The following is a 47736-nucleotide window of genomic DNA, read 5'->3' as shown; positions in this document are numbered from 1 at the left end:
ACGGACCCGGTCGCCACGAGATCCTGGAATCGAGTCCGTGCCGCAGCGATCAAATCCGGACAGTTGGGGGGAATCCCCTATCGAACGCCCTCTCACAGCTGCCGCCCCGGGCCGCTGAGGTCGAAGTTCCGGTGGTGAAACAGCGCGGCACCGGTCGGGAAACACCCCCCGACCATGCTCGGTGCCACGACAGCGACCGGGGTGCGGGCGGACGGCGTCCCCCTCCCGGTCCGGGCTCCGGGCCTCCGGCGGGACCGGGGGCGCGCTGCCGCGCCGGGCCGGACCGGGCCGGGGACGGTCCGGCCCGGCGTCCGGCCAGCCCACCAGTTCCGGTGGTCCGCCACCCGGAGCACGACCTCGGAGGGACTTCCCGATGACCACCACCAAGCCCGTACTGCTCCTGGTCGGCTACGGCATGGTCGGCCACCGCTTCCTGGAGGCCCTGGCCGAATCCGGCGCCGCGACCCGTTTCCGGGTCGTCGTCCTCGCCGAGGAGCCCCGGCCCGCCTACGACCGGGTCGGTCTGACCTCCTACTTCTCCGGGAGGACCCCCGAGGACCTGCTGCTCGCGGAGGACGGCTTCGCCGATCGGCACGGGTTCGAGGTGCACCTCTCCTCCCCCGCCGTCTCGCTCGACCCGGCGGCCCGGACCGTCACCACGGCCGCCGGGCACACCGTCCGCTACGACACCCTGGTGCTGGCCACCGGCTCGTACCCGTTCGTCCCGCCGGTGGACGGCCGGGACGCCGAGGGCTGCTTCGTCTACCGCACCATCGAGGACCTCCAGGCGATCGAGGCCTACGCCGCCGGGGCCCGGGTGGGCGCGGTCGTCGGCGGCGGCCTGCTGGGGCTGGAGGCCGCCGGGGCGCTGCGGGGCCTGGACCTGGAGACCCACGTGGTGGAGTTCGCGCCGCGGCTGATGCCCGTTCAGGTCGACGAGGCCGGCGGGGCCGCGCTGCGGCGGACCGTCGAGTCGATGGGCGTGGTGGTCCACACCGGGGTCGGCACCGGGTCGATCACCGTGGCCGGGGGGCGCGCCGTCGGCATGTCCTTCACCGACGGCTCCGAACTCGCCGCCGACCTGGTGGTGTTCTCCGCCGGCGTCCGCCCCCGCGACCGGCTGGCCCGGGAGGCCGGCCTGACGGTCGGCGAGCGCGGCGGCATCGCGGTCGACGAGCGCTGCCGCACCTCGGACCCGCACGTCTACGCCATCGGCGAGTGCGCCCTCGCGGTGGACGGCCGGGTCTACGGCCTGGTCGCCCCCGGCTACGAGATGGCGGTCTCGGTGGCCCGGCAACTGGCCGGGCAGCCCGCCGAACCCTTCACCGGCGCGGACCTCTCGACCAAGCTGAAGCTGCTCGGCGTGGACGTCGCCAGCTTCGGCGACGCCTTCGGCAGCACCCCCGGCGCGCTCGACGTGGTGTACTCGGACTCCCGCGCCGGTGTCTACAAGAAGCTGGTGGTCACCCCCGAGGGCGCGCTGCTCGGCGGCATCCTGGTCGGCGACGCCTCGGCCTACGCGACGCTGCGGCCGCTGGCGGGCACCGGGAACCCGCTGCCCGTCCCCGCCGAGTCGCTGGTGCTGCCGGCCGGCACGGATTCGGCGGTCTCACTGGGCGGTTCCGCGCTGCCGGACGAGGCGGTGGTCTGCAGTTGCAACAGCGTCACCAAGGGCACGATCCGGGCCGCCGTCACCGACCACGCGTGCAGCACCGTTCCCGAGGTGAAGAAGTGCACCCGGGCCGGCACCAACTGCGGCTCCTGCGTGAAGCTGGTCGGCACCATCGTCGCCGAGGAGTTGGAGGCGAGCGGCGTCGAGGTCGACAAGGGCCTGTGCCCGTGCTTCGCCCACACCCGCGCCGAGCTCTACGAGATCGTCCTGGTCAAGCGGATCCCCACCCACCGTCAGCTGCTCGCCGAGCACGGCCGGGTGGCCGCGGACGCCGAGGGCTGCGAGGTCTGCAAGCCGACGGTGGCCTCGATCATCGCCTCGCTCGCCCCCGAGCTGGAGGCCTCCGGGCACATCCTGGACGGCGAGCAGGGAGCCCTGCAGGACACCAACGACCACTTCCTGGCGAACCTGCAGAAGAACGGCTCCTACTCGGTGGTGCCGCGCATCCCCGGCGGCGAGATCACCCCCGACCGGCTGATCGTGATCGGCGAGGTGGCCAAGGAGTTCGGCCTCTACACCAAGATCACCGGCGGCCAGCGGATCGACCTGCTCGGCGCCGGCGTGGACCAGTTGCCGATGATCTGGAGCCGACTCGTCGCGGCGGGCTTCGAGTCCGGCCACGCGTACGGGAAGTCGCTGCGCACCGTGAAGTCCTGCGTCGGCTCGACCTGGTGCCGCTACGGGGTGCAGGACTCGGTCGCCATGGCCATCCGGCTCGAACTCCGCTACCGGGGCCTGCGCTCGCCGCACAAGCTGAAGTCCGCGGTCTCCGGCTGCGCCCGCGAGTGCGCCGAGGCCCGCGGCAAGGACTTCGGCGTCATCGCCACCAGCAACGGCTGGAACCTGTACGTCGGCGGCAACGGCGGCGCCACGCCCCGCCACGCCGACCTGCTCGCCCAGGACCTGGACGACGAGCAGCTGATCCGCCTGATCGACCGGTTCCTGATGTTCTACATCCGCACCGCCGACCGGCTGGAGCGCACCTCGACCTGGCTGGAGCGGATCGAGGGCGGGCTGGAGCACGTCCGCGAGGTGGTGGTCGAGGACTCGCTCGGCCTGGCCGCCGAACTGGAGGCGCTGATGGCCCGGCACATCGACGAGTACCAGGACGAGTGGGCGGCGACCCTGGCCGACCCCGACCGGATGCGCCGGTTCGTCTCCTTCGTCAACGCCCCCGGCGTGCCCGACCCGAGCATCCGGTTCGTGGCCGAGCGCGAGCAGGTCAAGCCGGACCTGGTGCTGCTGGCCACCGAGGAGCAGCTGTTCGCCACCCTCGACCCCGACCACGCCCCGCTCCCCGCCGACCGACTCCTGGAGGAAGCCCGATGAACGCCACCGCCACCACCACCAGGGTCGAGCTGTTCTCCGACTCGGCCTCCTCGTCCGGCTGGTTCCCGGTCTGCGACCTGGACCTGCTGCTCCCCGGACGCGGGATCGCCGTCCTGCTGCCGGACGGCCGCCAGGTCGCCGTGTTCCGCGACGGCGGCGACCGCCTCTACGCCACCGACAACCGCGACCCGTTCACCGGCGCCTACGTCCTCTCCCGGGGGCTGCTCGGCTCCACCCCCGACGGCCGGGTCTACGTGGCCTCCCCGCTGCTCAAGCAGCGCTTCGACCTGGTGACCGGCGAGTGCCTGGACGACGAGAACGTCCGGATCGGCGTGCACGCCGTCCGCGCCGCCTGACCTCCGCTCCGCCGGCCCGCCGACCCGGCGGGGCCGGGCACCCGTCCCGCCGGGCACCCACCCCGCTGCCGCGCCCTCCCGAGGGCGGGACGGCGGGGTCAGCGCTGTTCGAGCGAGGCCAGGACGGCGGTGGCCATGCCCTGCTGGCCCCGGGCGTTGGGGTGGACGGGGGCCAGGCCCGGGGCGGCGCTGAGCGGTTCGATCCAGCGCTCGCCCTCGGCCGCGCACATGTCGTGGCCGGACGAGGCGGCGTAGGTGTCGACGAAGGCCGCGCCCGCGGTCTCGGCGCGCTGCTGCAGCATCGCGTTGAGCTGCCGCTCCTGCTCGGCCACGAAGGCGATGTCGGCGGGCGCGACCCCGGTGCCGAGGGTGGTCGCGCAGCCGGCCGGGTCCTGCGGCAGCAGGGCCGGGTACCCGACGACCAGGACCCGGGCCCGCGGGGCCCGCCGCTTGATCTCGTCGAGCGCGCCGCCGAGCCGGTCGCCGGCGGTGGCGAGTCTCCGCTGGACCTCGCCGCGCCCCGTCCCGGTGGTGTAGTACGCCCGGCAGGGGGCGTCGGCGCCCCCGTCGGCCAGGCTGTTGCGGAGGTTCTCGACCGCGCAGCGGCCCAGGACGTCGAGGAAGCCCGCGTCGTTGCCGCCGATGCCCAGCGTCACCAGCCGGGTCGCGGCCCCGACCGCGTCCAGCTGCGGCGGGTTCGCCCCGCCGTCGGTCTGCTGGGCCGCCGTCAGGTCGCCCGTCCGCGCGCCGCTGCAGCTGACGTCGGTGAAGTCCTTGAGCTCCAGCCGACGGGCCACCAGGGACGGGTAGTTGACGCCCGAGCGCGCGCAGCCCTGCGGCGTGCCGCCCTGGGGCGGGATCCGCAGGCCGGAGGTGTAGGAGTCGCCGAGGGCCGCGTACGGGCCGGTCACCGGGGTCGCGGACGGGCTCGGCGAGACCGGGCCGGGAGTGGGGGCGGGTCCGGAGCCCGCCGAGCCGCACCCGGCGGCACCGATCAGCGCCGCGGCGGTGACGGCCAGCAGGCGGCGGCGCACCTCAGTCCGCGCCGCGCTCGTGCTCGGCGAGGAACTCCTCGAACCGGCGGCCGAGTTCGTCCGCCGAGGGGAGGTCGGCGGTCTCCGCGAGCAGGCTCTCCCGGTCGACGGCGCCGGAGACCGCGTCGTACTGGCCCTCCATGCCCTGGATCGCGGAGCGCAGTTCGCCGTCCCCGTCGGAGAGCTGGTCCTCGATCTCCGCGTAGACCTCGTTGACCCGGCCGCGCAGTTCGCTGCCGGGCAGCACCAGGCCGGTCGCCGACTGGACGGCCTCCAGGATCGCCACCGCGGCCGCCGGGTAGGCGGAGCGCGCGATGTAGTGCGGGACGTGGGCGGCGAAGCCCAGCACGTCGTGCCCGGCCTCGGCGAGCCGGTACTCGACCAGGGCCTGGGCGCTGCCGGGCACCTGGGCCTGGTCGAACCACTTGGGGTGGCCGGCCGCCAGGTCGACGCGGTTGCCGTGCGGGGTGAGACCCACCGGGCGGGTGTGCGGGACGCCCATCGGGATGCCGTGGAAGGCCACCGACAGCCTGACCTCGAAGCGCTCGACCAGGTCGGCGACGGCCGCCGCGAACAGCTCCCACTCGGTGTCCGGTTCGGGGCCCGTGAGCACCAGGAAGGGCGCGCCGACCGAGTCGCGCGCCAACTGGAGCAGGATCTCGGGCGGGTCGTAGTCCGTCCAGGTCTCGCGGTCGAAGGTCATCGCGGGGCGGCGGGCCCGGTAGTCGACCAGGCGGTCGTGGTCGAACCTGGCGACGACCTGCGGGGAGCCGTGCTCCACCAGGTGCCCGACGACCTGACCGCCGGCCTCGCCGGCGTCCATGAAGCCCTCGAGGTGGTACAGCAGCACGAGGCCGGTCCCGGCCTCGGCGGCGGCGCGTGCCGCCGCCAGGGCGGTCACACCCTGCGGTTCCAGCTCGTACAGCTCCTTGGGATCACGCACGGTGCACCCAACCCCGTTTCCGTCTCGTCGTTTCGGAATGCTTCCGGATCTGCTCTGTCCAGCGTGCGGCGGCCCGCCGACATTCCCACCCTCGCACGAGTCTTCACGCTGTCTCTCGAATCCTCTCACCTTCGGACAAAGCGCCTGGTCGTGGACGTGGAGCCGCAGTCCGCCGCTAATATTGAGGGGCGTCTCGGCGTGCCGAAAGGACCCGCGCGCCCCGATTGGCGCGCCGCGAAGTGACGCACCGCCTTCTGGCGGGTATCGTCCTCTCGCTGCCTCGCATCGTCGCGTCGTCGCGCCACGCCGTCTGTCACGTCGTGGGCCACGCCCCGGTCCGTTGTTCGGCCAGCCATCCCTAGCGCACCTTGCCTTCATCTGGCCGCCTGCTTCGCTTCGTGATCTCGTATCTCTCTCGGCCATCTCGCGGACGCACACTGTCCCGTCGCTCATCCCGCCGGATCGGTCCGTCGACCCGTGTCCGTACCGGCACCGCGCTGCCCGCCTCCGGGCTGCCGTCCCTCCGCACGCCCGAGCCTCTGGCGTAGCGCCCCACGGACGGCCGTTGTCCGGGGCCGGGGCGAAACGACCACTGCCCTCGCGCCGCGAACCCGGCACGCGGGCCCCGACGACCGCCGAAGGACCGAAGGATCCGTGCCCGTACCCGTCACCCTCTACGGCCGCACCGTGCGGCTGGAGCCCCTCGCCGAGTACCACGCCGCGGCCCTGGCCGAGGCAGGCGCTGAGGACCGTACGACCTACGCCTTCACCCCCGTCCCGCACGGCCTGGAGGCCGCCCGGGAGTACATCGCGCGCGCCCTCGCCGATCAGGCCGCGGGCCGCTCGCTGCCGTTCGCCACGGTGAGCACGGTGGACAACCGGGTTGTGGGCTCCACCCGGTTCCTGGAACTGGACTACTGGCAGGGCCCGTTGATCTGGCCGCCCGTGCCGGGCGTGCCGTACGGCGATCCGCTGGAGGCGGTGCCGGACGCCGCCGAGATCGGGAACACCTGGCTGTCCCCGCGGGCGCAGGGCACCGGCATCAACACCGAGGCGAAGCTGCTGATGCTCCGACACGCCTTCGAGGGTTGGGGCGTCCGGCGGATCTCGCTGCGGGCCGACGCCCGGAACACCCGCTCCCGGATCGCCATCGAGCGGCTGGGCGCCACCTCGGAAGGGGTGCGCCGGGCCCACTCGCGGGGCCTGGACGGCGTCGTCCGGTCCACCGCGTTCTACTCGATCCTGGACGAGGAGTGGCCCGCCGTCCGGGACATCATCGAGCTGCGGATCGCCGCCGCGACCTCGCCCAGTGCGCCGGATCCGGCGCCGCTCAACCAGGAGTGCCTTAGACACGGCAGCTCCCTGGTCGGCGAGCCTGTGATCGGCAGCTCGCTGATTCCGGCAGCCTGAGGCCGTCCGGTCGGCCCGCCGCCAACGCGGCGGGCCGTTCCCGTTCCCGGGCGGGCGCGACACTCTGTCGAGTTGTCAAGGAGCCGTGACGCCATGTGCTTTGGCCCACCTCCGCTCCCGGATGTGATCATCACGACACTCCACCCCGTCGGCCCGCCGACGCCTCGCTCAGCCCTCGGCGCTGCCGCCCGCCGGACGGGGTTCCGCACCGGCCGCCTCCGCGGCGGCGGCCAGCTGCTGGAGCGCCGCGAGGTGGGCCGCCAGTGCGGCGCGGCCGTGCGCGGTCGCGGCGAGCCACGTCCGCGGCCGTTTGCCGACGTAGCCCTTGCGGGCCCGCAGGTGGCCGGCCTCCTCCAGGCCGGCCGCGGTCTTGCTGAGCACCGAGTCCGAGACCTGGCAGTAGTCGCGGACCACGGAGAACTCGGCCTCCTGGCAGCCGCTGAGGAAGGCCAGGACGGTGAGCCTGGTGGGGTGGTGGAGTATCGGGTCGAGCCCGTTCACCGGCTGCTGCTCATGCTCTGCTCCTCGAGGTGTCGGTTGAACAGGGCGACGGCGCCCCAGTGGGCCGCGCCGCCGACGGCGCCGGCGGCCGTTATCGCCCAGCGCTGGTCGCCGGTGGCGAACCAGGCGACGAGACCGCCCAGCGCCGCCGCCAGGACGATGAGGCCGGCGGCCCGCAGCACGTGCGCCGAGGCGCCGCTCTCCACCAGCCTTGCGACCCCGCCGACCCGGACGGCCGCGCGGACCATGGGGGCGAGCACCAGGACCAGGCCGAACGCGCACAGCGGTATCAGCCACAGCACCCGGTGCTGGTAGCTCTGGCCTATCGCCGCTCCGTAGGCGGCGAAGGCGAGGCCCACGGCCGGCCCGTACCACCGGGGCAGCGGAACGGGCCGACCCGCCGCGGCCCGGGCCCGCCCGGCGAGGGCCAACGCCTCGACGGGCGGGAGCCCGACCCCGGGCGGGAGTTCGGCGGGGCCGCCGCGTGCGGAGCGCTTGTCGTCTGTCATGGGAACCCCCGGGCGGACATGCCGTCGGATCCGGCCCGACGCCGGATCAAGTACTGCCACTCTGTCACATACTTTCCGGAGTGGAAAGTAATTTTCCGACGGCCCGTCAGCAGGACGGCGGCGCCCGGGAGCACCGGTCAGCAGCGCGGGTCGATCTCCTGGAAGGTGGCGTAGTGGTCGGCCGTCCAGTACTGCTCGCCGACGCCCCCGGTGACGACCCGTCGGGTGCCCCGGTCGTCCGATCCGGGGGTGACCACGGTGAACTCGTGGTAGTAGCCGTTGCTCTGGCGCGGCAGCCGACTCTCCCGGTTCTCGAACACGATGCCGTCCGAGCGGTACGGGTAGGGGCCGCCCTTGGCGATCAGGCCGAGGGTGTCGAGGGCCTGCGCGGGCAGCTTGCTCCGGCAGACGTCCGCCAGGGAGGTGCTGGTGGGCACCCAGGCGGACTCGGACGGCTTGGCCGGGGCGGTCGGGACGGGCGACTTGGCCGGGGCGGAGGGCTTGGGCCCGCCCGCGGCCGGGGACCCGGTGGCCGACGACTTGGCGGACGACTTCGCGGTGCTCGGGCTGCCCGAACCGCTCCCGCCCGCCGTCAGCGCGACCACTCCGGCGACGATGCCCAGCAGCACCAGGACGACGAGGCCGATCAGGCGACTTCGGTTCTTCATGGGCCAAGCCTGCCGTACCCGCTCACCCGAATGGCGCACGCCGCGCACACCGTTCCCCGGATCGTCCGGTGCGCGCGGGCGGGAGAACGCCGCCGGGGCGGGGACGGACGCCATTGTCCGTTCCCGCCCCGGCTGCTCCGTACGGCGGCTCTCCTGCGCCGAGCTCCGCCGTACGCCCCTCCCCTTACGGAGGGGTTGCGGTCAGTGAATCGCGCCGCTTCGTGTCAGCGCGAGTCACTTCCCGCCGTCTCGATGGCAGCGCGGCCTGCCTCCAGGCGCGCCACCGGAATCCGGAAGGGAGAGCAGGATACGTAGTCCAGCCCCACCTCGTGGAAGAAGTGGACCGAGTCGGGGTCGCCGCCGTGCTCGCCGCAGACGCCGAGCTTGAGGTCGGGGCGGGTGGCCCGGCCGGCCTCCGCGGCGTTCTTCACCAGCGCGCCGACGCCGTCCCGGTCGATGGTCTCGAACGGGCTGACCCCGAAGATGCCCTTCTCCAGGTAGGCGGTGAAGAAGGAGGCCTCGACGTCGTCGCGGGAGAAGCCCCACACGGTCTGGGTCAGGTCGTTGGTGCCGAACGAGAAGAAGTCGGCGGCCTCGGCGATCTGACCGGCCGTCACGGCGGCCCGCGGCAGCTCGATCATGGTGCCCAGCTTGATGTCCAGGTTGACGCCGGTGGAGGCGGCGACCTCGGCGAGCACCCGCTCGCACTCGTCGCGCACCAGTTCCAGCTCCTGGACGGTGCCGACCAGCGGGATCATCACCTCGGGCCGCGGGTCGCCGCCGGCCAGCTTGCGCTCGGCCGCGGCCTCGGCGATCGCCCGGACCTGCATGCCGAACAGGCCGGGGATGACCAGGCCGAGGCGGACGCCGCGCAGGCCGAGCATCGGGTTGGCCTCGTGCAGCCGGTGCACGGCCTGGAGCAGGCGCAGGTCGTTCTCGTTCGGGTCCTTGCGGGCCTCGGCGAGGGCGACGCGCACCGAGAGCTCGGTGATGTCGGGCAGGAACTCGTGCAGCGGCGGGTCGAGCAGCCGGACCGTCACCGGGAGGCCGTCCATCGACTGGAACAGCTCCAGGAAGTCGCCCTTCTGCAGCGGCAGCAGGCTGGACAGCGCGGTCTCGCGGTCCTTGTCGTTGTCCGCCAGGATCAGGTGCTCGACCTCCTTGCGGCGCTCCTCGCCGAGGAACATGTGCTCGGTGCGGCACAGGCCGATGCCCTGGGCGCCGTACCGGCGGGCGCGGTTCGCGTCCTCGGCGTTGTCGGCGTTGGCGCGCACCGCGAGGCGGCGGCGGACGTCGGCGTGCGACATCAGCCGGTGCACGGCCTGGACCAGCCCGCCCTGGACGTCGGCGCCGGCGTGGATGGTGCCCTCGAAGTACTCGACCACCGGGGACGGCAGCACCGGGACCTCGCCCAGGTACACCTTGCCGTTGGCGCCGTCGATGGAGACCACGTCGCCCTCGTGGACGACCTGGCCGTCGGCGGTGGTGAACTTCCGGTTCTTGGTGTCGACCTCGAGCTCCTCGGCGCCGCAGACGCAGGTCTTGCCCATGCCGCGGGCGACCACGGCCGCGTGCGAGGTCTTGCCGCCGCGCGAGGTGAGGATGCCCTCGGCGGCGATCATGCCCTCCAGGTCGTCCGGGTTGGTCTCGCGGCGGACCAGGATGACCTGCTCGCCGGAGCGGGACCACTTCACCGCGGTGTAGGAGTCGAAGACCACCCGGCCGACCGCCGCGCCGGGCGAGGCGGCGATGCCGTACGCGACCGGCTTGGTCTCGGAGGTGGGCGCGAAGCGCGGGAACATCAGCTGGGCGAGCTGCCCGCCGGTGACCCGGTGCAGCGCCTCGTCCAGGTCGATCAGGCCCTGGTCGACCAGCTGGACGGCGATCCGGAACGCGGCGGCGGCGGTGCGCTTGCCGACCCGGGTCTGCAGCATCCAGAGCTTGCCGCGCTCGATGGTGAACTCGATGTCGCACAGGTCCCGGTAGTGGTTCTCCAGGGTCTGCATGATGGTCATCAGCTCGTCGTACGACTTCTTGTCGAGCTGCTCCAGGTCGGCGAGCTGGAGGGTGTTGCGGATGCCCGCCACCACGTCCTCGCCCTGGGCGTTCTGCAGGTAGTCGCCGTAGACGCCCTGGGTACCGGTGGAGGGGTCGCGGGTGAAGGCGACACCGGTGCCCGAGTCCTCGCCGAGGTTGCCGAAGACCATGGTGCAGACGTTGACCGCGGTGCCCAGGTCGTTCGGAATGCGCTCCTGCCGACGGTACAGACGGGCCCGGTCGCCGTTCCAGGAGTGGAAGACCGCGTGGATCGCCAGGTCGAGCTGCTCGCGCGGGTCCTGCGGGAACTCCCGGCCGGTCTCCCGGAGGACGATCGCCTTGAAGGTGGCGACCAGCGACTCCAGGTCCGCGGCGGTGAGGTCCAGGTCGTTGGCGGTCCCCTTGGCGTGCTTGGCCTCGTCCAGCGCCTCCTCGAAGAGCTCGCCGTCGACGCCCAGCACGGTCTTGCCGAACATCTGCACCAGGCGGCGGTACGAGTCCCAGGCGAAGCGCTCGTTGCCGGACTGGGCGGCGAGCCCGGTCACCGAGGCGTCGGAGAGGCCGATGTTCAGGACGGTGTCCATCATGCCGGGCATCGAGAACTTGGCGCCCGAGCGCACCGAGACCAGCAGCGGGTCGTCGGCCTGGCCGAGCCGCTTGCCCATCTCCTGCTCGAGGGCGGCCAGGTGGCCGGTGATCTCCTCGTTGAGCGAGCCCGGCTCGCTGCCGGTCTCCAGGAACACCTTGCAGGCGTCAGTGGTGATGGTGAACCCCGGAGGGACGGGGAGACCCAGGTTGGTCATCTCGGCGAGGTTGGCACCCTTGCCGCCGAGAAGGTCCTTGAGGTCCTTGTTTCCTTCGGTGAAGGAGTAAACAAACTTCTGCTGCGCCGCCACGGGTGGTTCTCCTCGCACACGGTTGCCCTGACGCCGGAGAACATACCCATTTCGAAGGCTGTTTAGGGGAGTGAATCGCTCGTACGAGCTGCGGAGCTGGGCTTTGGCCAGCAGATCGAATGCCCGGACCGGCGTTTGCCTGTGTTGCCGAAATCGTCCGGATGACGCTTGCGATGGTTCAAGAAGTGAACGCATCGCAACATGCAGCTCACCCGAACCGGACAGACGGTGACGGCATTCGCTCCGCCAGGTTTCCCCGGCTTGATTTCCTGCAGCCAGCTGCAGCGATCCGCCGGGCGGCCCGTTCGGGAAGCGATCCGTACTTGTACACCTTGGCGAAGTCCGCTGACTGACTGTCACTCGCCACGATATGTGGCCAGCGTCACGGGCGCATCTCAGCCGTCGGGCCGAGTGGAGCTACGTCTTCCGTAGCTCTCCGTCGAGCTTCTCGTCGCACTGTGTTGCGGGATTCTGCCTAAAAGGAGCCCCGCTGTCCAGATTGGACAATCGAGTCCGGACGTCCCGGCCAGCAGGGAATCCGAGGCATTCTCGACCGAAAGTACAGATCATCCGCCAGAGGTGTCCGATTCGGCGTCTTCGCTCAACTTGGCGCACTCGTACGGATCGTCCAACCAGCCTTGGGGGAGGACCACCCGGTTGTTGCCGCTGGTCCGGCCGCGGGGGCCGTCCGCGCCGATCGGCCAGCTCTGCTCCTGGTCGACCTGGTCGAGGGTCTCGGCGAGCTCGGTCAGCGAGCTGGCGTTGGCCAGCCTCACCCGCAGTTCGGAGCCGACCGAGAAGCCCTTGGTGTACCAGGCCACGTGCTTGCGGAAGTCGATGACGCCCCGGGTCTCGTCGCCGATCCACTCGCCCAGCAACTGGGCGTGCCGCACCATGGCCCGGGCCACGTACCCGAAGGTGGGGCGCGCGTGGTCGACGTCTCCCTCGAAGATCGCCACCAGGTCCTTGAACAGCCAGGGCCGGCCCAGGCAGCCGCGGCCGACCACCACGCCGTCGCAGCCGGTCTCACGCATCATCCGCACCGCGTCCTCCGCGGACCAGATGTCCCCGTTGCCGAGCACCGGGATGCCGGCCGGGACGGACTCGCGCAGGCGTGCGATGGCCGTCCAGTCCGCGGTGCCGCCGTAGTGCTGGGCGGCGGTGCGGCCGTGCAGGGCGATCGCGGCCACGCCCTCCTCGGCGCCGATCCGTCCGGCGTCCAGGAAGGTGAGGTGGTCGTCGTCGATGCCCTTGCGCATCTTCATGGTGACCGGGAGGTTGCCCGCGTTCGCGACGGCCTGGCGCAGGATGTCGCGCAGCAGGTTGCGCTTGTACGGCAGTGCCGAGCCGCCGCCCTTGCGCGTCACCTTGGGGACGGGGCAGCCGAAGTTGAGGTCGATGTGGTCGGCGAGCCCCTCCGCCGAGATCATCCGGGCCGCCTTGCCGACCGTCTCCGGGTCGACCCCGTACAGCTGGATCGAGCGCGGCTTCTCGCTCGGGTCGAACTTGATCAGCTGCATGGTCTTGGCGTTGCGCTCGACCAGTGCCCGGGTGGTGATCATCTCGGAGACGTAGAGGCCCTTGCCGCCGCTCTGCTCCCGGCACAGGGTGCGGAAGGGCGCGTTGGTGATGCCCGCCATCGGGGCCAGCACCACGGGCGGCCACACCTGCATCGGCCCGATGTTCAGCGGGGCGAACTCCGGCGCGTCGGGTGCGGCCGGGGTCGCCTGGGCGGAATCGGGCGTGATGGTCATGCGCGGCAGATCCTCAAACGGGTAGGGGCCAACGGCGGGGTTCCGGACTCCCCATTCTCCCCCACCCCCCGGGTGTGCCTGCCCGCCGATCCCCGGGGCCGGCCGAGAAGCGAGGGGGCAGTAAAACGAGGGGGCGGTGGAACGTTGGGGCAGTGGGACGTTGAGGCGGTGGGCCTCAGTGCTCGGTGGGGCTCAGTGCTCACCGTCGCGGTCGATGGTCACCGTGCCGGAGCCGGAGGTGACGTCGAGCACCTGGGAGGAGTCCGCGTCCGGTATCGAGGCGTCGATCTCCTGCTGGCCGTCGGACGTGCTGAGGTCCGTGCGGTAGCGACTGCCGTCGGCGGGCAGGTGCAGGACGAAGTTGCCGGAGGCCGTCCGGGCCGTGACCGTTCGGGGCGCCCGGTCGTACTGCAGGGTGATCTGGCCCGAGGAGGAGAACAGCTCCGCCGCCGCGGAATCCAGCCCGTTGCCGATGATCTGCCCCGATCCGCTGACCGCCCGGAGCCGGCCACTGACCCTGGTCAGCTCGACCTGCCCCCGGTCGGTGGACGCCGAGACGGCACCGGCGATGCCCACGACCTCCGTCCGCCCCGAGGAGTTCCGGGCGTGCACCTCCGTACTGGGCGGGACCTGGATCTCCAAGCTCACCGCGCAGCCGAACAGGCTGCGCACCCGCCCGCCCGGGCAGTCGACGGATATCGACAGCGTGTCGTTCTCGACGTGCTCGCTGACGACGGGTCTGCTCAACGCCCAGCCGACCCGCTCGGCCACCAGGACCCGGTCGGTGCCCCCGGCCAGGACGCTGACCCGGGCCGGCCCGGAATCGATCTCGACCCGGGCGATCCGGTCGAAGAACGTCCGCTCCCGGCTGGTCTCCCGCTGGATCAGGCCGGCGCCGGTGGCGCCAGCACCGGCCAGTAGGACGACCGCGAGGACCAGCAGGCCGAGCAGCCGCCAGGCCCGGCGCTCGCCGGAATCCGGCTCGGCCGGGGCCGCGGGGGCGAGGTCCGGGAGCCAGCGGGCGAACCGGCGCTCGGCGGCCGTCGGCTCCCGGACGTCCGGTCGGGTCACTGGCTGACCTCCAGGAAGCGCAGCACCGCGAGGACGCGCCGGTGCACGTCCTCGGCCGGGGGGAGGTCGAGCTTGGTGAGGATGGAGTTGATGTGCTTGGAGACGGCGCTGTCGCTGACCACCAGGGATTCCGCGATGGCCGCGTTGGACCGGCCCTCCGCCATCAGGGCGAGCACGTCCCGCTCGCGGGGCGTCAGGCGGTGCAGCGGATCGCTGTCGCGGCGCAGCAGCAGTTGGGCGACCACCTCGGGGTCGAGGGCGGTGCCGCCCGCAGCCACGCGCTGTAGGGCCTCCAGGAATTCGTCGACGTTGGCGACCCGCTGTTTGAGCAGGTAGCCGACGCCACTGGTGTTCTTGGCCAGCAGGTCGGCCGCGTAGCGCTCCTCGACGAACTGGGAGAGCAGGACGACGGCCGTGTCGGGCCACTGCCGGCGGATCAGCAGGGCGGCCCGGACTCCCTCGTCGGTGAAGCCGGGCGGCATCCGGACGTCGGAGACGACGATCTGCGGGCGGTGCTCCTCGACGGCGGCGAGCAGCGCCTCGGCGTCGCCGACGGCGGCCGCCACCTCGTAGCCCTCGCTCTCCAGCACCTTGACGATGCCGATCCTCAGGAGGACGGAGTCCTCGGCGATCACAGCTCGCATGGCAGCTCCATGGTGATGGTGGTGGGACCCCCGCGGGGGCTGGTGATGGCGAAGGTTCCGTCCACCGAGGCGGCCCGCTTGCGCAGACCGCTGAGCCCGGTGCCGCGCCCGGCGTCCGCGCCGCCGACGCCGTCGTCGGTGATGGTGAGGAGCAGCCGGTCGGCCCGTCTGCGCAGGACGAGGTCGACCCGGGAGGCCCGGGAGTGCTTGGCGGCGTTCGCCAGGGCCTCGGAGACCGTGAAGTAGGCGACCGCCTCCACCGTGGGTGCCATCCGGCCCGGCAGGTCGACCGTGAGGTGCACGGGGACGGGGCTGCGCGCGGCGATGCCGGACAGCGCCGCGTCCAGCCCGCGGTCCTCCAGGACGGCGGGGTGCAGGCCCCGGACCAGATCGTGGAGCTCCTTGATGGCGGCCTGGGCCTCGTCGTGCGCGGCCACGATGACCTCCATCGCCTCGGGCGGGACGTTCTTGAGGGTGCGTCTGGCGAGGCCGAGGTTCATCGCCAGGGAGACCAGGCGCTGCTGGGCCCCGTCGTGCAGGTCGCGTTCGATGCGGCGGCGTTCGGCGTCCGCGGCGTCCACCACGTCCACCCGGCTCCGGGCGAGGTGTTCGACCCGGCGCTCCAGCACCTCGGCGCGGTTGGGGCCGAGCAGGGCACGGACCGTCCACACGTCGAGGGCGGCGAGCAGGGCGGTGAGCCAGGGCATGGCGAAGAGCAGGAGCAGGCCCCCGGCGGTGACCGCGGCCCCGGTCCCCGTCCAGCCCGCCCGGCCCCGCAGCGGGTTGTCCAGCGGGAGCAGCCAGACCCAGCCGAAGAATCCGAGCAGGACGGCGGCGGAGCCCCAGAGGGCGAGGAGGAGCGCGGCCGCCAGCGCCTGGAGCGGTGCGACCAACAGGTGGTGGACGGCCTGACGCCACGTCAGCCCCGCGCGCAGGCGGGCCAACCAGTCGGCCCCGGGCGGGAGCCGGCTCGGGATCTCCAGCCCGTACAGCGAGCGGACCCGGCTGCGCTGCGCGGTGGTGAGCAGGTCGAGCAGGGCGGCCAGCAGAAGCAGGCCGGGCAGCACCGCGGGCTGCGGGGAGGTGAACAGGATCGCGGCCGGCAGCCCCAACGGGAGCCCGGCCGCCAGGAACAGCGAGTCCCGTCGAGCGCCCGTGGACCACGGCAGGCGCCGCCCGGCGGCGGCCCGGACCGCCGCGGAGCGGGCCGTGCGGCGCTCACGCGTGTGGATCTTCGACTGGAACATGCGGCTCAGCGTAGAGGTCCGCCGATCTGCGCTTCCATGGCCCGGGCCTCCGTCTTTGGGGTGTAGCTGGCTACACCCCAAAGACGGAGCCGGACGCTACCGACAAGATCCTTGCCGCGCAGGATTCTTGACGGCATGACGAACACGAACCTGATCCGCACTGCCCGCAGCCCGCTCGCCGCCGTCCGTGCGGCGGCCCTGGGCCCCGCCCCGCTGCGGCCCGAACTCCTCGACGGCCCGGGCGGGGTGGGGCCGCTCGGATCGGCCGGTCCGTGGTCGGCGTTCCTCCGCCCGGGGCGCCGACCGGCCCTGGAGGTGTACGAGTACGACGAGTTGATCGACGTCCTGGTCGATTCCCCGCTCGCCGGCACCCGGTCGCACGGCGCGCGGCACCGCCGGTCCGACCGGCCGGGGGAAGAGCCGGTCTCGTGCGCCTGGGGGCGGCTGCCACCGTGCGCGGCGCCCGGGTCGGTGCGCTTCCTGGCCGGCGGGCTGCGCCGCGGGTCGGTGCGGGCCGATGCGGTGCGGGTGGCGGGCCGGTTCTGGTTCGCCTCGGTGGCCGGGGAGTTCCGCCGCGCGCAGGTGCGGTCGGAGTGCCGGTGTGCCGGGCAGCGGGCGGGGTGGGCGGCATGAGCGCCTTCGTCCCGGTTCCCGCCGCGGTCGGCGGCGGTGGGGTGGCGCGCCCGGGTGGGCGTGCCGTCGCGGGGCCGTCGTTCGGGCGGCTGCGGTGGGAGCTCGTCTTCCTCGGCTGCGGGTTGGTGCTGCTGCCCTGGGCGGCGCTGCTGGCCACCCTGCCCGGCGGTCTGCACTGGGCCGTGCTCGACCTGGCCGAGTCGGTGGCGCTCTCGGCCACCGCGGCGCTGCTCCGGCGGGGGCGCGGCGCCCACCCTCCGGCCACGGCCGCCGGCCTGCTGCTGGTCTCCGACGCCGGGTGCGACCTGGCGACGGCCGCCGGCGGAGCGGAGCTGGTGGTCGCCGTGCTGATGGCGGTGTGCGCCGAGCTTCCGCTGGCCGGCCTGTGCTGGTGGGTGGCGTCCGGCCGGTGGGCGGTCGGTGCTCAGCCGGCGGCGGCCAGGCGCCGGAGCCGCTCCCGGGTCTCCTCGTCCTGGGGCACGTACCCGACCAGCCTGGTCCCGCTCCTGGGGCCCAGCCACAGATTGGTGTACTCGAACCTGAGCAGCCCGGTCGCGGGCAGCACGAACTGCTTGAACCCGTTGACCAGCCCCGCCACCTCGTGCCGTTCCCAAGCCTCTTCGAAGTCCGGGGAGACCCTGCGCAGCCGGTCGACCAGGTTCTTCCACGCGGGTTCCGCCGCGTGGTCGGCCATCGAGCTCCGGAAGCGCGCCACCACCCCGGCCCTGGCGGCCGCCCGGTCGACCAGGTTCCGAGCGAAAGGAGTGTCCGTGAAGACCATCCACATGATGTTGCGGTCCTCGTCGGGGATCGTCTCCAGGTCCCCGGTGAGCCAGGTGTACGCGCGGTTGTACGCCAGGATGTCGAACCGGCTGCTGATCACCACGGCGGGGAACGGGTCCAGTTGGGACACCATCGCCCTGATCGAGGGCGACACGGTCGGGCACTCCCGGACGGGCAGGGGGTCCTCGGTGCCCGCGAGGGTGAACAGGTGCGACCGCTCGTTGCGGTCGAGCAGCAGGGCCCGGGCCACGGAGTCCAGGACCTGGGCCGACACCTGGATGTCCCGCCCCTGTTCGATCCAGGTGTACCAGGTGACCCCCACCGCGGCGAGGCCGGCGACCTCCTCGCGGCGCAGCCCCGGCGTCCGGCGACGGCCCACCGCGGGGAGACCCACCTGCTCGGGCGAGATGCGCTCACGGCGGCTCCGCAGGAAGGTCGCCAGTTCGCGCCGCCGGACGTCGGCGGGAGTCTGAGTGTCCGCAGGAGTAGCCATGCCACCAGGGTGAACCATCACCGATCCCCTTGCCAGGTAGTGCTTATACCTGGATGAACACCGCCTGGTACCAGGCTGAGAGGAGTCGCATCCTCGTACTCGTGACTCGACAGACAGCGCTCCCCCACATCCCGTCCCCGGCCCGGCCGGCGGCACCCGTGTTGCCCGCGACGCCTGTGCCGCCCGCCCTGGGCGCGGCCGGCCTGATCACCGTCCTCCTGGGCGCCTTCCTCCCGATGCTTGACTTCTTCATAGTGAATGTCGCGCTGCCGACCATCGACCACGAGCTGGTCGCCGGTCCCGCGGTCCTCGAACTCGTCGCGGCCGGCTACGGCATCGCCTTCGCCGTCCTGCTCGTCCTGGGCGGGCGGCTGGGCGACGCCTTCGGACGACGGCTGTTCATCAGCGGGGCCGTCGCCTTCGCCCTCACCTCCCTCGCCTGCGGTGCCGCACCCACCGCCTGGACCCTGGTCGCCGCCCGGGTCGCCCAAGGGGCCTCCGCCGCCCTCCTGCTCCCCCAGGTCCTGGCCACCATCACCGCCACCACCAGCGGTCAGCAGCGCGCCCGGGCCCTCGGCGTCTACGGTGCGGTCGGCGGCATCTCGGTGGTGATCGGCCAGGTCCTCGGCGGACTCCTGGTCTCGGCGGACCTCTTCGGCACCGGCTGGCGCGCCGTCTTCCTGCTGAACGTCCCCTTCGCCCTCCTCACCGCGGCCATGGCGTCCCGGTACGTCCCGGAGAGCCGCGCCGAGCGGGCCGCCGGGGTGGACCTGCCGGGCACCCTGCTGCTCAGCGCGGCGCTGCTGTCCCTGTTCGTCCCGCTGATGGAGGGCCGGGCCGTCGGCTGGCCGGCCTGGGCCTGGGTGTCACTGGCCGCCTTCCCCGCCTTCGCGGCCGCGTTCCTGGCGGTGGAACGACGCGCCGAGCGGGCGGGCCGGCTCCCGCTCGTCCCGCTCTCCCTGCTGCGCATCCCGGAGATGCGGCGCGGCCTCGGCGTGGCCGTGCCCTACTTCACCGGTTTCGGCGGCTTCATGTTCGTCGTCGCGCTGATGCTGCAGGACGGCCTGCACGAGGGGCCGATCGCCGCGGGCTGGGCGCTGGTCCCGATGGCGGTGGGCTACTTCGGGGCCTCGCTGGCCGGGCCCCGACTGGTCGACCGGTTCGGCAGCCGGGTGATCACCGGCGGAGCGGTGATCCAGGGCATCGGCCTGCTGACCCTGCTGGTCACCGCACTGGGTGACTGGGCGCACTTCTCGCCCCTGCGGATGCTCCCCGGGGTCGCGCTCGCCGGCATCGGCCAGGGCCTGGTGGGCATGCCGCTGTTCCGGGTGGTGCTCTCCCGGATCCCCGCTGAACGCGCCGGTGTGGGCAGCGGCGTCCTGGCGACCACCCAGCAGTCCAGCCTGGCCCTGGGGGTGGCGACGCTGGGCACCCTCTTCCTCGGCCTGGTGCCCGCCCTGGGAATGGCGAACGCGCTGGCTCTGGTGCTCGGCATCCAGACGCTCGGTTCCCTGGTCATCTGCTGGCTGAGCACCCGACTGCCGCGCTCAGTCGGCTGAGACGTGTCCGCGGCGGTCACGGCCGGGCCCGCGAACCGCAGCCGCAGCCGCAGCGACGGCAACAGCAACAGCCACGACAGTGATCGGGCGGCGCCGCGCCCCGAAAAAGGGAAGGACCGCAGGCCGGGACCGGTGCGAGGATGGCGCCATGACGGAGAACCCGACCATCGTTCCGAGCGGGGCGCGCACTCGCGAGCAGTTGGTGGCCGCGATCGAGTCCGGGGCGCGTCCGAAGTACCTGCACTTCTGGGGCCACCGGCCGCAGCGCGACGGGCAGACCGGTGCCGGTGCCCTCAGCCAGTGGTGGCCCTCCCCATTCGAGGTCGACGGGGTCCGGTACAGCACTGCCGAACACTGGATGATGGCGGGCAAGGCCCGGCTGTTCGGCGACGAGGAGATCGTTCCGCGCATCCTCGCCGCCCGTACGCCCGCCGAGGCGAAGAAACTGGGCCAACTGGTCGGCGGGTTCGACGAAGCCCGCTGGACGGCGCACCGCTTCGACCTGGTGGTGGCGGGCAGCGTTGCGAAGTTCGGGCAGGACGACCGGCTGCGCGCGTACCTGGTCGGCACCGGGAACCGCGTCCTGGTCGAGGCCAGCCCGCTCGACCGGATCTGGGGCATCGGCCTGGCGGCCGACGACGATCGGGCCCACGCACCCGCGCAGTGGCGCGGCCTGAACCTGCTCGGATTCGCCCTGATGGAAGCACGCGCGAAATTGACGAAGCGTCAACTCGCCTGACAGGCAGGCGAAACAGTCGACCGACCGACGGGGCGGCCCGTCCGGCAAGCACCCGCATCATGCCCAACCCGGGTGATTAGGGCAGGAGTTGACAGGTTTCACCGAACTGGAACCCCCGTGCACCACATCGACCTCTCGCATTCCCATCTCGAAAAGGTTAAGACTTGCTCCCGTAACGTGGCTGCCGTACAGCAACGCCAGGATGGCCACCAGTCGTTGGGTTCGGGGGTCAGTCGGGTGGCCTCCATGGAGAGGTCGGGCAGGCCGCGATGACCGTGCGAGAACTGGGGCCGGAACCGGCCGACGTACAGCTGCTCAGAGCCGAGTTGGACGAACTGATCAGGGCCCGGCAGTTCGCCGCGCAGCGGGAGCGCCGCCTCGCCGAAGCTCTGCGGGCCCGCCACGAACCGGACCACTCGCCCGCTTACCAGCACCCGCCCCGGCAACCCGATCCCGAGCTGGTGCGACAGCTCGCCCAGGCGCAGAACCTCCGCGAGGGCCTCGGCGCCCGCTGTCTGGAGCTGAGCAACCGTCTGCTCGCCGCCGAGGACCGGCTGATGGCCGGACGCCTCGCCGACCGATCCTCCCAACAGGCCGGTCGGACCCCGGCCGCGACCACCGCAGCCAGCGCGCCGCCCCCGGCGGGCGACCCGACCGGACCGGGCCCCACTTTCGTCCCCTCCCAGCGACCGCGCCCGACCGGGGCGCGATTCGGCGGTGCCCGCAACGGAGTTCGCACTCCCCCGGCCTTCGACGCCCCCGACACCCCCGACGCCCTCGACGTTCCACCGGCCGGACCGGCCCCGTACGCCTCCGCCGACGTCCCGCCGCTCCGCGGTGCCAGGTTCAGGAGCGGCCGCCTCCCCCGGCCCGCCGGGCGGAACGCCGCCACCGCCGCGGCCGCCGGCACTCCGACCACCAGCGCCCCGGCCCCCGGCACCGACACCGGCGCCGGACCGCACCCCGAGCCCGACGGCACGTACCCGGGCCACCGCACCGCCACGAGGCCCGGCCCGTCGGGGGAGCGTCCGAACGAGACCTCCACGACAGGGGCCGGAACCGGGGAGCAGCCCCGCAGCCGGACGAAGGCCGAACTGGTCGGGCTGGTCCGGCGGATCACCGATCTGCACCGCGAGGGCGCGGTGCACGAGTCGGCGGCGATCGTGGGGCAGGTGGCCCTGCTGGTCACGCCCCTCGACCTGGCCAGGCTGGCCGCGTTGCTGAAGTCCGACGGGCCGACCGGCGCCTCGACCTACCTGGCCAGGTCGGTCGCCGCCGGTGCGCCGGAGCACGCGGCGGCCACCCTCGCGGAACTGCGCCGCGAAGGACTGGTGGACGAGGCCGCGGACCTCTTCCACACCCTCTGGTCGGTCGGCTCCCAGGAGCTTCCGGGGCTGCTGGCGGCACTGGAGCAGTCGGGCCAGTCTGCCGACGGCCAGACCCTGCTGTGGGAGCGGGCTTCCGCTCCGGCCGCCGAACTCGCCGAGCTGACCCACTGGTTGCGGGAGGCCGGCCGGTCCGGCGACGCGCGCCACCTGCTGCGGCAGGCAGCCGGGCGACCGGTCGGCGAGGTCGCCGAGATCGTGACGGCGCTGAGCGAGAGCTCGGCCGTCGAACTGGTCCGGGAACTGGTGCGGCTGCGCTCGGCCGGTGACATCGGCCAGTTCGCGGCCGCGATCCGCGGATCGGCCGAGCTGTACGACGCCCTGCTGTTCGCCGCCGACAGCCTGGAGGAGAGCCGGTCCCGCAGCGCCTTCGCCGCCCTGCGCTCGGCCGGGCTGCCCACCGAGCCGGCACCCCGCCCGCGTTCGCGCTCCCGCCAGCGCCGCTGAGCCCCGAGTCCTGAGCCCCGAGTCCTGAGCCCCGAGTCCTGAGCCTCGAGCTCCGCCTCCTCCCCCGGCACGGCAGGCCGCAGCACACCGTGAGGCCCCCAACGAGGAGCACCCAAACGGCGGTGAGCCCTCCCCGAACACGGGGAGGGCTCACCGGGCGACCACGGGCAGGTGGTCGGTGGGGCTTCGGCCAGCGGCTGGTCAGCAGCCGATCAGGCGGGCGCCCAGGTAGGACTTGACCTGGTCGAGGGAGACCCGCTCCTGCGCCATGGTGTCGCGCTCGCGCACGGTGACGGCGTTGTCCTCGAGGGTGTCGAAGTCGACGGTGACGCAGAACGGGGTGCCGATCTCGTCCTGGCGGCGGTAGCGCTTGCCGATCGCGCCGGCGTCGTCGAACTCGACGTTCCACGCCTGCCGCAGGTCGGCGGCGAGGCCGCGGGCCTTCGGGGAGAGGTCGGCGTTGCGGGAGAGCGGGAGCACCGCGACCTTGACCGGGGCCAGGCGCGGGTCGAGCCGCATGCCGACGCGCTTCTCCATGACGCCCTTGGCGTTCGGCGCCTCGTCCTCGAAGTAGGCGTCGATCAGGAAGGCCAGCATGGCGCGGTTGAGGCCGGCCGCGGGCTCGATGACGTACGGGTAGTACCGCTCGTTCGCGTCCTGGTCGAAGTACTTGAGGTCCTGGCCGGAGGCCTCGCTGTGCACCGTCAGGTCGTAGTCGGTCCGGTTGGCCACGCCCTCCAGCTCGGAGAACTCGCTGCCGCCGAAGTTGAAGCGGTACTCGATGTCCACCGTGCGCTTGGCGTAGTGGGACAGCTTCTCCTTCGGGTGCTCGAAGAAGCGCATGTTCTCGGTGCGCAGGCCCAGGCCGGTGTACCAGTTCCAGCGCTGCTCGAGCCAGTACTCGTGCCAGGTCTCGTCCTCACCGGGCTTGACGAAGAACTCCATCTCCATCTGCTCGAACTCGCGGGTCCGGAAGATGAAGTTGCCGGGCGTGATCTCGTTGCGGAAGCTCTTGCCGACCTGGGCGATGCCGAACGGCGGCTTCTTGCGCGAAGTGGTCTGCACGGCACGGAAGTTGGTGAAGATGCCCTGCGCGGTCTCGGGGCGCAGGTAGGCCAGGCCCGCCGGGTCGCCCTCGCTGAACGCACCGAGGTGCGTCTTCAGCATGCCCGAGAACTCCTTGGGCTCCGTGAAGGCGCCCTTGTTGCCGCAGTTCGGGCAGTTGAGGTCGGCCAGGCCGTTGGCGGGCAGCCGGCCGTGCTTGGCCTCGTAGGCCTCTTCCAGGTGGTCGGCGCGGAAGCGCTTGTGACAGGAGAGGCACTCGGTCAGCGGGTCGCTGAAGGTCGCCACGTGGCCGGAGGCCTCCCAGACCTCGCGGGCCAGGATCACCGAGGAGTCGATACCGACGACGTCCTCCCGAGCGGTGACCATCGCGCGCCACCACTGGCGCTTGATGTTCTCCTTCAGCTCGACGCCCAGCGGACCGTAGTCCCAGGCGGCACGCGTACCGCCGTAGATCTCGCTGCAGGGGTAGACGAAGCCACGGCGCTTGCTCAGGCTGACGATCGTGTCGATCTTGTCGGCGGCCACAGTGCTCTCTTCAGTACGACGGCACGGTCAGGGCGCCGCTGGTTGCGCGCGCCCGAATAACTCAGGGTACCGGGGATGCAGGGTCAGGATTCAACTCGATAGTGGCACGGGCGGACCGCCCGGCGGTTGTACCGGGCATGAACACCCGCGCACCCTCCGGCGGATGAGGGGCCGCGGACGGAACGGCCGGTGCGACCGGGACGCCCACCCGAAGGCAAGTTGACAATCATTTCCAGATAAGATGAGAATGGTTGTCATGAAGATGCGCCGCCTGCTCACCTCGACAGCCTTCGCCGCCACGGCCGTTACCGGTTCCCTGCTGCTCTCCGCCTGCGGCGGCACCAGCAGCGCGGCCGGCCAGGACGGCGGGAAGCTGGAGGTCGTGGCGTCGTTCTACCCGATGGAGTTCCTGGCCCGGCAGATAGGCGGGGAGCACGTGAAGGTCGCCGACCTGACCGCCCCCGGGGTGGAGCCGCACGACCTGGAGCTGACGGCCAAGCAGGTCGCGGCCGTCCAGCGGGCCGACGCGGTGGTCTACTTGAAGGGCCTCCAGCCGACCGTCGACCAGGCCGTCGCACAGTCCCACTCCAAGCACGTGCTGGACGCCACCGCCGCCTCGCCGCTGGTGGACCACCACCTCGACGAGGGCACCACCGAGCCCGCGGACCACGGCGCCGACGACGGCCACGAGCACTCCGGCGCCGCCGGCGACCCGCACATCTGGCTCGACCCGGCCCGGTACGCGGCCGTGGCGAAGAGCGTGGGCGCCGGACTCGCCGCCGCGGACCCGGCGCACGCCACCGACTACCAGCGCAACACCGACGCCCTGGTGGACCGACTCGCCTCCCTGGACCAGGAGTTCCGGGACGGCCTGAAGAACACCGACACCCGCACCTTCGTCACCAGCCACGCCGCCTTCGGCTACCTCGCCGACCACTACGGCCTGGACCAGGTCGCCATCAACGGCGTCGACCCGGAGGCCGAGCCCACCCCGTCCCGGCTGGCCGCGATCCAGCGGGCCGCCAAGGAGAACGGCGTCACCACCGTCTTCTTCGAGTCCCTGGTGAGCCCCAAGCTGGCCACCACCGTGGCGGGCGACCTCGGGCTGAAGACCGCCGTCCTCGACCCCCTGGAGGGGATCAAGGAACCGGACCGGGACGACTACTTCTCCGTCATGCGGCAGAACCTGGCCAACCTGCGGACCGCACTCGGCGCGCACTGAACCCGGCCGCCGACCAGCCGAACGCCGCTGAACCGAACCATCCCGACGGGCCGAACCGCCCGCCCCTGAGCGGCGCGAGCCGAGCGAGGAACCACCATGAGTGCTGTCATCCCGACGACGGACTCCGAGCGACGGCCGCCGTCCCCCCGCAGCGGCGACGGGACCGGGGGGAGCTCCCCCGGCGGTGACGGGGCGGTGCCGGTCGTCGGCCTGCGCGGGGCGGTCGCCACGGTCGGGGGGCGGCCGGTGCTCCGCGGCGTCGACCTCACCGTCCGGCCGGGCGAGGTGGTGGCCCTGCTGGGGGCCAACGGGTCCGGCAAGTCGACGACCGTGAAGACGGTGATCGGGGCGGTCCCGCTGGAGCGGGGCAGCCTGGAGCTGTTCGGGCGGCCGCAGCGGAAGTTCCGGGCCTGGCACCGGATCGGCTACGTGCCGCAGCGCACCACGGCGGCCGGCGGGGTGCCGGCCACGGTCCGCGAGGTGGTCTCCACCGGGCGGCTGCCGCAGCACGGGCTGCTGCCGTTCCGCCGCAAGGACCGGGCCGCGGTGGACCGGGCACTGACCGCCGTCGGCATGCTCGACCGCGCCGGGGACGGCGTGGCGAACCTGTCCGGCGGGCAGCACCAGCGGGTGCTGATCGCCCGCGCCCTGGTCGGCGAACCCGAACTGCTGATCATGGACGAGCCGATGGCCGGCGTCGACGTGGACAGCCAGCAGGTGCTGGCCGACATCCTGCGCAGCGAGGTGGAGCGCGGCTGCGCGGTCCTCCTGGTGCTGCACGAACTCGGCCCGCTGGAGCCGCTGATCGACCGGGCCGTGGTGCTGCGCGACGGCTGCGTGGCGCACGACGGGCCGCCGCCCCGCGGGGTCGGCCAGCACGCGCTGCCCGGCCACGACCACGTCCACCCGCACGCGGACGACCACCACCACCGCACCACCCAGGGACTGCTGGCATGATCGAGATGTTCCAACCCGACTTCATGCAGCGGGCGTTCCTCGCCGCCGTGCTGGTCGGCCTCACCGCGCCGCTGGTCGGGATCTACCTGGTGCAGCGCCGCCAGGCCCTGATGGGCGACGGCATCGGGCACGTCGCGCTGACCGGCGTCGGCCTGGGCTTCCTGTTCCAGGCCAACCCGATCTGGATGGCGGTGCTGGTCTGCGTGCTCGGCGCCGTCGTGATGGAACTGGTCCGCTCCCGCGGCAACCAGCGCGGCGACATCGCGCTGGCGATGCTGTTCTACGGCGGCATGGCCGGCGGCAAGCTGCTGGTCTCGATGAGCAGCCAGGCCGGTTCCGGCAGCCTGGAGAGCTACCTGTGGGGCTCGATCCTCACCGTCTCCCCCGACGACCTGGCGGTGATCGGCGGGCTGGCCGCGGTCGTCCTCGCGGTCACCGTCGGGCTGCGGCGGCAGCTGTTCGCGATCTGCCAGGACGAGGAGTTCGCCCGGGTGACCGGCCTCCCGGTGCGGGCGCTCAACCTGCTGCTGGCGGTGATGGCCGCCGTCACCGTGACGGTCGCCATGCGGGTGGTGGGCCTGCTGCTGGTCAGCGCGCTGATGGTGGTGCCGGTCGCGGCGGCCCAGCAGCTGACCCGCTCCTTCGCCGCCACCCAGGCCGCCGCGGTCGGCGTGGGCGTGCTGGCGGCGGTCGGCGGCGTCGGCACCTCGTACCAGGCCGACCTGCCGCCCGGTCCGACCATCGTGATCCTGGCGATCCTCGCCTTCGCCCTGTTCAGCCTCGTCGCCGCGCCGCTGGCCCGGCGACGGCACCGGGCCGGCGGCGCGGCGGCCGAGCACGGCCCGGCGGTCTGCGACGTGGTGCTGCCCGCGGCGGAGGACGGGACGGACGGGACGGTTTCAGCCGGGGCACCGTCGCACGGGGAGCCGTCGCACGGGGAGCCACTGTCAAGTCGGGGGCTGGCACAATGATGTGCGAAACCACCCGATCAGCAGGAGGACCCACGGTGACCACCGCAGGCCCGTCGCCGCGCGCACGATCGACCCGGCAGCGCACCGCCGTCTCGGCGGTGCTGGACGAGATCGAGGACTTCCGCAGCGCGCAGGAACTGCACGACATGCTCAAGCACCGGGGCGACTCGGTCGGCCTGACCACCGTCTACCGGACGCTGCAATCGCTCGCCGAGGCCGGTGAGGTGGACGTGCTGCGCACCGCCGAGGGCGAGGCGGTGTACCGCCGGTGCAGCAGCGGGCACCACCACCACCTGGTGTGCCGGCACTGCGGGGCGACGGTCGAGGTCGAGGGTCCGGCGGTCGAGCGCTGGGCCAACGCGGTCGCCGCCGAGCACGGGTTCAGCGACATCGCGCACACCCTGGAGATCTTCGGCACCTGCGGCGACTGCGCCGCGAAGCTCTCCGCCCAGCAGAGCCAGTAGCCGCGCAGCAGCCCGGCCGGCAGCCCCGCAGCAGCCCGGCCAGTGGCCCAACCGGCAGCCCCCGAACGACGAGGGCCCGGATCGGACGGTTCCGATCCGGGCCCTCGGCCGTGGCGCGCGCCCGGCAGCGGGCCCGGCGCGAACGCTCAGCGCCGAATCGGTACGTCCGCGGCGTCCTCGGCGTCCGCGGCGTCGACCGCGTTCGGGATCGCCCCGCCGAAGCGGCGGTCGCGGCGCGCGTACTGCTCGACGGCGCGCCACAGGTCGCGGCGGTCGAAGTCGGGCCAGAGCACGTCCTGGAACACCAGCTCGGCGTACGCGGACTGCCAGGCCAGGAAGTTGGAGGTGCGCTGCTCGCCGCTGGGGCGCAGGAACAGGTCGACGTCCGGCATGTCGGGGTAGTAGAGGTACTTGGCGAACAGCTTCTCGTTGACCTTCTCCGGGTTGAGCTTCCCGGCGGCGACGTCGCGGGCGATGGCCAGCGCGGCGTCGGCGATCTCGGCCCGGCCGCCGTAGTTGAGGCAGAAGTAGAGCGTCATGGCGTCGTTGTCCTTGGTCTGCTCCTGGGCGACCTGGAGCTCCTGCACGACGCTCTTCCACATCCGCGGCATCCGGCCGGCCCAGCGGATCCGGATGCCCATGGCGTCCATCTCGTCCCGGCGCCGGCGGATCACGTCCCGGTTGAAGTTCATCAGGAACTTCACCTCGTCCGGGGAGCGCTTCCAGTTCTCGGTGGAGAAGGCGTACAGCGAGAGGTTCTTGACGCCGACCTCCAGGCAGCCGCGCAGCACGTCGAGGACGACGGCCTCGCCGACCTTGTGGCCCTCGGTGCGGGGCAGGCCGCGCTCCTTGGCCCAGCGGCCGTTGCCGTCCATGACGCAGGCGACGTGGTTCGGGACCAGCTCGGCCGGGATCTTCGGCGGCCGGGCGCCGCTCGGGTGCGGGGCCGGGGCCTCGTACGTCCGCTTGCTGCCGAACAGCCGTCGCGCGACCATGCTCACTTCTCCACGTATCTCATCGAGCGGATGCCCCGCTCCAGGTGCCACTGCAGGTAGGCGGCCACCAGCCCGCTGCCCTCGCGCCAGTACCGCGGCTCGCAGCCGTCGGCCGTCCGCCAGTCTCCGGAGAGCAGCGCGCCGAGCAGTACCAGTGTCTCAGGGGAGGGTACGGCACTTCCGGGCACCCGGCAGTCGCCGCACAGCACGCCGCCGGCCTGCAGCGAGAAGAAGCGGTTGGGGCCGGGCAGTCCGCAGCGGGCGCAGTCGGTGAAGCTGGCGCCGTAGCCGTTGACGGCGAGCGAGCGGAGCAGGAAGGCGTCCAGCACCAGGTGCGCCTGGTGGGTGCCGGCGGCGAGGGTGCGCAGGCCGCCGACCAGCAGCAGGTACTGCTGGACGGCGGGCTGGCCCTCGTTCTCGGCGAAGCGTTCGGCGGTCTCCAGCATCGCGGTGCCGGCGGTGTAGCGGGTGTAGTCGTCGACGATCCGGGCGCCGTAGGGGGCGATGGTCTCCACCTGGGTGCACAGCGGCAGGGTGCGGCCGACCAGGTCGCTGCCGCGGCTGAAGAACTGGATGTCGACGTGCGAGAAGGGTTCGAGGCGGGCCCCGAACTTCGACTTGGTCCGGCGCACGCCGCGGGCCACCGCGCGCACCTTGCCGTGCTGGCGGGTGAGGAAGGTGATGATCCGGTCGGCCTCGCCGAGCTTCTGGGTGCGCAGCACGATGCCGTCGTCGCGGAAGAGACTCATGGTGGTGCCATTCTCCCGCACCCCTGTGACAGCCCGGCCGGCCCCGGTCGGCCCCGGTCGGCTCCCACAGACCCAGGCCGACCCCGGCCGGAGGCGCGCAGCCGTGAACCCGCACCGGGGTTGTGGGGGCTTTCACCCGTGCGGTGCGGGTCACAGCAGGGCCCGGGAGGGGGGAGTTCGGGCCCGGCCAGTGGGAGGGGAAGGAGAGGGGAGAGCGGGAGAACGGAAGAGCGGGTCAGTGCGGGGCGCGGGTGGCGGCCTCCAGCAGCCGGTCGACCTGCGCGGTGGTGAGCCGCAGGCAGCGGCCGACCACGCCGAGCGCGGCCCGCTCCTGCGGGAGGTAGCGGCCGTCGGCGAGGGCGACCAGCGCACCGAGGGTGAGCAGGCGCTCGCGGCCCTGGACGGCGAGGTGCGGGGCGAGCGGTTCGAGCGCGGCGTGCAGTTCGACGGCCAGGCCGCCGCCCTCGACGTCGACGTCCAGCGGCTCGCCGCCGCCGTGTCCGGAGAGCGCGGCGAGCGCGGCCAGCACCTGGGCCTCGCCGCAGTCGTCGAACCCGGCTTCCTTGATCACGGCGCAGGCGGTCTCGCGTCCGGCGCGGCTGCCGGTGCCGCCGGCGGCGAGCGCGGCCAGGGCGACGGTGTACTGGGCGTCGCGCAGCATCGCGCCGAGCCGGAGCGAGGTCAACTGGTCGAGGGCGTCGGTGCCGTGGCGCCCCCGGCAGGAGGTGCACTGGACGCTGCGGACGACGCCGCCGAGCGGCAGGACCGGGGTGCCGAGGAACCGCAGCCACCGCCGGCCGTGCTGCCGGCGGTAGTTGCGGTCCCCGCCGCAGCCCGGGCAGAAGAATTCACCGAGGACATCCGTCCGCCACCGAGGGCGAACACCCCACAACCCTGTCACGGCGCCACTCCCCAGACATGGCAGGCGGCCTGCACATCAATGGGCAGGTCACGCGACCGGAAGCCGGGGTCGTCCCACCGACCGCGGTTCCGGTCCGTCGATGTTGCCACGGTTACCGGCCCGTGTCAGCACCCTGAACGGGTGCCGGACGGAAAATTTGTGACCGGGGACACACTCCCCGCCGCCCGGCCCCGAACGCCCGAACGGCCACCGCACGCGGTCCCGGGCAGGCCACCGCACGCGGCCCGGAGCGGAGCTGACGCACCGTCAATCACCGCCCCCGGCAAGGGTGGTGCCGAAACGCCTGGAGGGGGTCCGCCCGCGGGCGGACCCCCTCCACGGCGGGGCGGAGCCGATCAGCCGCGCTGCGCGGCCCGGTTGACGGCACTGACCAGGGCCTTCAGCGAGGCCAGCACGGTGTTGGCGTCGATGCCCACGCCCCACAGCACCTTGTCGCCGACGGCGCACTCGACGTACGCGGCGGCCTGCGCGTCGCCGCCCTCGCTGAGCGCGTGCTCGGCGTAGTCCAGGACCCGGACGTCGACGCCGATCGAGGCCAGCGCGCTGACGAAGGCGGAGACCGGGCCGTTGCCGGTGCCGGTCAGCGTGACGGGGGTGCCGTCGACGACCGCCTCGGTGGTCAGCGCGTCGCGGCCGTCCTCGGTGGTCAGGCTGCGCGAGCCGCTCAGCGAGATCCGGCCCCACGGGTTGTCCGGGGTCGGCAGGTACTCGTCCTGGAAGACCGCCCAGATGTCGCCGGGGGTGACCTCGCCGCCCTCGGCGTCGGTCTTGGCCTGGATGATCTTCGAGAACTCGATCTGCATCCGGCGCGGCAGGTCCAGCTTGTGGTCGTTCTTCAGCACGTAGGCGATGCCGCCCTTGCCGGACTGCGAGTTGACCCGGATCACGGCCTCGTAGCTGCGGCCGACGTCCTTGGGGTCGATCGGCAGGTAGGGCACGCCCCAGGTGTACTCGCCGACCGGGACGCCCGCGGCGGCCGCGTCGGCCTCCAGCGCGTCGAAGCCCTTCTTGATGGCGTCCTGGTGGGAGCCGGAGAAGGAGGTGAAGACCAGGTCGCCCGCGTAGGGGTGGCGCTCGGCGACCGGCATCTGGTTGCAGTACTCGGCGGTGCGGCGGATCTCGTCGATGTCGGAGAAGTCGATCATCGGGTCGACGCCCTGCGAGAACAGGTTCATCCCGACGTTGACCAGGTCCAGGTTGCCGGTGCGCTCGCCCTGGCCGAACAGGCAGCCCTCGACCCGGTCGGCGCCGGCCATCACGGCCAGCTCGGCGGAGGCCACGCCCGTGCCGCGGTCGTTGTGCGGGTGGGTGGACAGGCAGACGAACTCGCGGCGGGACAGGTTCCGCGACATCCACTCGATCTTGTCGGCGTAGACGTTCGGGGTGGAGCGCTCGACGGTGGTCGGCAGGTTCAGGATGATCTCGCGGCCCTCGCCGGGCTGCCAGACGTCCATCACCGCCTCGCAGACCTCCAGCGCGAAGTCCAGCTCGGTGTCGATGAAGATCTCCGGCGAGTACTCGTAGCCGAAGACGGTGTCGTCGCCCAGGATCTTCTCGGCGTACTCCATCACCAGGCGGGTGCCGTCCACCGCGATGGCCTTGATCTCGTCCCGGCTCGCCTTGAACACCACCCGGCGGAACAGCGGCGAGGTGGCGTTGTACAGGTGCACGGTGGCGCGCGGCGCGCCCATCAGCGACTCGACGGTGCGCTCGATCAGGTCCTCGCGGGCCTGGGTCAGCACCGAGATGGTGACGTCCTCGGGGATCGCGCCCTCGTCGATCAGCGAGCGGACGAAGTGGAAGTCGGTGGCGCCGGAGGAGGGGAAGCCGACCTCGATCTCCTTGTAGCCCAGCTTCACCAGCAGGTCGAACATCTTGCGCTTGCGGGCCGGCGACATCGGGTCGATCAGCGCCTGGTTGCCGTCCCGCAGGTCGGTGGAGAGCCAGCGCGGGGCCCGGGTGATGACCTTGTTCGGCCAGGTGCGGTCCGGCAGGTCGACGGTGCCGAAGGGTACGTACCGCTGGAACGGCATCCCCGAGGGCTTCTGCTGCACGGTGGCGGCGGTGATCGGGGTGGGGCGGTCGACGAACGCGCGGGCGACGGAGGACTGTTCGGTCATGGTGGGGCTCTCGGCTTCCGTTGTCGAAGGCGGTCTGCGGTCGGGGAGCAACAGGACACCCGACTCGGCCGACTGAATGCGCCGCGAAAGATCACACTGGGCGCAACACGACTCCCCGCGGCGAGGGGGCCGGCCTTCTCTGGACTACAGGCCCTCGCCGCGGCAGCTAAGAAGGAGCAGCCGGATACGCATGATGTCGCCCACTGTAACAAGAGCGACGGGGCGGACGCAGTGCGGCCCGCCACGATCCCACCCAGTGAGACGGCCCGGGCACGGGGAGTTGGTGAAAAGCCGCGACGGACCGGCTCGCCGCGTAGCACACTGGCAGCCATGCGTATCCAGGTCACCCGCACCGGCGGGTTCGCCGGCCTGCTCCGGTATGCCGAGATGGACACCTCGGAGCGCCCGGACGCCCCGCACGTGCACGCGCTGGCCCGGGAGGCGATGGCGGGCGGGCTGCGCGCGCCCGCCTACGGCGTCCCGGACGGCTTCCACTACGAGATCACGGTGGACGGCCGGACGGTGCACTGCGCCGACCCGAAGCTCACCGACTCGCAGCGCGAACTGGTCGGCCTGGTGCTCCGCGAAGGAGCCTGACGCACCGTCAACTCAAAGACGGCCCGAGGGAATTCAGATCCAGCCGTCCAGCGAGGCCAGGAAGCCGGCCGGGTCGTCCCGGTGGATGCAGTGCCCGGCGCCCGGCACGGTGCGCACCGCGTAGCCGCGGCGGCGCAGTTCGGCGGCCTCCTCGGGCCTCACCAGCTGGCTCGGGTCGGCGAGCTGGACCAGCGAGGGGACGGCGGGGGCGGCCGGCAGCCCGGAGTGCCCGGGGTGGGCCCACAGGCCGGTCGCGGTGTCGCCGTCCCAGGCGGCGAGGGCGGCGAGTTCGGCGTCCACGTCCGCCGCGGACCACTCGGGGCGCATCGCGGCGACGAACGTGCGGGTGGCGAGCCGCTGGAAGGCCAGGAAGGGCTCCGGTCCGGCCCCGGGGCGGTCGAAGACGAAGGCGGGGTCGCTGTAGACCGCGCGGGCGGGGGCCAGCCGGTCGACGGCCAGCCGCAGGGCCAGCCCGCCGAGCGAGTGGCCGATCGCCAGGTCCGCACCGGCGGGCAGGGTGTCGGCCAGGTCGGCGGCGAACTGCTCGGGCCCGTACCGCTCGGCGGGGCCGGCCCCGGTGCCGCGCGGGGAGGCACCGTGGCCGCGCAGGTCCACGGCCAGCACCCGGTAGCCGCGCTCGGCGAGCGCGGGGCCGATCACCCGCCAGGTCCGGTGGTCGGACTGCAGTCCGTGCACCAGCAGGGCGGTGCGCCCGCCCCCGCCCCAGGTGTGGGTGTGCAGTTCCACGGCCCCGCCCCTCCCCCGCCCCGACGGGGCGTCAGAAGCCGAGCTTACGCAGCTGCTTGGGGTCGCGCTGCCAGTCCTTGGCCACCTTGACGTGCAGGTCGAGGTAGACGGGCGTGCCGAGGAGCGCCTCGATCTGCTTGCGGGCGGTGGTGCCGACGTGCTTGAGCCGGGCGCCCTTGGCGCCGATCACGATGGCCTTCTGGCTCTGCCGCTCGATGTACACGTTGGCGTGGATGTCCAGCAGCGGACGGTCGGCGGGCCGGTCCTCGCGCGGGATCATCTCCTCGACCACCACGGCCAGCGAGTGCGGCAGCTCGTCCCGGACGCCCTCCAGCGCGGCCTCCCGGATCAGCTCGGCGACCATGATCTGCTCGGGCTCGTCGGTGAGGTCGCCGTCCGGGTAGAGCGGCATGCCCTCGGGCAGCAGCCTGGTCAGCAGGTCGGCGACCAGGGTGACCTGGCTGTCCCCGACCGCGGAGACCGGGATGATCTCGGCCCACTCGATGCCGAGCTCGGCGCCGAGCTGCTGGACGGCGATCAGCTGCTCGGCGAGCCGCTTGGAGTCCACCAGGTCGGTCTTGGTGACCAGCGCCACCTTGGGGACGGACTTCTTGATCCCGGCGAGCTCCTTGGCGATGAACTTGTCGCCGGGGCCGAGCTTCTGGTCGGCGGGCAGGCAGAAGCCGATCACGTCGACCTCGGCCCAGGTGCTGCGGACCAGGTCGTTGAGCCGCTCGCCGAGCAGCGTGCGGGGCTTGTGCAGGCCGGGCGTGTCCACCAGCACCAGCTGGGCGTCGGGCCGGTGCACGATGCCGCGCACGGTGTGGCGGGTGGTCTGCGGGCGGTCGGAGGTGATCGCGACCTTCGTCCCGACCAGCGCGTTGGTCAGGGTCGACTTGCCCGCGTTGGGACGGCCGACGAAGCACGCGAACCCGGAGCGGTACGGGGAGGAAGGGGCATTCATGGCACCCATTGTCGCCGATCGGCGGGGCCGCCCCCGCCACGGGGCGTTCAGCCGGTCTTCTTCCCGCCGCCCGTGATCGCGCCGACCAGGATCAGCGCCAGCAGGACCAGGGTGCCGGCCAGCCACCAGGGGGAGCCGGTCTCGTGCCAGCGGCCGAAGCCCATCACGCAGAGCAGCAGTCCGCAGAAGAACGCCGCGACGCCCATGTCCCCTCCCCCGCCGGGAGGGCCCTCCCGGTCGGTGCGATTATCGCACCGACCGGCCGCGGGACGGGGCCCGAACAACAGGCCCCCGGCCCCACCACTGCCTCCGGTCCCGCCCCGCCGCGGCGCCCGGCCTCACTCCGCCGCGGCCACCAGCGTCACCACGCCGTCGGGCCCCGCCAGCAGCACCGGCGTCCCGGCGCCGCCCAGGTCCCGGACCGCCGCCAGGTCGGCCGGGTCCGGCGCCTGCGCCGCCGACACCACCGCGGCTGCCTCCAGGCCCTTCGCCCCGCTGGCCACCGCCATCGCCACCGCCGTCCGCAGCGCGCTCAGCCGCAGCGACGCCAGCTCCACGGTGCCCGCCACGTAGGTGCGGCCGGTCTCGTCGCGCACCGCGGCCCCCTCGGCCACGCCGTTGCGGGCGCGGGCCGAGCGGGCCAGTGTGACGATCTTCTTGTCCTCGGGGTCCAGCTCGGGAATCTCGGTCATGGCCCGAGCATAGGCGGGCGCGCCGCCGAGGACTCCCGCCGGTTCAGTCCTTGAGCAGCGCGCGGCCCGGCGGATCTGACGGTCCGTCGGGCCTCGGTGCCCCCACTCTACGGCGCCCCGGTCAGTGCCCGGTCGGATTCGGCGGACCGGGCCGGAGCACCTTCACCAGCGCGGGCGGGCCGCTGGGGTGGTCGGCCGCCTTCGCGTGCCGCTGCCTCCAGTACGGGTTGTCGTGCGGCAGGTGGCCGCTGACCCGGCCGTACATGCCGAAGGTCAGGATCACGAAGCCGAACACGAAGCTGAAGATCACGTTGGAGATGTGGAAGGCGAGTCGGTTCGCGCCGGAGTCCAGCACCGCCAGGCCGACGAAACCGGCCAGCACGAACAGCAGGCCCAGCACCATGTTGATGGTCGAGGCGGTGTTGCCGCCGAGCACCGCGCCCAGGACCAGGACCGCGCCGGCCACCAGCGACAGCACGCTGAGCGCGCCGTTGCTGGACAGGCCCAGCACCTCCTTGCCCTCGGTGTCCAGGAAGCCCGGGTGGGCGCCGGTCAGCCCGAGGACGCCGAACACCACCAGGAACAGGCCGCCCAGGCCCGCGCCGTACCGGTACACCGTGCCCAGCCGGTGGTCGACCGGGAGCTCGTCGTGCAGTCTCATCAGGTCCTCCCCGCGTGGTCGGAGCGGAGGAACGGCACCTCGTGCAGGTACAGCGACCCGCACTGCTGGCAGCAGTGCAGCCCGGTGCCCCAGGCCTCCTCCGGCCTGCTCTCGGCGTCCGAGCCGATCTCGGCGCCGCACATGCCGTGCGAAGGGTCGGTGCCACGCACCACGTGCCACCTGGCCACCCCGCCGGCCGGCCCGTCGGGGCCGTATTCCGCGCGCAGTAGATGTGCCATGTCTTCCACCGTGCGCGCCCGACCGGCGGCACCGCAAACGGGCCCCCGGCCGAACCGTCCGAACCGGCACACCGGTTGGGACGGCCCGGCCAAGGGCCCGTCGGGTCCGCGGGGTCGCCCCCGGCTCAGGGGGCGGCGTGCTCCTCGGCCGGCTCCTCGGCCTCCTCGTCGACCCGGACCGGCGCGGCCACCACGGTGCCGATCCGGTTGCGGCGGCCCGCCGAGCTCTCCGCGGTCAGCCGGATCGCGGCCAGGCCGCTGCCCTCCGGCACCGGCACCTCGCAGGAGGAGCCCGGGATCGGCACCCGGCCGAGGCACTTGGCCAGCAGCCCGCCCACGGTCTCCACGTCCTCGTCGTCCAGCTCGATCCCGAACAGCTCGCCGAGGTCCTCCACGGTCAGCCGGGCGGTGATCCGGTAGGTGCCGTCGCCGAGGTCCTCGACCGGCGCGATCTCCCGGTCGTACTCGTCGGTGATCTCGCCGACGATCTCCTCCAGGATGTCCTCGATGGTGACCAGTCCGGCGGTGCCGCCGTACTCGTCGATCACGATCGCCACGTGCGAGCGCATCTGCTGCATCTCGCGCAGCAGGTCCGCGGCCGGCTTGGAGTCCGGCACGAACACCGCCGGGCGCATCACCGAGTCCACCTGCTCGGACTCCGACTCCCGGTTGACGTGGGTGCGCCGGACCAGGTCCTTCAGGTAGACGATGCCGACCACGTCGTCCTCGTTGTCGCCGACCACCGGGATCCGGGAGAACCCGGAGCGCAGCGCCAGCGTCAGGGTCTGCCGGACGGTCTTGTGCCGCTCGATCATCACCAGGTCGGTGCGCGGCACCATCACCTCGCGGACGATGGTGTCGCCCAGCTCGAAGACCGAGTGCACCATCCGGCGCTCCTCGTCCTCGATCAGGTCGTCCTGCTCGGCCAGGTCGACCAGCGCCCGCAGCTCCGCCTCGGAGGCGAACGGCCCCTCCCGGTAGCCCTTGCCGGGCGTCAGCGCGTTGCCCAGCAGGATCAGCAGCTTCGGGATCGGCCCGAGGATCCGGGCCAGCGGCAGCAGCACGTAGGACGCCGCGGTGACGGTGCTCAGCGGGTGCTGGCGGCCGATCGTGCGCGGGGAGACCCCGACCGCGACGAAGGACACCAGCACCATCACGCCGAACGCCACCAGCACGGCCTGCCAGGTCTGCTGGAAGCCGCGCACGCACACCACGGTGACCAGCACCGCGGCCGCCATCTCGCAGGCCACCCGGATCAGCGTCGCCAGGTTCAGGTAGCGGATGCTGTCGGAGGCCAGGGTCAGCAGCCGGTCGGAGCCGCGCCGGCCCGACCGGACCGCCTCCTCCGCGCGGAACCGGGACATCCGGGAGATGCCCGCCTCGGCGCACGCGGCCAGCCAGCCGAGCACCACCAGCAGGAGCGCCCCGATCAGGAAGCTCGTACTCTCACCACTCACAGCGGGCCGGCCCTCAGTGGACGGTCGGCGCGGGCGACAGGCCGGACAGGCCGCGGCCGGCCCGCCAGTCGTCCAGGATGCGCTTCTGCAGCGCGAACATCTCGCGCTCCTCGTCGGGTTCCTCGTGGTCGTAGCCGAGCACGTGCAGCACCCCGTGGACGGTGAGCAGCTGCAGCTCCTCGTCCATCGAGTGCTTGGTCGGGGCGGCCAGTCCCTGTTCCTTCGCCACCTCGGGGCAGAGCACGATGTCGCCGAGCAGGCCCTCCGGCAGGTCCTCGCCCTCCTTGCCGGGACGCAGCTCGTCCATCGGGAAGGACATCACGTCGGTCGGACCGGGCAGGTCCATCCACTGGACGTGCAGCTCCGCCATCGACTCGCTGTCGTAGAGGATCACGGAGAGCTCGGACTGCGGGTGAATCCGCATCTGGTCGAGGGCGTAGCGGGCGACGTCGAGGATGGACTCCTCGTCGACGTCCCACCCGGACTCGTTGGCGATGTCGATCGACATGGCGGGCTGGTTACTCAGCTTTCGGTGCGATGGGACTGCCGGGGCGCCCGGGCGCCCCGCCGTTGGACGGGTTTGCGGTCGCCGGACTCCTCGGCCTCCTGCCGGGCGTCCCAGCGCTCGTAGGCGTCGACGATCCGGCCGACCAGCTTGTGCCGGACCACGTCGGTGCTGGTCAGCACCGAGAAGTGGATGTCGGGGACGTCGGCCAGGATCTCCTGGACCACCTTGAGACCGGACCGGGTGCCGTTCGGCAGGTCGATCTGGCTGGTGTCGCCGGTGACCACCACCCGGGAGTTGAAGCCGAGGCGGGTCAGGAACATCTTCATCTGCTCGGGCGAGGTGTTCTGCGCCTCGTCCAGGATGATGAAGGCGTCGTTCAGGGTGCGGCCGCGCATGTACGCCAGCGGGGCGACCTCGATGGTGCCCGCCGCCATCAGCCGCGGGATCGAGTCCGGGTCCATCATGTCGTGCAGCGCGTCGTACAGCGGGCGCAGGTACGGGTCGATCTTCTCGAACAGGGTGCCGGGCAGGAAGCCCAGCCGCTCCCCGGCCTCGACGGCCGGCCGGGTCAGGATGATCCGGTTGACCTCCTTGGCCTGCAGCGCCTGCACGGCCTTGGCCATCGCCAGGTAGGTCTTGCCGGTGCCGGCCGGGCCGAGGCCGAACACGATGGTGTGCTTGTCGATCGCGTCGACGTACCGCTGCTGGTTCAGCGTCTTGGGGCGGATCGTGCGGCCCCGGTTGGACAGGATGTTCGCCGTGAACACCTCGGACGGGGCCGGGTGGGCCGGGTCCTCGGCGGCGTTCCTGAGCATGCTGATGGAACGCTCCACGGCGTCCTCCGTCAGGGGTTGGCCGGTGCGCAGCACCAGCATCATCTCGGTGAAGAGCTGCTTGACGAGCGCGACCTCGGCCGGAGAGCCGGTGGCCGTCACCTCGTTTCCGCGGACGTGGATGTCGGCGCCCGGGAAGCCGTCCTCGATCACTCGCAGGAGCGAGTCGGCCGCACCCAGCAGGGTGACCATCGGGTGCTTCTCCGGAATGACGATCCGGGTGCTGGCGGACGCCTCGTCCGGGCGCCGCCGTCCGTCGGTGCGGGTCTGCGGTGTGTCAGTCATGGGTCGGCGCTGCGGCCTGCCTCATCCCCATCCGTCGTGTCGTGTGGCTCGGGCTCTCCGGGTCACCAGCGTACGCCGCGCGGGTGTCCGCCGGAGCGGCGCGGCGGCTTCGATGGTGGGCCCCGGCGGCCCGATGCGCGAACGGTTTTCCGCACGTCCGTGCGCCCGCCGCCGCCCGCCGACCCGCCCGGCGGCCCACCGGGCGGGTCACCGGCGCGCCGGGACGGGGACCCTGGCCAGGTCCTCGGCGACCACGACCTCGCCGTCGAAGTACTTCTCCGCCTCCGCCCGGTGGCCCGCCAGGTCCGGGTAGCGCTGCGAGAAGTGGGTCAGCACCAGCCGCCGGACGCCCGCCTCGGCGGCCACCCGGGCGGCCTGGCCGGCGGTCAGGTGGCCGTGCTCCTCGGCGAGCTGCGCGTCCGCCTCCAGGAAGGTCGCCTCGATCACCAACAGGTCGGCACCGTCGGCGAGTTCGAGCACGCCCGGGCAGAGCCGGGTGTCCATCACGAACGCGAAGCGCTGCCCCGGCCGGGTCTCCCCGACCTCGGCGAGGGTCACCGTCCGCCCGTCCACCTCGATCCGGCCCTCGCGCTGCAGCCGCCCCACCGCCGGTCCGCGCACCCCGAGTTCGCGCAGCCGCTCCGGGCGCAGCCGGAAGCCGTCCGGCTCGGTCAGCCGGTAGCCGAACGACTCCACCGGGTGCGACAGCCGGGCCGCCGCCAGCGCGAACGGCGCGCCCGGCGCCGGCAGCGGGCCGTCCCCGGCGATCGGCCGCTCCCGGATCTCGGCGCTCCCGTGGTACGCGGAGGCGTGCCGCAGCCGGTCGAAGAACACCTGCCCGGACGCCGGGTAGTAGGCGTCCACCGGGTGCGGGACCCGGTCCAGGTTGATCCGCTGCACCACGCCCGGCAGGCCCAGGCAGTGGTCCCCGTGGAAGTGCGACACCGCGATCCGGGTGATCCCGGTGGCGCTCACCCCCGCGTGCAGCATCTGCCGCTGCGTGCCCTCCCCGGGGTCGAACAGCAGCCCCTCGCCGTCCCAGCGCAACAGGTACCCGTTGTGGTTCCGGTGCCGGGTCGGCACCTGACTGGCCGTGCCCAGGACGACGAGTTCACGCTGCGACAACGGTCAGACCAGCCCCTCGGTGAGCGGCTCGCCGCCCAGCACGTGCACGTGCGCGTGGAACACCGTCTGCCCGGCGTCCGCCCCGGTGTTGAAGATCAGCCGGTACGCCGCCAGGCCCTCGCCGCGCGCCGCCTCCCCCGCCTCGACCAGCAGCTCCGCCGCGATCTCCGGCTCGGCGGCGGCCAGTTCGGCCGCGTTCGGGTAGTGCACCCGCGGGATCACCAGCAGGTGGGTGGGGGCCTGCGGGTTGATGTCCCGGAAGGTCAGCGTGCGCTCGGACTTCCGGACCACCGTCGCCGGGATCTCCCCCGCCACGATCCTGCAGAACACACAGTCCGCCTGTGCCTCGCCGGCCATCTTCCGTGCTCCCTCCGCCCGAACGCCCGTCACTGGTGGCACGACCCTACAGGGATCAGCGCACCGTGATCCGGTAGGTGTCGCGTTCGCCGTAGCTGTCCCTGATGTCGCCGTCGCACCAGGCGCAGTTGACGACCGTCAGCTCGGTGGTGCCGCGGCCCCTGGACTTGAACACCAGGTACAGCTCGCCGCCGTCGCCCAGGTACTCCGGGTCGCCGGGGATCGGGTCCGCCCCCACGTAGGCCAGCACGCCCGGGTCCGCCAGCGGCTGCACCGGCCGGTGGTCCATCCCCGGCACCACGCCCAGCCGCCAGTACAGCGAGAACAGTTCACCCGGCCGGACCTCGATCTCCGTCACGCTCTTCGGGAACACCCGCCCGTGCGCCAGCCGTCCCTTCTGGTGGACCGGTGCGGTCAGCAGCGGCAGCAGCACCAGGACCAGCAGGATCCGTCGCTTCTTCATCCGCGGCGCGCCGCCCGCCGGACGCCGAGCACCAGCGCGACGGCGTCGAGCCAGTCCGCCACCAGTTCCCCGGCGTCGAGGTCCCCGGGGTCGAGCACCGAGCGGGCCGTCTCCAGCCACTCCCGGGCCAGTGCGGCCGCGTCCGGCCCGGCCAGCGGCTCCGGCAGTTCGGCGGCCGCCCGGAGGCCCGCCGCGCGGACCACCTCGGCCAGGTAGGCGACGGCGTGCGGCACCGTTCCGCACGCCTCGGCCCGGAGCGCGGCGGCCACCGCGCCCTCGCCGAACAGGCCGCGACGGTGCGGGCCGGGCCGGGGCAGACCGAAGCGCAGCAGGACGGCGACGTCCAGGGCCGCGAGCTCGGCGTCGGTCCGGTACGTGTCGGGGGCGGTCATCACGGTGCTCACTTCGGGAGGCGGACGCTGACGGCGGTGTTCATCCGGGGCGGCCCGGTCAGGGCGGAGTCCATCCGGTCGTGGACGAAGTCGTCCTCGCCGACCCAGGTGGTGTAGCCCCACGGGTTGTAGACCTGGAGCTTGTCGCCGCTGTGTCCGATGATCATGAGTTGGTGGCCCTGGCCCTCGCCCCGGATGCTCACCGGGACGGGTTTGCCCTCGTCCACGGCCTTCTCCACCTCGACCAGGACGTCCCGCCGGGCGTTCCCGTCGTCGAGGGCGACGTTGCGGTAGTCGGCCCCGGTCGGGGTGCCGACCTCCTGGTTCATCACGTCGACCGACTCGCTGTTGGTCATGCCGCCGGGGTCGATCAGCGGCAGGTGGTTGTACCACTCGCGCCCGCCGTCGTAGACCCGGTTCTGCTCGGCCCGCAGTCGGTCGGCGAACGCCTTCGGATTGTCGTACTTCTGGTCGTCGGGGTGGCCGCCGGTGGTGAGCCCCAGGGCGTAGACCGGATCGGCGGCGACCCGGGCCATCACGGTCGAGGACGCCACGCAGGTGTCGGGGCCTTGGTCCCATTTGACGCCCAGGTAGCTGACCGTCTGCCGGTGTTCCACCCCGGTCCGCGGGTCGGCGGAGTCCAGCCGCAGCGGCCGCAGGTGGTAGTCCAGCCAGGCCGGGGTGCGGCCGTGGATCTGCCCGTCGAAGGCGGCGAGTTCGTCCGCGGTGTGCCCGGCCGCCAGGGCCTTCGTCAGGTAGGCGCGCTCGGTGGGGGAGGCCGCCGCGGCGAGCAGGGCGGTGGTCCGGTCCCGGTCGGCGGGGTCCATCCGGTCCAGGAAGCGGCCGGCCCGTTCGGCGTCGTCGGCACTGAGGATGCGGTTGCGGTCGCCGAGCGCGGCGGGGTCGGTGAGGACCAGCCGGTCGGCGGCGCTCAGGCCACCGCCGGTCATCCGGGCGGCCTCGGCCCGGGCGGCCAGCTGGTTGAGCTCGGTGGCGGCCCGGTGGCCGGCCTCCTCGGCGCGGACGGCGGCGTTCAGCATCAGGCCGATGGCGTACCTGGCCTCGGCCTGGGCCTCGTGCATCTTGTCGTCGTCCCATTCGAGCGGGTCCGGCACGCCGCCCCAGCCGGTGATCTCGTGCAGCAGGTCGGCTGCGTGCCGCAGCGGGCCGCCGGCCCGGGCGTGGGTGGCCTGGGCCTCGGCCAGGGTGTCGCAGAGGTCGGCGAGCACCCGGGCGGCCCGGGTGTGCGCCTCGACGGTCCGGGTCAGGTCGTGGGCGGCGGCGGTGACGGCCTCGGCGGCCGCCTCGCCGACCCGGCCGGTCCAGGAGGCCGGGAGGCCGCCCCGGGCGACGCCCGCCACCTCGGCCTGGACCCGGTCGACCTGGCCGGCCGCCCAGCCGAAGTCCTCGGCGAGCGAGCCGATCGCGCCGGGGACGCCCCACGGCCCGGGCTGCCGGATCGCCGCGTCGACGGCGTCCCGCAGGTCACCGGCGCCCCACATCCCGTGCGCGCTGTCGATGGTGCGGCCGAGCGCCTCGACCCGTTCGCGCTGTGTTGACATGCTGCTGACTCCCCTTCAGCCGGCTCCGACCGTCCCCCGGGCGCGGTTCACCCCGGCCGGCCGCCGACCGCGGCGGCCACCGCCGCGTCGGTGTCCCGGTAGTTGGCGGCGCTCTGCCGGACCTTCCCGGCGAGTTCGCGCAACGCCTCGATGTCGAGCCGGCGCTCGTCCTGCCAGCGGGCGAAGAACCCGGCGGCCGCCTCCGGGACGCCGTAGTCGCCGAAGTAGTCCCGGTCGAAGTGCGGCGCCTCCCGGAACCGGCCGGCCACCGCCTCCAGGTCCTCCCCGGCCCGGTCGAGCCGCTTCGCGCACTCCTCCAGCGCCTCGTGGTCCACGTCGAAGTCCGGTGCTGCCAACGTCGCCCCCTCGCCGCTCGGTCACTGCGGGCACCCTAGCGGTGACGGGACGCAGTCAACAGGGAGTCCGGAGAACCGGCCCTCTTGACAGGGGCCGGTTCTCCGGCGGCGAACGGTTCCTGACGCCGGGTGAGCCGGGCGGCGGCGGACCCGGCGACCCGGCGCCGGGTCAGTCGAGCGGCGGCGGGGTCTTGGCGGGGGTGCGCTCCAGCGACTCCAGGGCGAGCCGGACGGCGGTCTCCAGCTGCGGGTCGCGGCCGGCCGCCCAGTCCTGCGGCGGGATCGGCACCTCGACGTCCGGGTCGACGCCGTGGTTCTCCACGCCCCAGCCGTAACCCTCCAGCCAGAAGGCGTACTTGGGCTGGGTGACGGCGGTGCCGTCGACCAGCGCGTACTTGCTGTCGATGCCGATGACGCCGCCCCAGGTGCGGGTGCCGACGACCGGGCCGATGCCGAGGGCCCGGATCGCGGCGTTGACGATGTCGCCGTCGGAGCCGGAGGCCTCGTTGGCGAGCGCGACCACGGGGCCGCGCGGGGCGTCGCCGGGGTAGGGCTCGGGGTTGGCCAGGTCGCGGCCGCGGTCCCAGCCGACGATCCGGCGCGACAGCTTCTCGATGATCAGCTGCGAGGTGTGGCCGCCGCGGTTCTCCCGCAGGTCGACCACCAGGCCCTCGCGCGCCATCTCCACCCGCAGGTCGCGGTGGAGCTGCGCCCAGCCGGCGCTCTGCATGTCGGGGACGTGCAGGTAGCCGAGCCGGCCGCCGGACAGCTCGCGGACGGCGGCCCGCCGCCCGGCCACCCAGTCGTGGTAGCGCAGCGCCTCCTCGTCGTCGAGCGGGACGACCACGGGGTGGCGCTCGCCGCCGTCCCGGCCGCCGACGGTGAGTTCGACCGGCTGGTCGGCGGTGCCGGCCAGCAGCGGGGCGGGGCCGGTGACGGGGTCGACGGGGCGGCCGTCGACGGCGAGGATCGCGTCGCCGGGGCGGATCGCCACGCCTGGCGCGGCCAGCGGGGAGCGGGCCCGCGGGTCGGAGGACTCGCCGGGCAGCACCCGGGCCACCCGCCACACCTCGCCGTCCCGGACCAGGTCGGCGCCGAGCAGGCCCTGCCGGCGGGCGGCCTCGGTGCCGCGCCCGGGCGGGATGACGTAGGCGTGCGAGGTGCCGAGCTCGCCGACCGTCTCCCAGAGCAGGTCGACCAGGTCGGAGTGGCTGCCGAGCCGGTCGACCAGCGGCCGGTAGCGCGCCAGCACGCCCGCCCAGTCGACGCCGCCGAGGTCGGCGCGCCAGAAGTTGTCGCGCATCAGGCGGCCGTTCTCGTCGAACATCTGCCGCCACTCGGCGGCCGGGTCGACGGTGACCCGGACCCGGTCCAGGTCGACGTCGGTGACCTCGTCCTCGCCGGCCCGCTGCTCGGACGGCACGATCCGCAGGGTGCCGCCGTCCAGCACGGCCAGCCGGGTGCCGTCGCCGGAGACGTGGAACGTGTCGACGCCGGAGAGCAGTTCCTCCGCCCGGCGCTTCTTCAGGTCGTAGCGCTCCAGCCCGGTGCGGGCCGGCTCGTCGTCCAACGAGGCGGCGGTGTCGCCGAGTTCGCCGGAGAACGGGAGCCTGGTCCACAGCACGGCGTCCTTGGCGGCGTGCAGCTCGCCGAACCGGCCGGCCTCGACCGGGAACGGCACGATCCGGTCGGCCAGGCCCTCCAGGTCGACCCGGGTGGTGGGCGCGGACTCGCCCTTGTCGCCGTCCTTGGCCTCGTCCTCCTCGCCGCCGGCCGGCCGCCCGGCCCGCTGCGGGCCGAACGGCGACGGGGTGTCGGCGGCCAGCGTCAGCAGGAACGGGCGGGTGCCGCCGGGGAAGGACAGGTCGAAGGCGTGCTGGTCGTAGACCGGGTCGAAGGTGCGCACCGACAGGAAGGCCAGGTGCTTGCCGTCGGCGGTGAAGGCCGGCGAGTAGTCGTGGAAGCGCTGCGGGGTGGCGTCGCCGACGGTCCGTGAGGTCAGGTCGGCGAGCTTGATCTGGCGCAGCGACCAGGGGCCGAACACCGGGTGCGACCAGGCCAGCCAGGCCGAGTCGGGGCTGAACACCAGCCCGGAGACCTCGCCGTCGCCGCTGTGCGCCAGCTCGTTGACCGCGCCGTCACCGAGCGCCACCAGCAGCACCCGGCCGTCGTGCGAGGCCACCGCGAGCTGCCGGCCGTCCGGCGAGACCACCAGCTCGCGGACCCGGCCGAGCTGCCCGGCCGCCAGGCGGCGGCGCTCGGCGCCGAGCACCGCGGGGGCGTACTCGATCGCGTCGTCGCCGGCCGCGTCGGTGACCCAGACCGCGCCCTGCGCGCCGTCCTCGCCGGGCACCACCCGGACCGTCCGGCCGCGCGCCCCGGGCGTCTCGTCCAACACCCGGGCCGGGCCCTCGCGGTGGGTGACCCAGTGCACGGTGCCGCGCACCACCACGGCGGCGGCCCGGCCGGTGCGGTCGGGGGCGGCGGTCTCGACCTGCCCGGCGGCGGGCGTCGGGTGGGGCCGGCGGCCGGTGCGCGGGCCGGCCGGGCCGACGTCGAGGCGGCGCGGCGCGGCACCGTCCAGGTCGTCCAGCAGCCACAGCTCGCCGGCGCTCTGCCAGATCACCCGGGTGCCGTCGGTGGACGCCTGCCGGGCGTAGAAGGCGGTGTCGGCGGGGCCGTGCGCCCGCAGGTCGGAGCCGTCGGGGAGGCTGGACCAGAGCCGGCCGACGCCCTCGTGGTCGGACAGGAAGGCGACCCGGTCGCCGACCCACATCGGGCACTCCAACTGCCCGTCCAGCTCGGCGTGCAGGCGCTCGAACCCGGCCGCGCCGATCCACAGCTTCCCGGCCCGGCCGCCGCGGTAGCGCTTCCAGTGCGCGGCGTCCCGGTTCGCCGTCCCGAGCAGCACCCGGCCGCCGACGGCGCCCTCCGGGACGGGCTCGAAGGCCAGTGACCCGATCGGGCCGTACGGCAGCCGGACCGGCTCCCCGCCGTCCAGCGGCACGGCGAACGCCCAGGTCCGGCGGGTGGTGGCCTGGCCGGCGGCGCTGACCGCGACCGGCCGCCCGTCGGCGGTCCAGCCCGCCAGCGCCGTGTACGGGCTGCCCCAGTACGTCAGCCGCCGGGCCGGGCCGCCCTCGACCGGGGCGACGTGCACCTCGGGCGCGCCGTCCCGGGTCGAGGTCCAGGCCAGCGTCCGCCCGTCCGGCGAGAAGCGCAGCGACCCGACCGGCGCCCGGTCGGCCGTCAGCCGCCAGGCCCGGCCGCCCGCCAGGGGTGCCAGCCAGACGTCGTCCTCGGCGGCGAACGCCACGAGATCGCCGTGCAGATGGGGGTGGCGCAGATAGCCGCGCGTCGAGTCCGTCATCCTGCCACCCTAGGCGGCGCGACCGCCGCGCGGCCGGGGATTCCGGGTGGACGGGACGCGCGCCGGGGCGCCGGTGGTCAGCCCCAGCGGCCGGTGCGGCCGAGCAGCAGCGCGGTCGCGGCGACGCCCGCCGTGGAGGTGCGCAGCACCGAGCTGCCGAGCCGGTGCGGGGCGGCCCCGGCCTCGGCGAAGGCGGCGATCTCCTCCGGGGAGACGCCGCCCTCGGGGCCGACCACCAGTACGATGCCGCCCGCGGCGGGCAGGTCGGCACCGGCCAGCGGCCGGGCGCCCTCCTCGTGCAGCACGGCGGCGAACTCGGCGGCGGCCAGCAGCGGCAGCAGTTGACGGGTCGTCACCGGGTCGTGGACCTCGGGGAAGCGCAGCCGCCGGGACTGCTTGCCGGCCTCCCGCGCGGTGGACCGCCACTTGGCGAGCGCCTTGGCGCCGCGCTCGCCCTTCCACTGGGTGATGCAGCGGGAGGCAGCCCAGGGCACGATCGCGTCGACGCCGGCCTCGGTCATCGTCTCGACCGCGAGCTCGCCCCGGTCGCCCTTGGGCAGCGCCTGCACCACGGTGATCCGCGGCACCGGCTCCGGCTCCTCCCGGACGGCGGCGACCAGCACGTCCAGCGCGTCCTTGCCGTGCACGGCGGCGACGGTGCCGTCCGCGCCGCGGCCCCGGCCGTCGGTGAGGGTGACGGCCTCGCCGGGCTCCAGGCGCTTGACGGCGGCGGCGTGCCGCCCCTCGGGGCCGTCGAGGCGGACGGTGGCGCCGGGGGCGGCGCCCGCCAGGTCCTCGACGACGAACACCGGTGCGGTCATCGGTACGGCAACCCTCTCGACGGGGGCGCGGCGGGGCTCCGGCGGGCGGCCGCCGGGCCCGCCGCGGCGGGGAACGGAAACGGGAACGGGCCGGGGGGGGGGGGGGGGGGGGGCCCCCCCCCCCCCCCCCCCCCCCCCCCCCCCCCCCCCCCCCCATGGTGGGCCGGAACGACGCCGAGGGACCCGCCGAGGGCGCGCGCCGCCCAA

The 47736-nt window shown here is 73.3% G+C and carries 45 protein-coding genes; 12 read left to right on the top strand and 33 right to left on the bottom strand.

The genetic code is table 11. From position 1 onward, the window contains the following. The first annotated feature begins 373 nt into the window (after positions 1–373). Complete coding sequence (gene nirB, locus ACIOHG_RS28800) at positions 374–3001, top strand: nitrite reductase large subunit NirB (RefSeq protein ID WP_400954731.1); 2628 nt, start codon at positions 374–376, stop codon at positions 2999–3001. Then, a complete protein-coding gene (gene nirD, locus ACIOHG_RS28795) occupies positions 2998–3357 on the top strand; it encodes a nitrite reductase small subunit NirD (RefSeq protein ID WP_400954730.1) in 360 nt (119 codons plus the stop codon). The genes nirB and nirD overlap by 4 nt, the downstream gene beginning before the upstream one ends. Positions 3358–3455: 98 nt before the next feature. Here the strand turns inward: nirD and ACIOHG_RS28790 are convergent, their stop codons facing one another. Continuing rightward, complete coding sequence (locus ACIOHG_RS28790; RefSeq protein ID WP_400954728.1) at positions 3456–4391, bottom strand: GDSL-type esterase/lipase family protein; 936 nt, start codon at positions 4389–4391, stop codon at positions 3456–3458. A 1-nt stretch (position 4392) separates the two neighbouring features. Continuing rightward, positions 4393–5334, bottom strand: coding sequence for a PAC2 family protein (locus ACIOHG_RS28785; protein ID WP_400954727.1), 942 nt, complete (start codon positions 5332–5334; stop codon positions 4393–4395). Positions 5335–5988: 654 nt separating this feature from the next. On the opposite strand from ACIOHG_RS28785, the gene ACIOHG_RS28780 reads away from it, so the two are divergent. Beyond that, on the top strand, positions 5989–6744 hold the full coding sequence (locus ACIOHG_RS28780; RefSeq protein WP_400954726.1) for a GNAT family N-acetyltransferase: 756 nt from the start codon (positions 5989–5991) through the stop codon (positions 6742–6744). Positions 6745–6912: 168 nt separating this feature from the next. On the opposite strand, the gene ACIOHG_RS28775 is transcribed toward ACIOHG_RS28780, so the two are convergent. From ACIOHG_RS28775 to ACIOHG_RS28740, 8 genes are all read right to left on the bottom strand, one after another. Beyond that, positions 6913–7245, bottom strand: coding sequence for a transcriptional regulator (locus ACIOHG_RS28775; RefSeq protein ID WP_400954725.1), 333 nt, complete (start codon positions 7243–7245; stop codon positions 6913–6915). Continuing rightward, positions 7242–7754: a hypothetical protein gene (locus tag ACIOHG_RS28770; protein ID WP_400954724.1), complete on the bottom strand. Its 513-nt coding sequence runs from the start codon at positions 7752–7754 to the stop codon at positions 7242–7244. The genes ACIOHG_RS28775 and ACIOHG_RS28770 overlap by 4 nt, the downstream gene beginning before the upstream one ends. Before the next feature lie 137 nt (positions 7755–7891). Further along, positions 7892–8422 (bottom strand): ribonuclease, encoded by a 531-nt coding sequence (locus ACIOHG_RS28765; protein ID WP_400954723.1) that lies wholly within the window; start codon positions 8420–8422, stop codon positions 7892–7894. 224 nt (positions 8423–8646) lie between these two features. Next, entirely contained in the window at positions 8647–11373 is a 2727-nt protein-coding gene (gene ppdK, locus ACIOHG_RS28760) for a pyruvate, phosphate dikinase (RefSeq protein WP_400954722.1), read from the bottom strand. Between the two features lie 548 nt (positions 11374–11921). Continuing rightward, entirely contained in the window at positions 11922–13109 is a 1188-nt protein-coding gene (gene dusB, locus ACIOHG_RS28755; protein WP_400954720.1) for a tRNA dihydrouridine synthase DusB, read from the bottom strand. Positions 13110–13301: 192 nt separating this feature from the next. Next, on the bottom strand, positions 13302–14180 hold the full coding sequence (locus tag ACIOHG_RS28750; RefSeq protein WP_400954718.1) for a DUF4097 family beta strand repeat-containing protein: 879 nt from the start codon (positions 14178–14180) through the stop codon (positions 13302–13304). After that, complete coding sequence (locus ACIOHG_RS28745; RefSeq protein ID WP_400954716.1) at positions 14177–14824, bottom strand: response regulator; 648 nt, start codon at positions 14822–14824, stop codon at positions 14177–14179. Before ACIOHG_RS28745 ends, ACIOHG_RS28750 begins: the two co-directional genes overlap by 4 nt. After that, on the bottom strand, positions 14812–16071 hold the full coding sequence (locus ACIOHG_RS28740; RefSeq protein ID WP_400954714.1) for a histidine kinase: 1260 nt from the start codon (positions 16069–16071) through the stop codon (positions 14812–14814). Before ACIOHG_RS28740 ends, ACIOHG_RS28745 begins: the two co-directional genes overlap by 13 nt. Positions 16072–16206: 135 nt before the next feature. On the opposite strand from ACIOHG_RS28740, the gene ACIOHG_RS28735 reads away from it, so the two are divergent. After that, complete coding sequence (locus tag ACIOHG_RS28735; RefSeq protein ID WP_400954713.1) at positions 16207–16704, top strand: hypothetical protein; 498 nt, start codon at positions 16207–16209, stop codon at positions 16702–16704. Positions 16705–17128: 424 nt separating this feature from the next. Here the strand turns inward: ACIOHG_RS28735 and ACIOHG_RS28730 are convergent, their stop codons facing one another. Beyond that, positions 17129–17980: a helix-turn-helix transcriptional regulator gene (locus ACIOHG_RS28730; protein ID WP_400954711.1), complete on the bottom strand. Its 852-nt coding sequence runs from the start codon at positions 17978–17980 to the stop codon at positions 17129–17131. Between the two features lie 53 nt (positions 17981–18033). Between ACIOHG_RS28730 and ACIOHG_RS28725 the strand changes: the two genes are divergently transcribed. The 3 genes from ACIOHG_RS28725 to ACIOHG_RS28715 all read left to right on the top strand — a co-directional run bounded on the left by ACIOHG_RS28725 (position 18034) and on the right by ACIOHG_RS28715 (position 22110). Beyond that, positions 18034–19539 (top strand): MFS transporter, encoded by a 1506-nt coding sequence (locus ACIOHG_RS28725; protein ID WP_400954709.1) that lies wholly within the window; start codon positions 18034–18036, stop codon positions 19537–19539. Between the two features lie 148 nt (positions 19540–19687). Then, positions 19688–20278 carry an NADAR family protein gene (locus tag ACIOHG_RS28720; protein ID WP_400954707.1) on the top strand — a complete coding sequence of 197 codons (591 nt, stop codon included), beginning with the start codon at positions 19688–19690 and terminating at the stop codon, positions 20276–20278. Positions 20279–20547: 269 nt separating this feature from the next. Next, positions 20548–22110 carry a hypothetical protein gene (locus tag ACIOHG_RS28715; protein ID WP_400954706.1) on the top strand — a complete coding sequence of 521 codons (1563 nt, stop codon included), beginning with the start codon at positions 20548–20550 and terminating at the stop codon, positions 22108–22110. Between the two features lie 201 nt (positions 22111–22311). Here the strand turns inward: ACIOHG_RS28715 and ACIOHG_RS28710 are convergent, their stop codons facing one another. Continuing rightward, positions 22312–23700 carry a glycine--tRNA ligase gene (locus tag ACIOHG_RS28710; RefSeq protein WP_400954704.1) on the bottom strand — a complete coding sequence of 463 codons (1389 nt, stop codon included), beginning with the start codon at positions 23698–23700 and terminating at the stop codon, positions 22312–22314. A 256-nt stretch (positions 23701–23956) separates the two neighbouring features. Between ACIOHG_RS28710 and ACIOHG_RS28705 the strand changes: the two genes are divergently transcribed. The 4 genes from ACIOHG_RS28705 to ACIOHG_RS28690 all read left to right on the top strand — a co-directional run bounded on the left by ACIOHG_RS28705 (position 23957) and on the right by ACIOHG_RS28690 (position 27314). Continuing rightward, on the top strand, positions 23957–24922 hold the full coding sequence (locus ACIOHG_RS28705; RefSeq protein WP_400954703.1) for a metal ABC transporter substrate-binding protein: 966 nt from the start codon (positions 23957–23959) through the stop codon (positions 24920–24922). A gap of 96 nt (positions 24923–25018) precedes the next feature. Then, positions 25019–25879: a metal ABC transporter ATP-binding protein gene (locus ACIOHG_RS28700; protein WP_400954702.1), complete on the top strand. Its 861-nt coding sequence runs from the start codon at positions 25019–25021 to the stop codon at positions 25877–25879. Continuing rightward, a complete protein-coding gene (locus tag ACIOHG_RS28695; RefSeq protein ID WP_400954740.1) occupies positions 25879–26850 on the top strand; it encodes a metal ABC transporter permease in 972 nt (323 codons plus the stop codon). Before ACIOHG_RS28700 ends, ACIOHG_RS28695 begins: the two co-directional genes overlap by 1 nt. 35 nt (positions 26851–26885) lie before the next feature. Further along, a complete protein-coding gene (locus ACIOHG_RS28690) occupies positions 26886–27314 on the top strand; it encodes a Fur family transcriptional regulator (RefSeq protein WP_400954700.1) in 429 nt (142 codons plus the stop codon). 146 nt (positions 27315–27460) lie between these two features. Here ACIOHG_RS28690 and ACIOHG_RS28685 read toward each other — a convergent pair whose 3' ends face one another. The 4 genes from ACIOHG_RS28685 to leuA all read right to left on the bottom strand — a co-directional run bounded on the left by ACIOHG_RS28685 (position 27461) and on the right by leuA (position 32100). Then, positions 27461–28309 (bottom strand): isoprenyl transferase, encoded by an 849-nt coding sequence (locus ACIOHG_RS28685; RefSeq protein ID WP_400954698.1) that lies wholly within the window; start codon positions 28307–28309, stop codon positions 27461–27463. A 2-nt stretch (positions 28310–28311) separates the two neighbouring features. After that, positions 28312–29058 (bottom strand): DNA repair protein RecO, encoded by a 747-nt coding sequence (gene recO, locus ACIOHG_RS28680; RefSeq protein WP_400954696.1) that lies wholly within the window; start codon positions 29056–29058, stop codon positions 28312–28314. A 235-nt stretch (positions 29059–29293) separates the two neighbouring features. Further along, positions 29294–29959: a TerB family tellurite resistance protein gene (locus tag ACIOHG_RS28675; protein WP_400954694.1), complete on the bottom strand. Its 666-nt coding sequence runs from the start codon at positions 29957–29959 to the stop codon at positions 29294–29296. 356 nt (positions 29960–30315) lie between these two features. Beyond that, the gene (gene leuA, locus ACIOHG_RS28670) at positions 30316–32100 is read right to left on the bottom strand and encodes a 2-isopropylmalate synthase (RefSeq protein WP_400954692.1); all 1785 of its coding nucleotides are present in this window, start codon (positions 32098–32100) and stop codon (positions 30316–30318) included. 330 nt (positions 32101–32430) lie between these two features. On the opposite strand from leuA, the gene ACIOHG_RS28665 reads away from it, so the two are divergent. Further along, on the top strand, positions 32431–32697 hold the full coding sequence (locus ACIOHG_RS28665) for a protealysin inhibitor emfourin (RefSeq protein WP_400954691.1): 267 nt from the start codon (positions 32431–32433) through the stop codon (positions 32695–32697). Between the two features lie 33 nt (positions 32698–32730). On the opposite strand, the gene ACIOHG_RS28660 is transcribed toward ACIOHG_RS28665, so the two are convergent. From ACIOHG_RS28660 to ACIOHG_RS28580, 17 genes are all read right to left on the bottom strand, one after another. After that, positions 32731–33393, bottom strand: coding sequence for an alpha/beta fold hydrolase (locus ACIOHG_RS28660; RefSeq protein ID WP_400954739.1), 663 nt, complete (start codon positions 33391–33393; stop codon positions 32731–32733). A gap of 82 nt (positions 33394–33475) precedes the next feature. Beyond that, positions 33476–34408 (bottom strand): GTPase Era, encoded by a 933-nt coding sequence (gene era, locus ACIOHG_RS28655; RefSeq protein WP_400954690.1) that lies wholly within the window; start codon positions 34406–34408, stop codon positions 33476–33478. A gap of 47 nt (positions 34409–34455) precedes the next feature. Then, complete coding sequence (locus ACIOHG_RS28650; RefSeq protein WP_400954689.1) at positions 34456–34614, bottom strand: hypothetical protein; 159 nt, start codon at positions 34612–34614, stop codon at positions 34456–34458. A 132-nt stretch (positions 34615–34746) separates the two neighbouring features. Beyond that, on the bottom strand, positions 34747–35100 hold the full coding sequence (locus ACIOHG_RS28645) for a cytidine deaminase (RefSeq protein WP_400954688.1): 354 nt from the start codon (positions 35098–35100) through the stop codon (positions 34747–34749). Positions 35101–35221: 121 nt separating this feature from the next. Beyond that, positions 35222–35761 (bottom strand): DUF4383 domain-containing protein, encoded by a 540-nt coding sequence (locus ACIOHG_RS28640; RefSeq protein WP_400954686.1) that lies wholly within the window; start codon positions 35759–35761, stop codon positions 35222–35224. Continuing rightward, on the bottom strand, positions 35761–36000 hold the full coding sequence (locus ACIOHG_RS28635) for a hypothetical protein (RefSeq protein ID WP_400954685.1): 240 nt from the start codon (positions 35998–36000) through the stop codon (positions 35761–35763). The genes ACIOHG_RS28640 and ACIOHG_RS28635 overlap by 1 nt, the downstream gene beginning before the upstream one ends. A 125-nt stretch (positions 36001–36125) precedes the next feature. Then, the gene (locus ACIOHG_RS28630) at positions 36126–37457 is read right to left on the bottom strand and encodes a hemolysin family protein (RefSeq protein WP_400954683.1); all 1332 of its coding nucleotides are present in this window, start codon (positions 37455–37457) and stop codon (positions 36126–36128) included. Positions 37458–37470: 13 nt separating this feature from the next. After that, a complete protein-coding gene (gene ybeY, locus ACIOHG_RS28625) occupies positions 37471–37965 on the bottom strand; it encodes an rRNA maturation RNase YbeY (RefSeq protein WP_100836093.1) in 495 nt (164 codons plus the stop codon). Positions 37966–37979: 14 nt separating this feature from the next. Further along, a complete protein-coding gene (locus ACIOHG_RS28620) occupies positions 37980–39083 on the bottom strand; it encodes a PhoH family protein (protein ID WP_400954682.1) in 1104 nt (367 codons plus the stop codon). A 207-nt stretch (positions 39084–39290) separates the two neighbouring features. Further along, positions 39291–40208 (bottom strand): ribonuclease Z, encoded by a 918-nt coding sequence (locus tag ACIOHG_RS28615; RefSeq protein WP_400954681.1) that lies wholly within the window; start codon positions 40206–40208, stop codon positions 39291–39293. 3 nt (positions 40209–40211) lie between these two features. After that, complete coding sequence (locus ACIOHG_RS28610) at positions 40212–40565, bottom strand: histidine triad nucleotide-binding protein (protein ID WP_400954680.1); 354 nt, start codon at positions 40563–40565, stop codon at positions 40212–40214. A gap of 55 nt (positions 40566–40620) precedes the next feature. After that, a complete protein-coding gene (locus ACIOHG_RS28605; RefSeq protein ID WP_400954679.1) occupies positions 40621–41028 on the bottom strand; it encodes a hypothetical protein in 408 nt (135 codons plus the stop codon). Next, positions 41025–41432, bottom strand: a complete 408-nt coding sequence (locus ACIOHG_RS28600; protein WP_400954678.1) for a hypothetical protein — start codon at positions 41430–41432, stop codon at positions 41025–41027. Before ACIOHG_RS28600 ends, ACIOHG_RS28605 begins: the two co-directional genes overlap by 4 nt. Beyond that, the gene (locus ACIOHG_RS28595; RefSeq protein WP_400954677.1) at positions 41429–42982 is read right to left on the bottom strand and encodes a peptidoglycan-binding protein; all 1554 of its coding nucleotides are present in this window, start codon (positions 42980–42982) and stop codon (positions 41429–41431) included. Before ACIOHG_RS28595 ends, ACIOHG_RS28600 begins: the two co-directional genes overlap by 4 nt. A gap of 47 nt (positions 42983–43029) precedes the next feature. After that, positions 43030–43338 (bottom strand): type VII secretion target, encoded by a 309-nt coding sequence (locus ACIOHG_RS28590; RefSeq protein WP_400954675.1) that lies wholly within the window; start codon positions 43336–43338, stop codon positions 43030–43032. 169 nt (positions 43339–43507) lie between these two features. Next, a complete protein-coding gene (locus tag ACIOHG_RS28585; RefSeq protein ID WP_400954674.1) occupies positions 43508–46708 on the bottom strand; it encodes a PDZ domain-containing protein in 3201 nt (1066 codons plus the stop codon). 77 nt (positions 46709–46785) lie between these two features. Then, positions 46786–47529, bottom strand: coding sequence for a 16S rRNA (uracil(1498)-N(3))-methyltransferase (locus ACIOHG_RS28580; protein ID WP_400954672.1), 744 nt, complete (start codon positions 47527–47529; stop codon positions 46786–46788). Positions 47530–47736 lie beyond the last annotated feature (207 nt).

The sequence above is a fragment of the Kitasatospora sp. NPDC088134 genome (genome assembly GCF_044741705.1).
In the GTDB taxonomy this organism is placed as follows: Bacteria; Actinomycetota; Actinomycetes; order Streptomycetales; family Streptomycetaceae; genus Kitasatospora.
This window is presented reverse-complemented; position numbering and strand designations above follow the sequence as displayed.

Coding starts and splice junctions, on each gene's coding strand:
- nirB (WP_400954731.1), top strand. CDS start 374: ATGACCACCACCAAGCCCGTACTGCTCCTGGTCGGCTACGGCATGGTC.
- nirD (WP_400954730.1), top strand. CDS start 2,998: ATGAACGCCACCGCCACCACCACCAGGGTCGAGCTGTTCTCCGACTCG.
- ACIOHG_RS28770 (WP_400954724.1), bottom strand. CDS start 7,754: ATGACAGACGACAAGCGCTCCGCACGCGGCGGCCCCGCCGAACTCCCG.
- ACIOHG_RS28765 (WP_400954723.1), bottom strand. CDS start 8,422: ATGAAGAACCGAAGTCGCCTGATCGGCCTCGTCGTCCTGGTGCTGCTG.
- dusB (WP_400954720.1), bottom strand. CDS start 13,109: ATGACCATCACGCCCGATTCCGCCCAGGCGACCCCGGCCGCACCCGAC.
- ACIOHG_RS28745 (WP_400954716.1), bottom strand. CDS start 14,824: ATGCGAGCTGTGATCGCCGAGGACTCCGTCCTCCTGAGGATCGGCATC.
- ACIOHG_RS28740 (WP_400954714.1), bottom strand. CDS start 16,071: ATGTTCCAGTCGAAGATCCACACGCGTGAGCGCCGCACGGCCCGCTCC.
- ACIOHG_RS28735 (WP_400954713.1), top strand. CDS start 16,207: ATGACGAACACGAACCTGATCCGCACTGCCCGCAGCCCGCTCGCCGCC.
- ACIOHG_RS28730 (WP_400954711.1), bottom strand. CDS start 17,980: ATGGCTACTCCTGCGGACACTCAGACTCCCGCCGACGTCCGGCGGCGC.
- ACIOHG_RS28725 (WP_400954709.1), top strand. CDS start 18,034: ATGAACACCGCCTGGTACCAGGCTGAGAGGAGTCGCATCCTCGTACTC.
- ACIOHG_RS28720 (WP_400954707.1), top strand. CDS start 19,688: ATGACGGAGAACCCGACCATCGTTCCGAGCGGGGCGCGCACTCGCGAG.
- ACIOHG_RS28715 (WP_400954706.1), top strand. CDS start 20,548: ATGACCGTGCGAGAACTGGGGCCGGAACCGGCCGACGTACAGCTGCTC.
- ACIOHG_RS28705 (WP_400954703.1), top strand. CDS start 23,957: ATGAAGATGCGCCGCCTGCTCACCTCGACAGCCTTCGCCGCCACGGCC.
- ACIOHG_RS28700 (WP_400954702.1), top strand. CDS start 25,019: ATGAGTGCTGTCATCCCGACGACGGACTCCGAGCGACGGCCGCCGTCC.
- ACIOHG_RS28685 (WP_400954698.1), bottom strand. CDS start 28,309: ATGGTCGCGCGACGGCTGTTCGGCAGCAAGCGGACGTACGAGGCCCCG.
- recO (WP_400954696.1), bottom strand. CDS start 29,058: ATGAGTCTCTTCCGCGACGACGGCATCGTGCTGCGCACCCAGAAGCTC.
- leuA (WP_400954692.1), bottom strand. CDS start 32,100: ATGACCGAACAGTCCTCCGTCGCCCGCGCGTTCGTCGACCGCCCCACC.
- ACIOHG_RS28665 (WP_400954691.1), top strand. CDS start 32,431: ATGCGTATCCAGGTCACCCGCACCGGCGGGTTCGCCGGCCTGCTCCGG.
- era (WP_400954690.1), bottom strand. CDS start 34,408: ATGAATGCCCCTTCCTCCCCGTACCGCTCCGGGTTCGCGTGCTTCGTC.
- ACIOHG_RS28650 (WP_400954689.1), bottom strand. CDS start 34,614: ATGGGCGTCGCGGCGTTCTTCTGCGGACTGCTGCTCTGCGTGATGGGC.
- ACIOHG_RS28645 (WP_400954688.1), bottom strand. CDS start 35,100: ATGACCGAGATTCCCGAGCTGGACCCCGAGGACAAGAAGATCGTCACA.
- ACIOHG_RS28640 (WP_400954686.1), bottom strand. CDS start 35,761: ATGAGACTGCACGACGAGCTCCCGGTCGACCACCGGCTGGGCACGGTG.
- ACIOHG_RS28635 (WP_400954685.1), bottom strand. CDS start 36,000: ATGGCACATCTACTGCGCGCGGAATACGGCCCCGACGGGCCGGCCGGC.
- ybeY (WP_100836093.1), bottom strand. CDS start 37,965: ATGTCGATCGACATCGCCAACGAGTCCGGGTGGGACGTCGACGAGGAG.
- ACIOHG_RS28620 (WP_400954682.1), bottom strand. CDS start 39,083: ATGACTGACACACCGCAGACCCGCACCGACGGACGGCGGCGCCCGGAC.
- ACIOHG_RS28610 (WP_400954680.1), bottom strand. CDS start 40,565: ATGGCCGGCGAGGCACAGGCGGACTGTGTGTTCTGCAGGATCGTGGCG.
- ACIOHG_RS28605 (WP_400954679.1), bottom strand. CDS start 41,028: ATGAAGAAGCGACGGATCCTGCTGGTCCTGGTGCTGCTGCCGCTGCTG.
- ACIOHG_RS28595 (WP_400954677.1), bottom strand. CDS start 42,982: ATGTCAACACAGCGCGAACGGGTCGAGGCGCTCGGCCGCACCATCGAC.
- ACIOHG_RS28585 (WP_400954674.1), bottom strand. CDS start 46,708: ATGACGGACTCGACGCGCGGCTATCTGCGCCACCCCCATCTGCACGGC.
- ACIOHG_RS28580 (WP_400954672.1), bottom strand. CDS start 47,529: ATGACCGCACCGGTGTTCGTCGTCGAGGACCTGGCGGGCGCCGCCCCC.